Source organism: Pantoea sp. SGAir0418, from assembly GCF_043529865.1.
On sequence record NZ_CP027911.1, the window covers coordinates 3946431 to 4003223 of the forward strand.

Here is a 56793-nt window from a genome sequence, read left to right on the forward strand (position 1 = left end):
CTGGTAGGTAAAATTCCGCTCGAGGCGCTGCCTGCCGCCATTAACGAGATGGATTTCTATATCGCCTCGGATTCCGGCAATGTGTATATTGCCGACGCGCAACAGGTACCGGTGATTTTAATTTATGGTCCCTGCTGCGTAGAGGAGCAAAGGCCGCTGGGTGACGTGCTCTTAATTGGCCCGAACCACATCGCGCCCTCCTCGTTTGTGTTCGCTGCGCAATACAAATTTGCCCATCCGGTTGAACAGCTGTTCGAGCTGGATGAACGCAAGCTAAATGATATCCATGATTTTATCCGCACCCGGCAGCAGCAGCGCCTGGCGCGACGGAACAACGAAGAACATGACAGCGCAGCCCGATAGCTCATCCCCGCTACTCAGTCTCATTATCCCGATGTTTAACGCTGGTGCTGATTTTACTGGCTGTATCAATGCATTGCTGGCGCAAACCCTGACGTCGCTGGAGATCATCATTGTTGACGATGGCTCCACCGACGGTTCCGGCGAGCGCGCCGACGCGCTGGCGCAGCAGTACCAGCATATTCAGGTGATTCATCAGCCGAACGGTGGCGTGTCGCGTGCGCGTAATGCCGGGCTGGCCGTGGCGCGGGGTAAATACGTCAGCTTTCCCGACGCCGACGACACCATGGACCCGGCGATGTACCAGACGCTGGTCGACATGGCGGAGCGCGATCGGCTGGACGCTGCGCAGTGCAACGCCGAGTGGTTTTTCAAGGCCAGCCAGACCATTAAGCCGATGATTCCGCGGGATCGCCTCACCAGCACCGGCGTATTAAGCGGGCCGGAGTGGCTCGACAAGGCGCTGAAAACCCGGCGTTACCTGCACGTCGTGTGGCTCGGTATCTACCGCCGTGAGCTGATCGAACAGCTTAATCTGCAGTTTGAACCCGGTCTGCATCATCAGGACATCCCGTGGACCACCGAGTTCATGCTCAACGTTAAGCGCGTGCGCTACACCGATCGGGTGCTGTATCGCTACTACATGCACGATGCGTCGATCAGCAACCGCAAGCGTACCGGCCAGCATAACGTCGACTATCAGCGTCACTACCTGAAAATCGCGCGCATGCTGGAAGAGATTAATACGCGCTATCGTCACAAGGTGAAGATTTACCCGAGCTTCCACGCGCAGATTACCCGCGAAGCGCTCAGCGTGTGCCACGCTATCCGGCGCGAACCGGACGCCGCAGCGCGCCAGGCAATGATCGCCGATCTGTTTAGCAGCAAGACGCACAAACGCATGTTGCGCAATGCGCGCGGCGCGCGTCAGTGGTATCAGCTGCTGCTGTGGCTGAGCCGCATTTATCGCTGGCGCAATAAATAAGCGCCCGCCGCGGCTTTAACCCCTCCAGGGTTTGCCCTACAATCAGCTCACTGAATTTTGAGATGATTTGAGTATGGCAAGCCCGATTCCAGCCCACTTTGCACCGCAAAATATTTTGCTGATAAAGCTGCGTCATCATGGCGATATGCTGCTGACCACGCCTGCCATCAATGCGCTGCGCCAGCGCTATCCGCAGGCCAACATTGATGTGCTGCTGTACAAAGAGACGCGCCCGATGCTGGAAGCGCATCCGGCGATCCGTCAGCTGCATATCATCGATCGCAACTGGAAAAAGGAAGGCGGCTGGCAGAAGTTTCGCCATGAGGTGGCGCTGGTGCGGTCGGTGCGCGCCTGCCATTACGATGTGGTGATTAATCTGGCCGACCAGTGGCGCAGCGCCATTATTACCGGCCTGTCCGGTGCGCCGGTGCGCATTGGCTTTGCGTACCGCAAGCGCGACAACGCGTTCTGGCGCTGGTGCCATAACCAGCTGGTTTCCACCGACCGTCACCATCAGCTGCATACCGTGGAACAAAACATGACGGCGCTGCAGCCGCTCGGCATTCCCACCGCCGGGGCGACAGCCTCCATGCATTTCAGCGCCGCCGACCAGCAAAAAGTGCAGGACGTCCTCGCTCAGCAGTCGATTACCGGCCCGTTTGTGGTGCTGCAGCCCACCTCGCGCTGGGTTTTTAAGTGCTGGGAAGATGAAAAGGTGGCGCAGCTGATTGATGCGCTGGCCGCTGATGGTCGCAGCGTGGTGCTGACCGCCGCGCCCGATCAGAAAGAGCTGGCGATGATCGCCCATATCCAGTCGCTGTGCCGCACGCCGAACGTGGTGTCGCTGGCAGGCCAGCTCTCGCTGCCGCAGCTGGCGGCGCTGATCGACGCCGCACAGCTGTTTATTGGCGTCGATTCCGCACCAATGCACATGGCCGCGGCGCTGCAGACGCCGTGCCTGGCGCTGTTCGGCCCGACCAAGCTGCAGCACTGGCGCCCGTGGGGCGACAATAACCGCGTTATCTGGGCGGGCGACTATGCGCCGCTGCCGTCACCGGATTCGATCAATACCAATACCGAGCAGCGCTATCTGTCTGCCATCCCGGTTGAGGATGTGCTTGCCGCCGCCAGGAGCCTTTTGCATGACTAAGTTACGGCTGGCGATTGTCCGGCAGAAATACCGGCCGGACGGCGGTGCCGAGCGCTTTATCTCACGCGCGCTGGAAGCGCTGGACAGCGAGCAGCTCGATCTCAACATCATTACCCGCAGCTGGCAGGGCACGCCGAACCCGGCCTGGCACCTGCACATCTGCAATCCGGCAAAATTCGGCCGCATTTCGCGTGAACGCGGCTTTGCCCGCGCGGCGCGCGCCTGCTGGGAGCGGGAAAAGTTCGATATCGTACAGAGCCACGAGCGCATCGCCGGCTGCGATATTTTCCGCGCCGGCGACGGTGTGCATCGCGTATGGCTGGAGCAGCGCGCGCGCATTGTTTCGCCGTGGCAGCGGCTGAGCGCCAGCCTGAGCCCGTACCATCGCTATGTGCTGCAGGCGGAAGCGGAGATGTTCAACGCGCCCTCGCTGAAAGCGGTAATCTGTAATTCACACATGGTGAAGCAGGATATTTTGCGTCACTTCGCGCTGGATGCCAGCAAAATCCATGTGATTCACAACGCCATTGATAGCCAGCGTTTTCAGCCTGCCAGCGATACGCTGCGTCACGCCGCGCGTCAGCGACTCAACCTGCCGCAGGACGCCACGGTGATGATCTACGTCGGCTCCGGCTTCGAACGCAAAGGGCTAAAGGCCGCTATTGAAGCGGTCGCTAATAGCGATCGCTACCTGGTGGTGGTCGGCCAGGACAAACAGCTGGCGCGCTATCAGCAGCTGGCGAACCAGCTTAACTGTCTTGACCGCCTGCGCTTTGCGGGCGTGCAGCAGGACGTTCAGCCGTTTTATCATGCTGCCGATGCGCTGCTGTTGCCAACGCTGTACGATCCGTTCCCCAATGTGGTGCTGGAAGCGATGGCCTGCGGGCTGGCAATCATTACCAGCACCGGCTGCGGCGGCGCAGAATTTATCACCAACGGTGAACAGGGTTTTGTCTGCGATGCGTTGGATATCAAAGCGTTAAACGAAGCGGTAATCGCAACGCCCGCACTTTCGCACAATCCGGCGCTGGGCGAAGCCGCACGTCGCAAAATTGAACCTTATGGTCCGCAAAGACTGGCGCAGGCGCTGACCTCGCTTTATCAGCACGTCCTGCAAACCCGTTGACGAAGTGGTATGAGCAGGCAGTCAGTTTCTGTTAACATGCCGCCTTTACTGTGTTTTTTGACGCGAACTGGTCGTAACCTTAACTATGACGACTCTCTATACAGCCCTGCTTTATCTGATTCAGCCACTGATCTGGCTGCGCCTGTGGCTGCGCGGTCGAAAAGCACCGGCCTATCGCAAACGCTGGGCGGAGCGCTACGGCTACTGCAGCGGTAAAGTGGCGCCGCACGGCATCGTGCTGCACTCGGTTTCGGTCGGTGAAACGCTCGCCGCCGTGCCGCTGGTGCGCGCGTTGCGTCATCGCTATCCGACGCTGCCCATTACCGTGACCACCATGACGCCCACCGGCTCCGAGCGTGCTCAGTCGGCGTTTGGCAAAGACGTGCACCACGTCTATCTGCCGTACGATTTGCCCGGCTCAATTAACCGTTTCCTCGATACCGTCGACCCGCGGCTGGTGATTATCATGGAAACCGAGCTGTGGCCGAACATTATTCGCATTCTGCATCAGCGCCAGATTCCGCTGGTGATTGCCAATGCGCGCCTGTCTGAACGCTCCGCCAGAGGTTATAAAAAGCTCGGCGGTTTCATGCGTGACCTGCTGCAGCGCATTACGCTGATCGCCGCGCAGAACGTTGAGGACGGCGATCGTTTCCTCAGCCTTGGCCTGAAGCGCTCGCACCTGGCCGTGACCGGCAGTCTTAAGTTTGATATCTCCGTTACGCCGGAGCTGGCGGCACGCGCGGTGACACTGCGCCGCCAGTGGGCATCGCGCCGGCCGGTGTGGATCGCCACCAGCACGCACGAAGGCGAAGAGGCCATCGTGCTCGACGCCCATCGCCGCCTGCTGCAACAGTTCCCGGATCTGCTGCTGATTCTGGTGCCGCGCCATCCGGAACGCTTTAAAGATGCCTGCAATCTGACGCAAAAACGCGGCTTCAGCTTTACCCTGCGCAGCAGCGGCGAGATCCCCTCCAGCGCCACGCAGGTGGTGATTGGCGATACCATGGGCGAACTGATGCTGCTGTACGGCATCGCCGATCTGGCCTTTGTTGGCGGCAGCCTGGTGGAGCGCGGCGGCCACAATCCGCTCGAGCCCGCTGCACATGCCATTCCGGTGCTGATGGGCCCGCACATCTGGAACTTCAAAGATATCTGCGCCCGTCTGCAACAGGCGGAAGGGCTGATCACCGTTACTGATGTGGTGTCGCTGGAAAAAGAAGTGGCGAACCTGCTGCAGGATGACGATTATCGCCGCTACTACGGCCGCCACGCGGTAGACGTGCTGCACCAGAATCAGGGCGCACTGCAGCGTCTGCTACAGTTACTCGAACCGCATCTGCCTCCACGAGCTCATTAACGCATGTCGCAACGCCAACGTCTTTCCGTGGTGATGATCGCCAAAAACGAAGCTGAACTCCTTCCGGAGGCGCTGGCTTCCGTCAGCTGGGCAGATGAAATCATTCTGCTGGATTCGGGCAGCAGCGATGCGACCATCGAGGTGGCACGCGCGCACGGTGCGCAGGTCTATCAGGCAGACGGCTGGGCCGGCTTTGGTAAGCAGCGTCAGCGCGCCCAGGCCTTTGCCAGCGGCGATATGATTCTGATGCTGGATGCCGATGAACGGGTTACGCCAGAGCTGCGCCGCGCCATTGAGCAGGTGCTGACACAGCCGCCCAGCGATAAGGTTTACAGCCTCGGGCGCAGTAATCTGTTTCTCGGCCGCTTTATGCGCCACAGCGGCTGGTATCCCGACCGCGTGCTGCGCCTCTATCCGCGCCATCTGCGCTATAACGACAATCTGGTGCACGAATCGCTCGAGACGCAGGGCACGCCGGTGGTGGCGCTGCCGGGTGATTTGCAGCACCTGACCTGCCGCGATCTGATTGCCTTCCAGCGTAAGCAGATGAACTATGCCGAAGCCTGGGCACAGGAGCGCTTTCAGCGCGGCAAGCGCTGCAGTATTCTCTCTGTTTTCAGCCACACCGCAGGCGCGTTTATTAAGACGCTGCTGCTGCGCGCCGGTTTTCTCGATGGTAAACAGGGCTGGATTCTGGCGGTGGTCAACGCACAATACACCTTTAATAAATACTCGGCGCTCTGGGCGCTGCATCACACCTCAACACAGGGCCGCGTATGAGCACTAAAGCGATTTATCCCGGCACGTTTGACCCGATGACGCTGGGCCATCTGGATATCGTCACGCGCGCAGCGCAGATGTTTGATCGCATCGTGCTGGCGATTGCCGCCAGCCCGAGTAAGAAGCCGCTGTTTAGCCTTGATGAACGTGTCGATCTGGCGCGCCAGGTTACGGCCCATCTGCCAAATGTTGAGGTGGTTGGCTTTAGCGATTTGATGGCGAATTTTGCCCAGGCGCAGAACGCGAACGTGCTGGTGCGCGGTCTGCGTGCGGTATCGGACTTTGAGTATGAGCTGCAGCTGGCGCACATGAACCGTCATCTGCTGCCCACGCTGGAGAGCGTGTTTCTGATGCCTTCCGAAGGCTTCTCGTTTGTCTCATCGTCGCTGGTGAAGGAAGTGGCGCGCCATCAGGGTGATGTGCAGGCATTTCTGCCTGCCGTGGTGCATCAGGCGCTGCTGGCGAAGCTGGCGCAGCCGTAATCAGTGCTGGCAGCGTGGACACCAGAAGGTGCTGCGCTGACCGTGTTTACCGCTGAGGATCGGCGTACCGCAGGCACGACAGGGCTCGCCGGCACGGCCATACACCTGCAGCTGCTGCGCAAAATAACCTGGCTTACCGTCGGTCTGCAGGAAATCACGCAGCGTGGTGCCGCCCTGCTCAATCGAACGCAGCAGTACGGCTTTGATGGTGTTCGCCAGCAGTTCCGCTTCCGCTTCACTCAGGCTCATCGCCGGACGATCGGGTAAGATCCCGGCGGTAAACAGCGATTCGCTGGCATAGATGTTACCCACGCCCACCACCACTTTGTTATCCATCAGCCACTGCTTGATCACCGTGCGTTTGCCGCGCGACTTTTCATACAGATACCCGCCGTTGAAGGCATCGCTCAGCGGTTCCGGACCGAGGTGCGCCAGCACGCTGCTGCCTTCCGGATCGGTAGTCCACAGCCAGGCGCCAAAACGCCGCGGATCGGTATAGCGCAGCACTTTGCCATTGCTCATCACCAAATCAACGTGGTCGTGCTTCGCAGCCGGCAGTTCGCCGGGCAGAACGCGCAGGCTGCCGGACATGCCAAGATGAATGATGATCCAGCCATGCGGCAGCTCCAGCAGCAGATACTTGGCGCGGCGCTGTACGCTGAGCACCGGCTGGTCGCTCAGCGCGTGAATTTCATGGGAAACCGGCCAGCGCAGACGCGGATTGCGCACAATGGCATGCAGAATGGTTTCTCCCACCAGGTGAGGTTCTATACCGCGTCGGCTGGTTTCTACCTCAGGTAATTCAGGCATCTCATCTCCTCAACGTAGCGCAGAAACAAAAAACCCGGCCGGAGCCGGGTTTTTCGCAAGAACACCAAAATTACTTAATTTTGGCTTCTTTGTAGATCACGTGCTGACGTACAACCGGATCGAACTTTTTCAGTTCCAGTTTCTCAGGTTTAGTACGTTTGTTCTTCGTGGTGGTATAGAAGTGACCTGTACCAGCAGAGGAAACCAGCTTGATCTTCTCACGAATACCTTTAGCCATGATTCAGTTCCTTAGTACTTCTCACCACGGGCGCGGATTTCGGCCAGAACCGTATCGATGCCCTTTTTATCAATAACACGCATACCTTTAGCAGATACACGCAGAGTAACGAAGCGCTTCTCGCTCTCAACCCAGAAACGGTGAGAGTGCAGGTTCGGCAGGAAACGGCGTTTCGTCGCGTTCATTGCGTGGGAACGGTTGTTACCGGTCACCGGACGCTTTCCAGTTACCTGGCAGACTCGTGACATTTCTATTCTCCAAAAATCAAATCAGCTCGAGCTTTAAAAACTAGGTTTTGGCCGCCTCGTCAGGCCTTAGCCCGCCCAGGCGAGTTCCATGTGAACCCGCTAAGCTGGCCCAAACGCCAAACCCGAGATTCTCAAAGGTGGCGTAGTATACGCCGCTAAGCCGAAGTGCTCAAGTCCCGAACAGATAAAGATCCCTCCGGATCGCGCAAAAACGCCGGATTTCTGCCCAGTTGACGCCGCGAATTACAGCCAGCCGCGCTCGGCGAAAGAGGTAAACTCGCCGTGACCAATCACCAGATGATCTAATAAGCGGATATTCAGCAGCGCGCAGGCCTGCGCCACCTTGCTGGTAATCTCGCGATCGGCACGGCTCGGTTCCGCCATGCCGGACGGATGATTATGCGCCAGTATCACCGCCGCCGCGTTGAGCTTTAGCGCCTCACGCACGATTTCACGCGGATGCACTTCCACGCTGGCAATGGAGCCGGAAAACATCTTCTGCGCCTGCAGAACGCGGTGCTGGTTATCCAGAAACAGCGCCATAAAGATTTCACGCTCCTGATGTGCCAGCACGCTTTGCAGGTAGTGGCGCGTGACCTGCGGATTCTCCATCACATTTTCGCGCGCCAGCTGGCTGGCAAAAAAGCGCCGTCCCAGTTCCGCAATGGCATGCAGTTGCGTCATTTTGGCGCTGCCGACGCCCTTTATCTGCCCCAGCTCTTCTTTACTGGCGGTCATGATGCGATACAGCGAACCGAATTCATTCAGCATCAGCCGCGCCAGCCCCATCACGCTGTTGCCGCGCGTGCCGGTGCGTAAAAAGATCGCCAGCAGTTCGGCATCGCTTAGCGCCTCGGCGCCCAGCAGCGTCAGTTTTTCCCGTGGTGCCAGTTCCGTCATCGTTCCGCCCTCCTTGCAATGCCGCCATTCTGCGCCGGTGCATTGCAGGCCACCAGCGGCGCGTGACAAATTCCAGAGCCGGCTCGCAAAGGGCGCAGGCAGTGAAAAGGCGGGTCGCCGATTTTGTGATAAAGTTGCCTGCATCTGTCGCGCCAGGCGCGGCACTCTGCGTTGAAGTGAGGCAAACAACATGATGGGATTAGCCGGAAAAAAAATTCTGCTGGGCGTCAGCGGCGGCATCGCGGCCTATAAAGCACCGGAACTGGTGCGCCGTCTGCGCGATCGCGGCGCGGATGTCCGCGTGATGATGACCGATGCAGCCAAAGCCTTTATTACGCCGCTCAGCCTGCAGGCGGTTTCCGGCTATCCGGTGTTTGATGATTTGCTCGACCCGGCGGCCGAAGCGGCAATGGGCCATATCGAACTGGCAAAATGGGCCGATTTGATTGTGCTTGCGCCCGCAACCGCCGATCTGATTGCACGCATTACCGCCGGCATGGCAAACGACCTGGTCACCACCGCCTGCCTGGCCAGTGCGGCACCGGTCGCCATCGTGCCGGCCATGAACCAGCAGATGTACCGCGCGGCCGTGACGCAGGAGAATCTGCAGCGTCTGGCGCAGCGCGGCCTGCTGATCTGGGGACCGGACAGCGGCAGCCAGGCGTGCGGTGATATCGGACCGGGCCGTATGCTGGACCCGCTGGCCATCGTTGCGCATGCGCTGGAGTGGGCTGCGCCCGTCAACGATCTGCAACATCTCAACATTATGATCACCGCCGGTCCGACCCGTGAAGCGCTGGACCCGGTGCGCTATATCAGCAATCACAGCTCCGGCAAGATGGGCTACGCGGTGGCGGCGGCGGCGGCAAAGCGCGGCGCCAACGTGACGCTGGTTTCCGGTCCGGTGAACTTAGCCACGCCCGCCGGCGTGACGCGCATTGATGTTAACAGCGCGCTGGAGATGGAAGCGGCGGTGATGGCGCAAATCAGCCAACAAGATATTTTCATTGCCAGCGCAGCCGTGGCAGACTACCGGGCGGCAAACATTGCCGCTGAGAAAATTAAAAAACAGGGTGGCGATGATAACGTCACGCTGCAGCTGGTGAAGAACCCGGATATTGTCGCAGGCGTCGCGGCGCTCAAAGTGCAGCGCCCTTTCGTGGTGGGATTTGCTGCCGAAACCCAGAATGTGGAAGAATACGCGCGGCAAAAACGGGTGCGGAAAAACCTGGACCTGATTTGCGCCAATGATGTGGCGCAGGCCGGGCAGGGCTTCAATAGCGACACCAATGCTCTTCACCTTTTTTGGCAGGAGGGAGAGAAAGTCTTACCGCTCAGTGATAAGACGCTCCTTGGCCAACAATTAATAGACGAGATTGTCAGCCGTTATGATGAAAAAAATCGACGTAAAAATACTTGATGCGCGCGTAGGCAAGGAATTCCCACTACCCACCTATGCGACCTCTGGCTCCGCGGGTCTCGATCTGCGCGCTTGTCTTGATGACGCACTGGAAATCGCACCGGGTATGACCACGCTGGTGCCGACCGGCCTGGCGATTCACATTGCCGATCCGTCACTGGCCGCCGTCATCCTGCCGCGCTCCGGTCTCGGTCACAAACACGGCATCGTACTGGGTAACCTGGTGGGGCTGATTGACTCCGACTATCAGGGCCAGCTGATGGTTTCAGTATGGAACCGTGGCCAGGATAGCTTCACGCTGCAGCCTGGCGATCGCCTGGCTCAGCTGGTGTTTGTACCGGTGGTGCAGGCCGAATTTAACCTGGTGGAAGATTTTGACGCCAGCGATCGCGGCGCAGGCGGTTTCGGTCACTCTGGCCGTCAGTAATACGCTCACTTTTCGCATAGCCATCTTTTTATTTCTTGTCGCCACAGGCCGCTTTATCTGTGGCAGATAAGGCAGTATTGCCTGTTTTTGGTGAATTTCAGGGGTGTTGAAGGTCATGGCAGAAAAAAAAGTCGCGAAACGGAATCGTCGCGAAGAGATTTTGCAGGCGCTGGCGCAAATGCTGGAGTCGGGCGATGGCAGTCAGCGTATCACCACCGCCAAGCTGGCCGCCAATGTCGGCGTTTCGGAAGCGGCGTTATATCGCCACTTTCCCAGCAAAACGCGCATGTTTGATAGCCTGATTGAATTTATTGAAGACAGTCTGATTACCCGCATCAATCTGATCCTGAAAGATGAAAAAGAGACGATGGCGCGTCTGCGTCTGATCGTGCAATTGCTGCTGGGATTTGGTGAGCGTAATCCAGGGCTGACACGCATCCTGACCGGCCACGCGCTGATGTTTGAACAGGATCGCCTGCAGGGGCGCATTAATCAGCTGTTTGAGCGTATCGAAGTTCAGCTGCGCCAGGTGATGAAAGAGAAGAAGATGCGCGACGGCGAAGGTTTCCAGACCGATGAGACGCTGCTCGCCAGCCAGCTGCTGGCGTTCTGCGAAGGTTTGCTGTCACGCTATGTGCGCTCGGAGTTCCGTTATCGCCCGACCGCCGATTTCGACAGCCGCTGGCCGTTGATTGCCGCACAGCTGGTTTAATACGCACAGCGGATTTGTCGCGGCGCGATCCATCGCGCAATAAATTGCGCCGCTACGCTATCGTGCGGCGCTGACTATCGCGCTAAATCTTAAATGCCGTACTCTTTGCGATACGCCTTCACCTTCGCCAGATGGTCGGCCATCTCTGGCTTCTCCGCCAGGTAATTAATCAGCTCGCTCAGCGTAATGATCGCGGTGACCTTGCATTGATAATCGCGCTCCACTTCCTGAATCGCGGAAATCTCGCCACGGCCGCGCTCCTGGCGGTCGAGCGAAATCAGCACGCCGGCCAGCGTGGCGTTGTGGGCATTGATGATATCCATCGATTCACGAATTGCCGTGCCGGCGGTAATCACATCATCGACCAGCATCACTTTGCCCTGCAGCGGACTGCCCACCAGTAAACCGCCTTCGCCGTGATCTTTGGCCTCTTTACGGTTAAAACAGTACGGCACATCGCGGTCATGATGATCGGCCAGCGCCACGGCGGTAGTGGTCGCAATCGGAATGCCTTTGTAGGCCGGGCCAAACAGCAGGTCGAAATCGACGCCGCCATCCACCAGCGCCTGCGCATAGAAACGGCCCAGCAGCGCTAAATCGCGCCCGGTATTGAACAGACCGGCATTAAAGAAATAGGGACTTTTACGGCCAGACTTCAGGGTAAACTCACCAAACTTCAGCACCCCTTTGTTCAGGGCGAACTCAATAAACTGACGCTGCCAGGCTTTCATTTCTCACTCCTCAAATAAAGAAAAGGCGACTCTGTGGTCGCCTGTTACATCAATCAATTAACGCCACTTTCTGCGCCTGAATCAGCTGCTCAATGCCGCCGCGCGCCAGCGCCAGCAGCTGCAACAATTCATCATGGCTGAACGGCTCGCCTTCTGCGGTGCCCTGCACCTCAATCATGCGGCCATCTTCGGTCATCACCACATTCATATCCGTTTCAGCGGCGGAGTCTTCGACATACTCTAAATCGCACACCGCTTCACCGGCCACGATGCCGACCGAGATCGCCGCCACCATGCCTTTCAGCGGGCTGGCTTTCAGTTTACCGGCTGCCACCAGCGCGTTCAGCGCATCCGCCAGCGCCACGCAGGCACCGGTGATTGCCGCGGTGCGCGTGCCGCCGTCGGCCTGAATCACGTCGCAGTCCAGCGTGATGGTGAATTCACCCAGCGCCTGCAGATCAACCGCCGCACGCAGCGAGCGGGCGATAAGGCGCTGGATTTCCAGCGTACGTCCGCCCTGCTTGCCTTTGGCGGCTTCACGCGCCATACGGCTGTGCGTCGAACGCGGCAGCATACCGTATTCTGCGGTTACCCAGCCCTGACCTTTGCCTTTGAGAAAACGCGGCACGCCCTCTTCAACGGTCGCGGTGCACAGGACTTTGGTTTCGCCGAACTCGACAAGAACCGAGCCTTCCGCATGTTTGGTAAAGTGACGAGTGAGGGTGACGGGACGCACTTCAGAAGTGCTACGGCCTGCTGGACGCATGGTTTCTCTCCGGCTTGCTTGGGTTTGGCTGCGCATTATACGGACTTCACACGCGGCTGTCCTGCCCGCGTGCAGGCAGCGCGTGTTACAGCGCCGCGCACACCAGCGAGTCGATACGCGTCACCGGTTGTGTCGCAAAACGATGTTTAAACTTGTCGCGCAGCGCGTTAATGCTTTCGGAGCTGGCCCGATCCGCCGGATGAAGCAGTACCAGTACCTTGCGATTGCCCTGCGGGCCGCGGCCATCGTAAATCGTCAGCGGCGAGGGAAAGTGCGGCGTGATGTCGCGTTCAGCAAACTGCGACCAGCCCGCTGCGCCAGCGGAGGACGGCAGATCAAACCACAGCGTGGTTTGCATCATCATCTCGCCGGCCCCGCACACGGCCACGGGCGCGGTGTGCGGCGGAATAACCTGCGGAGTGGGCGGAGAAGTCTGACATCCGCTTAATATCATGGCGAAGCCCAGCGGCCTCATCCATTTATTCAACATCTTAGCCTCAGAAGTTGCCTGTCTCATCTGTCACAGCATAGGCCGCCGATGACCATTCCGTCATCATTTTTGCTTTCAGCTGCAGCAGGCTTTCATCTGTTGGATAGAGAGTCAGCGCCTGACGCAGCAGCCTGCGCGAGCGCTGATAGTGACGCAGATGCCACTCAATCATCACCGCATTCCGGAACACGTTGAGATCGTTATGGCGCTCCAGCCACAGCGATGACTGCTGCACAAAGCGCGCCAGCAGGCGCTCATCCCGCGTCTGGTTGTAGCGCATCAGGCAATGCACCATTTCGCCAAACTCATAGCGCTCGCCCTGAATCCACGGATTCCACAGCTGATCGCGTGAAGGATACGAGAGAAACTGACCGCGCTCCGCCTGGGTGAGCAGCGCGTTGGTCTGCAGGCCGCTGAAGAAAAACAGCATCAGCGCAATCGCGCCGCCGGCCATGTTCAGGCGCAGCATGCGCGACGGCAGCCCCGGCGTCGCAGGTTCAATCATTGATCGATCTTCGGGCTGACGTAACGCCAGATGGGTAAGCAGCATCAGCAGCCACAGATGCGGCAGCGATTGATAGAGCGGAAACTCGACCATGGTGTGCAGCATGACGGGCAGCGTCAGACTCCACAGCATCAGGCGCTGCGGCTGACTGCGCCAGCGCCACAGCGGCGTCAGCCATGCCAGCAACACGGCGGTGAAGCCTACCATCGGCAAAACACCGCCTTCCACCCAGCTATACAGCCACTCGTTATGGGGATGGGTGGCGTTGAAATCTTTCAGGTGGATCGCGTCCACCATGCGTATCCGCGAAAAATGATACTCAAACTGACCAAAGCCCCAGCCGCTGAACGGTTTTTCCATGATCATCCGCAGCGTGTATTCCAGCAGCTGCTGGCGCGCCAGGTCGGACGCCGCAAATTCACGCATGCCAGGCGCTAATTCATTGCGCAGCAGCAGGGCGCACAGCACGGCCAGCGCCATCACCATGACGATCCTGATGATTACCGCGCGCTGGCGACGATCGCACACCAGCAGCATCACCAGCAGCGCCAGCGCAAAACCAAACGCACCGGTACGCGACTGCGTCAGAAGCAGTGCCAGGCTGTTGATCAGCACTGCCGGCAACAGCAAGAGGCGGTGCCTGATGTCAGATTGCAGACAGAGCCAGACCGTAGCCGCCAGACCGGTCGCCAGAAAGCTGGCCAGCAAATTGAACTGCTGAAAAATACCGTAAGGGCGAATCTGGCCGGCGTGATAACGAAACTCCATCAGCGTTTGCAGCTGGGCCGGAAAACAGGTTTGCGCAATCGCCAGCAGCGCCTGCAAGGTGCTGAGCAATACGATGCCGGCAATGATTTGCTGACGCTGCTGCCAGAGCTGCGGCATCAGGCCCAGCAGCAGCCACAGAATGAGTATGGCACTGAGCCCCAGTAGTCGGATAACGCCGGTCAGCAGTCCGTTATCGTTCTCCTGCAGGATCACCGCCAGCGCAAAGCAAAACAGCATCAGCAACAGCGCATGCGTCATGACGTTGTCATCAATTAAATCGCGCGGCTGGCGCCAGTTCTTCAACAGCAGCGTGGCTGCCAGCAGCGCGAGGCAGCCTGCAGTGAGCAAATTCAGCGGCAGATCAAAGCCATTGCCACCACTGTTGGGCAGATAAATCAGCGTGGGGAGAAAACAGATAAGGCAGGCCAGCGAAGCGAAAGGGAAAGAAGCGACTTTCTCACCGCACTGTCCCCGACGCCGCCGCTGCAGAAATTGCTGCATCAGCAAAGGTGGCGTGACGCGCGGGTCTCGTCCGGACAGATACCACGACATAAAACAGAGAAAGAGCATAGCAAACCCAATTGCCGAAACAGGCCAAAAACTGTCTCGTTGAATAATGGTTGATAGACTTTGGCTACAGAAAATGTACGGCCAAAAAGCTGTGAATGGTGTGAAAACCCCCGTGAATCATGGTGATTCACACAGCTGTGATGATGAAAAATATTTTCAAACACCGTTAATCTGTATCGCTGCAGGTTAAGCCGATCTCCCTCTGATAAGTGTTTAACTTTAACCATCATAAAAAGATTAATTAACATTAATATCAATAACGCGGATTAAAGCATCATCAAGGCATGCTGATCAGCAATGTTGCTGAAGCATTGAATTCACCACCGCTCAGCGGTTGTCCTTTCTTTTTCACCGGGAACACGGTGATGACCTCTGAAGCCATGCCGTTGATTAACCGGACAGCAGAAGTGCCCATCGGTTTGAGCAATTGTCCTTTATGTTTAACCGCAATGCCCAGATCAGGATAGTTGGTGGCGATGAGTTCATCCGAGAAAGAGGTGGTTCCGGCGACTAAGCGTAAATTGACTTCCTGATTTAATGCAGAACTGCATTTGACTTCTAACGGCACATCTTTGTAGTTGGCGGGATTGGACACTGATTCAGAAACGGAGCTCACGGCGATGCGGTCAAATTCAACGTTAATATCCGTGCCGTTATTGATGTCGCAGACAATGGGTACCGGGATGATAATGCCATGGGGCCCGATAACAATGCGTACCAGGGGTTTATCTGGTTTTGGCGGGAGAGGACTATCACTTCTCTTTGAAACAATAGCATAAAGAGTAACTATTTCTATATTGGGAGGAATAAAGACTGCCCCGCCAATAATATCTTTTGTAACAACAAACGTCATATGCGCATAAAGGGTCGAACTGAAGTTATTATAAACAATTTCCTGACCTGGTTGAAGCCAATAGGGACCAGCAGACACAATTTTTCTGTCCGATATTTTTACAGGATAAGGAACCCAGTTTTCACCAGCATATATCCGTACTTTAACGTCTACCTCATCCGTGAGCCGATAATAGCCGTTATTCAGCACAGAGGGAACAAAATACGGACCAAGACCACCTTCAACAAATATACCATGCCTTTCAAAATTGTCAGAATTATTACATTTTGCGGTAAATAATACAGGAGATCTTTCGAAGGCAATAGAGCCTTCAAAACCTTTATTTGGTTGACCAATTCCAACCAGACGACCGGATGTTAACTCTACGGTTTGTAAAGGATCACTCCAGCAGGCATGTTCAAGACCAGCATGAGCCTGATAAGAAAAGGCACTCATAAAAATCATTTTTGCAGTAAATAATATGACCTTCCCTCGCAACGAATGTTTTTTCATAACTTCACCATACTAATCTATTTTAAAATTACAAAGGTTATTATTTTAATTTTAAATGAAAATAAAAAGTTACCCATGAAGTAATGCGTTCATGGTTGGAAAAAAATTATAATTAACAGATAAATTACTCATAACCGACAGTCAATGTATAACTCGCAAAAAAATCTCCACCCGGTAACCGCGATCCCTCTCTCTTGACAGGAGTAATCATTATTTCTGGCAGCGCCTGATAGATGAAGGGAAAATCGATATCAGGCAAAACCTTAAGCCCATCACGTTCAATTCTTAATCCAAGATCCTGAACACTGCTTAAGAAAACTTCGCTATCAAACGAGGCTGTTTCTCCCGTCACTCGCATTGTCATTTTTTGTTGTTCATTACCCGGGCAGACAATCGTGTAATTCATTTTCTTTCTATAGCGCTCACCATTAACTCCGCCTGTAATCACATCACCGAACTCAACAATAATCGGTTGATTATTATTTATTATACAAGGGGATGAAAGAACTTTAACTTTTACATTTATCATGGTTGCGCAAAAACAATTACTTGCAAAAAACACCAACAACCCAATAATCTTTTTCATAAAGAAATGCATTCCCACTTCGATTACTCTAGCGTGACCATAAGAATCGCCGAACCTGACCAATCACCTTCTTCAAGATCAGGTAGTTTTGCCGTAAGCGGCATACGCTTCTCATCTCCTATTTCTCCAACCCACTCATTATTGAAGGGGCCACTATCAAATGAAAAATTGACTCTTTTATTTGTATATCCATTTAGCACTACACCACCCTCACCGATTTTAATTTTCACAGCTGTTTTTTTTGTGCAGCTAATTGAGAAAGAATTAGTCTTAGTAGAACCATGCGTATTCTGCGGTATGATTTTGCCAAAATCATAATTTACTTCTATTTCTTTTACCTGACATACAGCAGGAAACGGAAGCGCTCGAGCACAATTTGAAGCACGCGTATTAGCTATTTGATCATAAACACTAGGTCGCCATTGCGCAGCATATATGCAAAATATTGGATCTTGACCAGCACTCGCAGGTAAATAGTCTTTCATCGTTCTTCTTAATGTTCCTGAAGCCCTTACTGATTTAATAAATTCCCCCAAAGTAGCAGCATCTTGGGATGCCTTATCCCACTCTCGTAGAGATTGATTGTCCTTAGTTTGATAACCTGCGCTGCCAGCCTCGCCCCACGATTCTGAATTTACATATCCTCTTAAGGAACAGTTATATATTTTATAACAAGGGTTAGGATCGGGATCATTTTCATCCCCCCCCACAATAACCCCGTAAAACATTGCGTTAGGAGAGGTTGGTTGAGATTGTAGCTCTACATAAAGCTTTGCATTCAAGCAGCTGCTGAAGGCAAATAAAATAGTCATTAAAAAAGTATTTTTGGAAAAAATATGCATTGAATACTCATTAATAAAATTATTTTTTACAAATCACTGACGGATTCGCATTATTGCCAATCACATAACGCACATTCTGCAGACGATAAATCCAGCCGTAATTGACATGGCCGGGCGCCAGTCCGGCGGAGATATAGCGTTCAATATTCTGTGGTGAGGCACGATTAGCGAGGTTGTAGGAGATAGCAGTGGTTTCGCTGCGCAGCGCGGCGCCGGAGAAGCTGTGGCGCAGCTCAAAAGAGACGTCTACCGGTTCGCGGCGCTGCAGTTGCTGTTGTGGCGAGTAATAACTGATCATGCCGCTGTAATTGCCAGTGGCCTGAAACAGGCTGTTTTGCACTTTCCACTGCCCGTGCGACACCACCAGCTGTCCCGCCTCTCTGGAAATCAGAATCGAATCCGCTTCACAATGGGGAATGCGACGTGACAGCTGATAAATCAGGATGGCAGCCAGTACCAGCGCCAGCATCAGTAATCCCCCCTGCAACACCCAGGTTACTCGGCGACGAAATATATGGCTGACCGACATAACGCATCCTTCTGCTCGATAGGGTTTTGACAGATAAACCAGCTGTAACGGTCAGCCAGCTTGGTGCGGTTGATATAGATGTGGCGTTCCTCTTCGGCCAGCTGGATAAAGCGCGCCATGCTGTCACTCACCAGCTGCAGGTTTTGATCGATCTCTTCACGTTCGGTGGCGCTGAAGTCGTCCTGGATATACCACTGCCGGCCCTGCACGTGGCGATAGGGTGCATAGGTCACAGTCACCACGTCGCGAATCTCCAGCACCTTAATACCGAGTAAGGCCAGCACCAGTAACAACACCGCGCTGATCAACATGCCGATTAACACCAGCCCGGAACGGCTGCGTGGTGCCGCAGCGGGTATTTCCTCCTCCACGGTGGCGGTGGCTGGCGGCTGCACCATCACCGGCAGCGGCGCCGTGTGCACATGAGTGGTCACCAGCGGCTGAATACGTGCTTCCGACGCAATGCGCGCTTCTTCTACGGCTTCAGCCAGCGGTGAACAGGCTTCCACCCGCACCGACTCATGCAGCCGGTAGCCCTGACGATGAACGGTGACAAAGGTTTCTCCTTCCACCCGCAGTTGCAGAAACTGCTTGCGCAGCATCGATAGCATCTGGCGCAGCGAGTTTTCCGTCACGTGCACCCCCTGGCTGCGCCAGCCCTCATCCAGCAGCGTTTCGTGGCTAATGACCTCACCCGGCTTTTGCAGAAACAGCGCCAGGCAGCGTGCGCTGCTCTGGTTGAGCAGCAGCTCGTTATCATGCCGATCGCGCAACAGGCGCCGATCCGGGTCAAACGTGATATGTTGATTTATCAACCACATAACAGGCACTCAGGGATAGTTCAGATAAAAAGTAGCAATCGCCGATACGTTGCCAGGCTCAATGGTGCGCTCGGCAATCGCGCTCGCCGAAGCCTGCAGCCAGGCACTGAACTGCAGCTGGTTGTCGCCCTGCTGCAGCGGAAAATGCATCACGCCGCGGTTAATGGGCACCAGCTTTCCGTCCGCATCACTCAGGCCAATGGCCACGCCTTTGGCACCGGCATCACCGGCCAGCGCCAGCAGATCGGGCTGCTCGGCATCGGCAATACCGTTGAACACCAGCTCGACGTCTTTACCCAGTTCGGTATCACAACCGCTCAGACGCATCACCAGCGGACGCGCCGGCGTGCGCGGATTCTGATACAGCGATTTCGCAACGATATCGCCAAAGTTGAGCTCCAGCTGCTGCTGATCCGGCTCCAGCGAACAGGGTTCCGCCACCAGCGTGCCGTGCAGCTGCATCTCTATCGCCTGTGCCGGTGACACCAGCAGCCATCCCAGTACCAGCATTACGCCCGCTCTCATCGCCTCTCCTTACTGATATTCCAGCAGCAGCGCCGCGCTGGCGGTGAACTCCCCACCCTCCAGCGTCACGCCCGGCTGCTGTACCGGCACCGCGCCGAGATCGAGTGTGCCGGGGAAAACAATCGGCAACGTGCTGTTGACCGCCAGCGGCTTGCTGGCCAGATAAAAGCGAATACCCAGCGCACTCACGCTGCTGAGCAATGCACTGCTGTCGAAACCGGAAGCGGTACCGGTCAGACGCACCTGCAATGCCGCCCCCGGATCCTCGGTGCACTTGACCGGTATCGCCTTACGCTGCAGATAGTTGACGCCATCGATCTTTTTCACGCTCAGCGCATCGCCAAACTCAATCATCAGGCTCTGGTTGTCATTCAGCGTGCAGGGCGGATTCTCAATCAGCGTACCGTGCAGGCGCAGCTCCACCGCATGCAGCGGCCAGCAGATGCACAGCAGCAGGCTACCGATCAGCAGCCTGCTGTAATACTTCATCAACGGAACAAGTCGATGCTTAGTCATAGTTCACCTGTAACTGACCGCTGGCTGACCAGGCACCCGGCTGCAGCGGCAGCGCGGTGCGTTCCTCTACCGTCAGCCAGCTCAGCACATTGCTACCGGCGCTGAGCGGCACGCGCAGATTGCGGAAGGTGGGCGGCAGCGGCTGATGGTTCTCATCAAACAATTGCAGGCCCACGCCGTCAGAGCCCTGTACGCGAATCAGCTGCGGGTCGGCCAGACTTTGCGGGGCAAAAAAGTCGATGCTGATGGACGGCACATGTTGCAGCCATAGCGGATCGGCGACATTGCGGATACTGTACGGACAGTCCTGCAAATGCAGCGTTAACGCCTGCTTCATCACCTGCTCGCCGACCTGTTGCAGCGCGGCGGTCGGCGTGGTATCGAGGCCAGCCGCCTGATCATTGTTACCGACGTCAAGCCAGCATGGACTCTCCTGCAGCGCGCCATACACATGCACCACGCCGTTGGTTGCTGCCTGCAAAGTCAGGCTCAACAGCGTCAGCACCAGCAACAGCACACGCATCGCTTACTGCTCCACCTTGTTACTGACGACGCTGCAGCTGTCGCCGGCACACTTCAGCGCCAGCGTTGGACGGCCGCCGTAGTCGTTGATGTAGGTTAATAGCGGCGCGCTGCCCAGTTCTGCTGCGTTCACGCCCAGATCGATACTGGTTTTTGGCGCGACCATGACCGGTTCAAAGCTCTTCTTCAGCGACTGGCCTTTCGCTGGCTGTGCATCCACCAGCGTAATGAAGTAAGGCGTGGGATTATTCAGCTGGTAGCGTGCACCCTTGCGCGTCAGCGTCAGTTTTTCCTGCCATGGCGTCACCACTGACGGATTGCTCACCACGATCGCTTCCGGGCGATAGAACAGCTTGATACGCGTCTGCAACGCGATTTGCAGCACGTTGCTCTTCTCGCTGCGCGGCGGGATTTCACGCATGCTGAAATAGAACACCGATTCACGATCCTGTGGCAGCGCCTTGATGGCGGGCAGCGCCTGCACTTTCACCACGCTGCGTTCGCCCGGTTCGACGCGCTGCACCGGCGGCAGCAGCACCAGCGGTGACGTAATTTTTTTACCGCTGCTGTCTTCAATCCAGCCCTGCGCCAGATAAGGCAGCTGCTTGTTTTCATTGCTGATATTCAGTGAGACGTTTTTTTCGTTACCGTTAAAAATGACCCGGGTGCGATCAAGCGCAATCGCCGCGTGAGCCTGCAGCGATAGCGTCAGCGTGGAGAGCAGCAAGGCGCTGCTCAGCGTTTTTACCAGCATGATTAACTCTTTCCTTACGTTGAAGAAGCAGGCGCTGCGCGGCGCGTGCAAAGTAATAACAAGTTCTGTCCTTCGTCGAGCAACTGCTGCGGCAGAGGATCGGGCAATGCCAGCTGACACTGGGTTTCGCCGTTCCAGCGCACATCCATGCTGGCACCGGCCTCAATGCCACTCAGCCATACCAGGCCGTCATCATCCAGAATGCCCACTTCGCGTCCGTTACTCTGGACGCTGGCACCAAAGGGCGGCCAGCTACCATCTTCCAGCCGGATGGCGGCCATGGCTTTGATACCTTTAATCACACCAAAACGCCGGTAACCGATGGCACCTTCGGTCAGGGTGATCTGGGTTACCGGGCGCGACGCTTCCACGTTGTCGGCCAGTCCGGTGACATCGATACTGGCGGTGTTGCGGTAGTAGCTGTTCACATCCGAAATCACCGCTTTGCCAAAGAAATTGGTATACGTGTTACTGCCACCACCGTTGACCGGCACGCCGGAGACGCCATCGGTATCGACCATCAGACGCGTGCTGCCGGGCATGCCCAGCCGATGCAGCGCCGCGCCCTGCGGCGTGAGCGTTAAACCGCCCTGCAGTGACAGACTGGCGCTGCGGTATTGACCCTGCTGCGCGCTGGCGCTGGCCGTCATGCTGGTCAGACTGCCCTGATGACTGTAAAACCCGCTGAACGACTGACGGCGATCGCTATTAAGGCCGGCGCTCAGGCTGTAGCTGTTGTTACTGTCCAGCCGGTCATAAAAACTGGCCGAGTGGGTGGTTTGCTTACCGCTGGTTTGCTGGCTGTAGCTCAGGCTACTATCACCGCCAATCGGCATACTGAAGTTGAGGTAAACGCTGTCATCGTTTTTGCCGTTATATTGCGTCCGGTTGAGCGACAGACTTAAACTCAGATTCTTAAACCGGCCGACATCAAAGTAGCGCGAGGTGGAAAAGCTCCAGCGATCCAGCGGGTCACGATCCCAATAGGTCTGATGGCTGTAGCTGAGGTAACTACTCAGGTTCAGGCTGCGAAAGTGCTTGTTGAGCGTAATGGTGTAGAGCTCTTTGCTGTTAGAAACCTGCTGGTTGCGATAACGCGCGTCGAGATACTGCGGCAGACTCATAAAGTTGCGCTGCGAAAAACGGTAGCCGGCAAACGTCACCTGACCATCAAGTTCCTCGAAGCGTTTGGAATAGCTCAGGCGATAAGAGCCGCCGCTTTTGTTGCCCTGCTGCGGCAAGCCTGCCTGTGACTGGGTGGCATCAAACGAAATGGCGCCCAGCAACAGCAGATCGCGTCCCAGACCCATCGATAACGCTTTGTAATTGCCTGCGGCCAGCCCGCCGCCGTACATCGACCAGCCGTTACTGATCCCCCAGGAGAATTCGCCAGTGGCAAACGTAGGGCCCTGCGTTTTGTGCTCTTCGCTGCCTGGTTTGCCGCTGGCGAATTTGTAACGCACGCGGCCCGGACGGGTCAGATACGGGATGGTGGCGGTATCGACACTGAAGGTCTGCACGCTGCCGTCCTGCTCCTCGACGCGCACGTCAAGCTGGCCGGAGACGGCATCATTGAGATCCTGAATACGAAATGGACCGGCAGCCACCTGCGATTCATAAATCACCCGTCCCTGCTGGCTAATGGTGACTTTGGCGTTGGTTTTGGCGATACCGGTTACTTCCGGCGCATAGCCACGCAGGTTGGGCGGCAGCATGTTGTCATCGCTGGTGATCGCCGCACCAAGATAGCGAAAGCTGTCAAACATGCCGGAATCGAGATAGTTCTCGCCCAGCGTGGCTTTCGCCTGGAGAGAAGGCAGCGGCCGATAGGCGTAAAAGCGTGTCCAGGTGAATTCCTGGCGATGGCTGCCCGTGCCACGATTTTGCTGCATCTGCCAGTCCGCACGCAGGCGCCAGGCACCGGCGTTAACGCCACCGGTGCCGTTGCCGCTCACACTCTGGCTTTTAGCGCCGTATTGCGCACGCGTAGTGGAGGCAAACAGGTTGTAATCCATTAACAGGCCCGGGACGCCGTTATCCCAGCGCGACGGCGGTTCCCAGTTGGCGGCGCTGTACTCCAGCCATGCCTGTGGAATGGTGATGTTGAGGCGAGATTCACCCAGATTGCCGCGCACCTGCATGCCGGAGATGGAATCCACCGCCAGACACTGGCCGTCCTGCAGCCACGACGCGTTTTTCAGCACTTCCGGTTTCAGCGCCAGTTTATCCACCATTTCGGGTGTCAGGCAGGGCAGACTTTCATTCGGCGCATTTTCGGGCGCGTAGTAGCGCACCAGCATTTCCGGAATCTGTGTCTGGTTGACGCGCAGCTCCATCATGTATTCGCCAGGCATGATGTAGCCAGCCTGAGCAAACTGCGACAGATCGATGTTTTGCCGATCGTTGAGATCAAGAATATCGGTGTTGAATGAGACCGCACCGGCAGCGAAGAGCGGAGCACTGTAGCCGAGGGCTAACATTAACGCCACGCTGAGCGGCGTCAGCCTGATACGCTGCCTGCGCACGCATGAGACTGGCGCAGTTAATGAAGCCTTTTTCATGGCAAGCGGTGTCCGTAAACCGTGAAAGATCAGTTGTAATTAATGTGAAAACGAATCGCGGCGGCGTAACTCCCGCTGTGCAGTTGCTGCTGGTTGCTGACCAGCGTGAGCCGATAACGCAGGTCGTGCTGCTGCGTCAGATGCTGATCGATCGGCTGCGCCTCACCGGGAGCAATGGTGTTGCCCTGCGTATCCGTAATCATCAGCTCTACCCCTTTGGCATCGCCATACACAGCAAAACGCTGCTGACCCGGCGGGCCATCGTGGTCAAAGGTGATAGAAAAGGTGCGTGCCACGCCTCCCGACGCGCTGTACTCCACCGGACAATTCACCAGCTGGATAGAGAAGGGAAAACCCGGCCCTTTACCGTCACGTTGCAGGCGCGCCAGCGGCAGCACCCCCATCGCGATGGTTTGTTCAGCATCATCGACCTTAATGGCGCAGGCACCCTGATGAATGGCGCCGCGTAACGCAACGCGGCCGCGGTCGATCAACTGTTCGGCGCGGCAGTCATTGATGAAAAGCACCGATGCCGAAACTATCGCCGCAGGCATAAAACGACTCATCGCCGCAGTTCCTTAAGCGAAAAGATAGAGTGGCGGGCAAGGAAGCCCGCCAGTCTCTGACCATTACTGATAGTTCAGTGCGAAGTCAGCCACGCTCTGGAATTCGCCCGGGACGATAGTCTCAGAAGCGCCGCCACCCTGCAGGAAGGCTGCGAAGGAGAGCTGGTTGTTGCCGTCCATCAGTTTTTGCGCTGGTGTGGCGGTACCCAGTTCAATTTCGGTATCGCCGAAGTTGATGCCGATCGCCGCGCCTGATGCAGTACCGGTGATAGCCAGTTTGCCCGGGATAACCTGAGAGCCAGTACCGGCAAAGGTCACGGTCACTTCTTTCTTCGTTGCGGTGTCGCAGTTTTCCAGTTTGATCTGGAATGGACGCGGTGTAGAACGGCCACCGTCTTTCAGCGCCAGGTTGGAAATCTGACCCAGCTCAACCGTCTGATCGACTGAACCTGGTTCGATGGAGCATGGCGCATCAACAATCGCACCTTTAAACGTCACAGTACCGTTACCTTCACCTGCTGCCATCGCAGAACCCGCCACCAGAGACATAGACAGACCTAAAGCCACAACGATTTTGTTCATGTTCATTTGCTGATTTCCATTTAGGTGAATAAAACAAGGAGCGCGTTCTGCGTCGGTCTTATTCAATTTGCTGTGTATAGAAAAATTTAATTACTTATATTTTTCCTGATGGCCGTCCACATCATTTTTGTGGTTGTCGTCCTCAAGTGGTGCCAACGATAGAGATCAATTTTGCCCTGCGCAACGGTATTTTCGTTATATATGATCAAAAACAACACTCACAAATCCATTATGTTTTAACGGTTATTAAAGCCATTAAAATCAATGGATTGACACAATTCACAGCTTTGCATCAGTGTTTTAATGATTTTAATCAAGGGAAAAACCCTGCCCGTTCACAAGCTGGCGATAATTACCGCAGGTCAATTCACGCAGTAGCTATTTTTTCGCCAGATTAAAACGTTATTTATCTCTGCATTCACAACCTTGATATTTTTATCGCCTGAAAACATCGGTAAATAACAATAAACGCGGTTGTCAAAGGCCTGGCACCCTGCTGTGCGTTTACGCCTATCATGCCGGGAGCACCCTCGCTATAATTCGAAGAACATTTCCTGAATGAGTAGAAGCTTATGATCCGCAGTATGACCGCATACGCCCGCCGTGAAGCCAAAGGCAGCTGGGGCAGCGCCGCCTGGGAACTGCGTTCCGTCAACCAGCGTTACCTCGAAACCTATATCCGCCTGCCGGAGCAGTTTCGCAGCCTGGAGCCGGTGATTCGCGAACGCATCCGCAACCGCCTGACACGCGGCAAAATCGAGTGCAACCTGCGCTTCGACGCCGATGCCAGCGCTCAGGGTGAGCTGCAGCTGAATGAGTCGCTGGCTAAACAGCTGGTTCAGGCGGCGAACTGGGTGAAGATGCAGAGTGATGAAGGCGCAATTAACCCTCTGGATATTCTGCGCTGGCCGGGCGTGATGACCGCGCAGGAGCAGGATCTGGACGCCATTAATGCTGAACTGCTGGCGGCGCTGGATGGCGCGCTGGACGATTTCATCATTGCGCGTGAAAGTGAAGGCAACGCGCTGAAAGCGCTCATCGAACAGCGGCTGCAGGGCGTGACTGAGCAGGTCAGCAAAGTGCGTGCACAGATGCCAGAAGTGCTGAAATGGCAGCGCGAGCGTCTGGTGAGCAAGCTGGAAGAAGCCGAGGTTCAGCTGGAGAACAATCGCCTTGAGCAGGAACTGGTGATGATGGCCCAGCGTATTGATGTAGCCGAAGAGCTGGATCGCCTCGATGCGCACGTGAAAGAGACTTACAACATTCTGAAGAAGAAAGAAGCCGTCGGCCGCCGCCTCGACTTTATGATGCAGGAGTTCAACCGCGAGTCGAACACGCTGGCATCGAAATCGATCAATGCGGACATCACCGCCTCAGCGATTGAGCTTAAGGTGCTGATCGAACAGATGCGCGAGCAGATTCAGAATATCGAGTAAATTCTAAGTCGAACTCTTGAAGTCTCACAACATCGCAGAGATATCAACAAGCCCGTGTAATAACGGGCTTTTTTGATTCCATAGAATCTCACATGATCTCACTACAGCGCACGTTTACCGTGTACATAGTTGTGTATATAATCAGATTATGTACACATACAGTTATGTACACAGTAAGAACTTCATTGGGGACGAGTGATGGCGAAACTAACGGATATCCAGATCAAAGCATGGGTGCGATCTGGGGAACGATTTGATGGCCGTTCTGATGGTAATGGCCTGTATTTATGTTTTCCTAAAAACTACGCCATTCCATTCTGGCGCTTCCGCTACCGGTTTGTCGGGAAACAGAGAGCCATGGTTATTGGCACTTACTCTGAACTTTCACTCGCTAAAGCACGAGAAACGGCTAAAGAACTTTCCGCTCGTGTTGCGCTAGGTTACGACGTTGCAGGAGAAAAGCAGGAACGCAAAGCTGAGGCGCTCAAAAAGATAGAAGAAGAAAAAAATGCCCTAAAGGTTGCCGAACTAGCCCAAGAGTACTTTGAGCGCCAGATCTTAGGGAACTGGAAGCATCCAGATATCCTACGCCGTCGTATCGAAAAAGACATCAATCCAAATATTGGGCATCTTAAAATCGAAGATGTTCGCCCTCGCCATATTGATGATATGTTGCAGAAAATCATCGCACGAAACGCTCCTACAGTGGCCAATGATGTCCTCCGCTGGACCCGCCGCATCTTCAACTATGGGATCAAACGCCATATGCTGGAGAGCAACCCCACAACAGCGTTTGAGATCGCTGATGCTGGAGGTAAAGAGAAATCCCGGGAACGTTGGCTGACCAGAGAAGAACTGATTAAATTCTTTCAGGCCATGCGTATTACTCAAGGATTTTCTCGGCAAAACGAGTTGACCATGAAGCTTCTACTTGCCCTCTGTTGTAGAAAAATGGAACTCTGCGCTGCTCAGTGGGTTGAATTTGATTTAGATAACGCCATCTGGCATTTACCTGCCGAGCGGGTAAAGAACGGTGATGCTATTGATATCCCCTTACCAGCGATAACCGTTGAGTGGTTGAAAGAGCTACGCCAAATGTCACTCAATAGCCAGTGGGTATTACCTGCGCGTAAAATGCAACACAGAATGATCCCTCACATACAGGAAAGCACGCTGCCCGTCGCGCTGGCAAAAGTTCGCAGCAACCTCCCCGAGGTACCAAATTTCACCATCCATGATTTCCGTCGCACAGGACGCTCACACTTAGCCGCACTGGGTGTTGACCCTGTTGTTGCAGAGCGCTGTTTAAACCACCGCATCAAAGGCGTTGAAGGCATTTATAACCGTTATGAGTACTTTCAGGAACGTAAAGCAGCCTTAGATCAATGGGCAGAATTGTTGGAATCGCTGGAGCGTGGTGAGGATTATAATGTTACGTCGATAAGAAACAGTAAAAAGTCAGTTAAACAACGCTATTGAAGGAATTACTTTACTAAGAGTAATGGAACCGTAATGGATTAATGGGGTGGAGATACTTGTACCATGCCATGCAGTTGCCTCAAATTGCAAGCTGATGAATGTCCTGTCCTGCTTTAAGCCAATTGTTCGATCGATATAAAACAGCCCCAGCAAAATACATCTTAAAACGTTGTAAGTATAGTAAATTTATGTTAGTGATTATAAATTTCAGTATAACATTTAAATGGAGTTGATATGATTGACTTTGTTTTTGGTAAAAAAAGTAATCCTGCTGCTGTAGACGCGTTAGTCAGTTCTCTTTCATCATTTGATGCAGAAGGCACTCTTTATATTGGTTATCCAATGTTTGACTCGGGTAACGAAGCAATGTTAACAGATGCAATGCTTATTACCCTCCAGCATGGTGTAGTAATATTTGATCTAACAACACTCAGTGAAACAAACACTGATAAAATTTTTGAATATCAGGATGAGCTTTATAGAGGTGTATTTCAAAAGTTCTTATCTCAGAAAGAGTTACTTAAAAGAAGAGATCTTGCCTTTGATATAAAAGTTATTTCTATAAGGAATGACGAATTAAAAGATGATTCATTTTCAACTATGGAAAGTTTAGTTGAAAAGATTTCAGAGTTTGACGCATTAGATTTGCAATTATTCAAGCAGATTAATGCAACAATACAAAAGACAGATGTGCTAAAGCCGTCCAAAAAAAGAAGCAACGTTACGCGCGAAGATTCTTATGGCGGTATAATGAAAAGTATTGAAAAAGAAATAGCTAATTTAGACTCATGGCAGAAAAAGGCTGCAATTGAAAGCCCCGATAAGCCTCAACGAATAAGGGGGCTTGCGGGCTCAGGTAAAACAATTATCTTAGCTATGAAAGCTGCTTATCTACATGCTTATGAAGATGACAAGAGAATTGTAGTTACATTCCAGAGTCGCACACTATATCAGCAATTTAAGAGACTTATAGAAAAGTTTTATTTTGATCATAAGAAAGATGAACCTGACTACAATTTCCTAACGATTCAACATGCATGGGGAGGAGCCGAAAAAGGTGTGTATTCCGAGATTTGTAATTATTTGAGTTATAGCCCAATGAACTGGTATGCTGCCGAATCCAAATATGGAAGAGACGATGCATTCAAAGGAATATGCAAAGAGTTACTTGATTTTATTGGTGATAAAGATTTCCCTCCTATTTATGATTACGTGCTTATTGACGAGGCACAGGATTTCCCAGAAGAGTTTTTTAAATTAGTATATAAATTCACTAGAGATCCCCAAAAAATCGTCTGGGCATATGATGAACTACAAAACTTAGGAGAGTATAAGATGCTGCCTCCGGAAGACTTATTCGGGGCAGACGAAAACTCAATCCCTCTAGTCACTTTGCAAAATTTAAAAGATAAACCTCAGCAAGATGTTATGCTCCCCATTTGTTATAGAAATCCACCATGGACTCTTACTCTAGCTTTAGCATTTGGGCTTGGTATTTATCGTGAAGGTGGACTAGTGAGGATGTTCAGAGAGCCAACATTCTGGAATAATATTGGCTTTGAAACAGTTGGTGGTAACCTCCGATTTGGATCAGGAGTAACTCTTCAAAGAGCTAAAGATAGAACTCCAGATTTCTTTTATGATCTTATAAATCCTGAAAATGCTATTGTTGTTAATAAACACACTACAAATGAAGAGCAAGCAAAGTGGGTGGCAAATCAAATTAAAGAAAATATTGAGAATCAGGAGCTTGAGCCAAGCGATATATTAATAATTTATCCTGTTCCTTATACTATGGCAAAGCAAGCTGCTTATTTAACTTATGAGTTACGAAATTTAAATATTGATTGTCATATAGTGGGGAAAGATTCTAGTAGGGATCTTATTTTTAAAGAGAAATCTGTAGCCATAACACATATACATCGTGCTAAGGGTAACGAAGCAGCCATGGTTTATGTGATGAATGCTCAGTTCTATCAAGGGGGGTATGAGCTAGGCAAGAAGAGGAATTCTTTATTTACAGCAATAACCAGAACAAAGGCATGGTTACGTATTAATGGTGTAGGCCCTGAAATGGATGTGTTGATGAAAGAATATGAAGAAGTTGTTAATCAAAACTACCGTCTTTCGTTTACTTACCCCGAACCAGGAGTTATGGATAAGATGGATAATACATATGGTGATAAGAGCGAGGAACAGCGTAATGAACTAGCGACAAGCTTTGAGCAAATAAAAAGAATTAAAAAAATGCTCAGCAGTGGAGAGCTTACATTGGAAGATGTACCTGAAGACATTAGAGGGATATTTGGGGAATAATCATGGCAATAAGACCTGAAACGATGATGCAACATTTGAATAAGTTATGTTTTGAATGGGATAAGGCTGGGTTATCTTTAGACTCTAATAGTTCATGTATTCGCCAAGCGGGAGAAGGAAAGTTATTAGTCAGCTGGAATAGTGATAATATTGTACTAAAGGAAAATGAATTCTCATCACTATCAGAATATTTGACATTGCTATTAGGTTCTCATTACACGCTAGTATTATTCGATGGATCAATTATTCAAATCTCATATACAATACATCGAAATGAAATTGTAGGGCATAGATTATGTTGGTATCCATCTCCAATCGAGTTGGCTGATATTAATGAAATTGATGATATAGTATATAAAATACAACTAATATTAAAAGAAGGCAGTGATGCATTAGAGGATTTTATAACTGCCCCAAATAAATCCCCTTCAGTCAATATAAAAGGGATTTATGGTAAGAGCCCTATTAGATTTGACTATTGCATAGTACCAGACTATCAAAAAGATGCTCATCCTGACGTACACTTGCATATAAGCTCTGAGGAGTGCAGAATTCCTGTAAAAACACCATTATGTATAAGGATGTTTATGAAGTTTCTTGTTGAAAACTTTTATTCTCATATTCCTTTGGAAGGAGTTCTTGTTAATGGGTTACCAAGTTGGGAAAACAATGACATGCTAACTCAGCATCATAAAAACAAAATGCACTTTAATTATCAAAGATGAGTTCGCACTAACTCTATTTTATTATAATCAATATGCATTATGAGATTGATTTACTAATATGATGTTAAGAGCTATTAATAAAAAATTTCAATACGGGAATGTCTGTTAATGAGTGCACAAAACATGGGAATACCGGACTTTGTATATAATGAACTAAAACAAGCGTTAAAAAAAAGATTGCATCGAATAATAAGAAAACTAAGGCACATAAATTACCGAACAGAAGACTCATATTTTATAGCCCTTTTCTCAGCATTGCAGACAGATGAGATTTTTTTTGGCGATGGGTATTACCTAGATTTTTATTCAGCAAAGATGACCGATAGAGGGCGGAATTCTGCGGAAAGCAAAAATGGATGTGATTTCAGCCTGCTAATAAACTGGCACGATAAGACCAGTGTTAAATTACAAAAAGCGATTATTGGTCAGGCCAAAAACGAACCTTATAATGAGCTTTCAAATACCGAGAAAAAAAGACTTTATGATCAATGCGATGATATGGTAGCTGTAACAGAACATTATATTGTTACTTTTAGAAATGATGACGATATACTGCCTACAGTAAATCTCGGAACACCCCAAAATGGTGGTTTCACAAACGCAAAAATCCCATTGGATGAATATATTATAGACAAACTTTTGTCATGTTTACATGGGGAAACAAATATCGATAAAATACAGACTATGCTTAACAGCAAAATGGAGAAAGAAGATTCTTATCTCTTTTTTCTTAATACGAACTTACCTACTCCAACTTTAAACAAAAAAACTGACTAACTAAGAACATTAGAGAATAAGCCATTCCAGATAACAAATATAATCCAGGATGGCTTCTATTAACTTATCTCCAAACTTAAATTTCATAGAAACAGGATAATAGTTCTCAATATATCAAGCACTTAAAATCATACCTCATTTAATAATTCAGTATTAGTTATCGAATCTTTATTCCCGGAATTATTACATCACCCTTTAACTCCAGCTCATGCAAGCATTTTTTAATATTTGAACCACTCAGGTTTATATCCCCACAGACAGAGAACAAGTTCAGTCTCCTAATATATGAGTATGTCCAGAAAAAATGGCCTTTAATGGTATTGATGCTTTCCGGCCACTTCCCGTGAAAGGTATTCAGAAAAACACTGGACATAAATCGTGTTCTTTCCGGAATACGGAGACGAGGAGCTTTGTGGGTATCAATTGTACCCATGGCGAGAGGTAAAACGTGAAATTCATTGAAAAAGGTGATGTTCGGCGATAATTTGTTAGTCTGCGTAATTCTGACCTGTCCATGAAAATTAACACTGGCAGAAATTCGCAGCCTTCTGCCTGCTTCTGTGTTGAAACTTATATCACCATATATATCGGTAAACTTACCACGTTTAATACGGTAACACCCACAGATTTTTAAATACATCCAGAAAGAAGACTGGTGTTTATATTGGCTTTTCTTATTATGCATGATAACCCCGGTGCTGGCGTCTCTTTATTGGTCGGACTGTAAATCAGTCCCACACATTGTTTAATGAGTGAATGAATCCGTTCACGGCTAAAACAAGAAAATATCATCATTACAGAATTACGCGCGTAATCGCTGTACTTACAGTGACGGATATGATTTCTGGCATGATAATGCAGAGCTGATTACCAGGTGTTGCCGGGATTCATAAATGCGGAGTCCACGTAACTGTACCCGGATGCCTGCAGGTCAGAGACCAGCTCCTTCACTCTCTCCAGGTCAGAGGCCGGTGTGAAATTCTCACTGTCACTCTGTAATGGCTGAAATTGTGTCGGACTGATGCGTACGAGCCTGATAAAAGCAGGGTTTCCTGAATTCATATACCTGCCCATGATATCGATGGTTACTACCTGATTACGCAGTCTGGTATTTCCGCCACGCACATTGATGCGAACAACCGGGTTGTTGAGTATATAATACTGGCTACAGACATAATCTGTCATCGGCATCCCTACATACCCGCTTTCAGTCGGGGCCACAACCATCGTGTTTTGCATCCCCCCGAGATAGGAACCCGGAAATGCCGGGTCATGATTTAAACATTTTGCTGATACAGCCGTGGAAACAAAAAGCACAGCCGGGATAAGGATTTTCATATATTCCCCTGTAAACAGTATCTCAGTATGTACGGTAATGTGTTCCTGTTGCGACTTTCACCGGTATCAGTCAGCCATTATCCGCTCAAGTTCACCGCTGAAATAATATATATTATTTCCTTCCGGGGTTTTTAATTCCCACTGGCCTCGTTTAATCATGCAGATATCGGCCCTGAACGATATATCACTTTCCTGTATCGACAGAAAGACCGTGTCTGTCCGTATGCTTTTATTCCCTGAATATTCAATTACGCCACAGCCACTGTATCTGCCGTTTTCTTTTTGCAGCCGACAGTTCAGTGAGTAACGGTCAGTAATGCTGTCACCGGATATCTCAACCAGAATATCTCCGCGTTCAGTGATGCGGAATGTATTAAATATGAAGGAATCACCTTCGTTAAAAACGCATTGCCCTTCGAACTGCATGGTACTCATAGTCATCCCCGCTTTATTTTCTGAATATACGCACGTGGCGGCGAATGTGGTCTGTTTCGCCGTTTTCGTTACGGTAAAAATAGGCGACATGAAACGAGGTTTTGATGTGATTCCCCATAGCGGGTAAAGACCTGTACTCTCTGATAACAGAAAGCGTCAGCGGAGAATATGATAAGTCGAAAAGTATCAGAACCCCTTTCCCGTCGTATTTCAGCAGTTTTTTGACTTCTGTTGCCTGATATTCCGGACGCAGTGTGCAGGCCCGGTCATATCGCCGTCTGACAGCAAACTCCACCGCCACGTCACCAATCAAAAAATCCAGCCGACCGGAACCCCGCAGGGCACCCGGCAATATCCCCGGCACCTCCGGCGACACCTTATCCCCGAACCAGCCTAAAAGGTAGAATCTGAGCAGGGGTAAGAGTTCTCTTTCGCTGTATTCGCCGGGACACAATGTTTTGGTGAACTCCTTCCGCCACAAGGATGCATAGAGATATCTGAAACTGTTCACCACCTCACTGACGCTCACACTCATTCCTTTCCCCGCCTGTTTTTTTGTTCCGGTAACGCTGAGGCCAGACGTCCTCCGGACGCATATTCAAAGCCTGTGCAATCAGCCGTTCCGCCCCTGTATAGTGGCGTTCCATTGCTGCTTGTTTCATCACACTGATTTTCTCTTTTTTGTTTTCATCTATCTATAAGAGAGTAAATGGCTCTTTATAGTTCATAACAGATATTCATGCAAGAGTAAAAACCCCACAAACTTCCGGTTACAGACATTACCGGGAGCGAAGGAGCCTATGGCAAAGTTGACATCGGATACTGCTGACAAGAAAGTTGGCCAGCGTATTCAAATGCGGCGCAAGGAACTGGGGATGACGGCGCAACAACTGTCCGAGCAGGTTGATATCTCTCAGCAGCAGCTTTCCAGGTATGAAAGGGGAACAAACAAGATCAATGTATCACATCTGGTCAATATTGCTGCTGGCCTGAATACGCCCATCAGTTGGTTTTTTATAGACTGCCAGCCGGAGTTTGAAGGAGTGGTAGAAGAACATCAGGAATATATACCGATACAGGATGCTGATCTTAAACGACGTCTGGAGCAGATATGGCCCCGTTTGACTCGGGAACAGCGGCGGGTACTGATATTATTTCTTGACGAATATACTCAATAATCACCTGACATTTATTCTCCGTGCATAAATATAAGAATGAGTAATGCAGGATTTGGATTGATCTCTTCAATATATAATGCATAGTAACCGACTGAATTTACATGCTATCTCTCAAAAATGGCATTGCTTTGTGCATGCCATTTTGCTATACTGAATGTGCTGACACGCGTATGTTTTGTGTGTGTCAGCATTCATGGCATGATGCCATATATCACCCACCGTCCTTATTATCCTTTTTTCGGGAGAACTGCTGATGTCCACGATTCATCACTATCAGTAAGTCATTACAGAATGAATAACGGCTGCATATATTTACCTGCCGGAAAATGACGTTATTTCTGTAGCTGTCATGGCAGCTCAGTCAGAAAATATTGCCATACAAAAAGCTACTGTTTTCACCGTAAATATGCATCACCCGGTTCCATATATCCGTCATCAATAAACGGAGTTCATCATGAAAGAGAATATGACTGTCCATCAGTCAGGGCTGCACTTACCCGTCAGCCGGGCCTTTATAAAAATAATAACTAAATACTTACCCCCGCCACCGCTTATCCCTCCTGCCGTTACCCTGAATTTCCGTGACCAGAAATACTCCGCAGAATCCGGTGGCTTCCACCCGGTGGAAATCCGTCTCACCCGTCATGCGGATGGCTGGTATTTCGACTACGTGACCGATTTCAGCTATATGGGCCACCCGTGGCCGGAGCTGGAGAAGGAATTCGATGTCTGCTGGAGCCAGCGCTACATATGGCACACCCTGACGGGTGACACGGATGCAGAAGAAGGCGGGGCGCTGTTCGAGCTGTGGCAGCGCAACTTTATCCGCTACTGCCGGATGAAGATTTACACGGTTACCGTTCAGCAGGAATGCTGATAATCAGAGCAGTCAGACCACGCGCGCAGTAATAAAAGTACTCATGACGTCATGGGCCGTTAACCATCAACAATAAATGGCTCAGTATATGAAACAGCAAGACAGTAACACCCTGCGGCCTGCCGTGCAGGGAGACCTCGACACCCTTTGCGGATTGTACAGTGTGGTGAATGCCCTGAGCTGGCTCCACCCGCGCCTCAGACGAAAGCCCCTGTTCCGGGCAATGGTGCACTGGTTCAGCCAGGAGTATGACATTACCGTCTGCCTGACCACCGGCACTGAACCTGACCAGCTTGATGCGCTGCTGGACTTCCTCCGGACCCGCTACCAGCAACGCTGGCCCTTCACATTCAGTAAGCCCTTCACGGATATCCCGAAACTCAGCACCCGCCATATCCTCACGCAATGCCAGAAGTGGCTCGACCAGCGCCCCGACAGGGTGTTGCTGCTGGGAGACCAGTACCACTGGACCGTGGTCAGCCACATGGACAGCGAGTGGCTGTACTTTTTCGACAGCTACACCTACAGGCGCATCCATCACAGCCGCTGGTCCCTGCGCGGGGAGCGCGGCAAACATCAGCTTTACCGTCAGGCCATCTATTTCATCGAACGGGGAGCATCAGACCATGACCACGGGTGAGCGTTTACTGATTGAACAGGCGCGGAAGCTGCTCAGCGCCACCGTCAGACGAGGCAGGACACTGACATCCCCGGATGAAGTACGCGATTTTCTGCTGTTCACACTGGCACTGCGTGAGCAGGAGGTGTTTGGCGTACTGCTGCTGGATAACCGCAACCGGGTACTGCTGTGGCGTGAACTGTTTTACGGCACGCTGAACCAGACCGCCGTTTACCCCCGCGAAGTGGTGAAACTGGCGCTGCAACACAACGCCGCCGCCGTGATTCTGGTTCACAACCACCCGTCAGGACATCCGGAGGCCAGTGAGGCCGATATTGCGCTGACCCGGCGCTTACAGCAGGCGATGGCGCTGATTGATGTCCGTATCCCGGACCACTTTATCGTTGCCGGGGACCATACGGTCTCAATGGCGGAGCGTGGGTTGCTGTAGGGCACTCGCTGACTTTGGTTAATGTGCATTAATGGAGGCTGTATGCCGCAGCAATGCAGAACATCATCACAAACCACCATCAACCCCGCCAGCGTCTGGCTGGACGGGCTGGCCCCGACTGGACGGCGCAGTATGCGCTCCCTGCTGAACCTCTGCGCCGCCACACTCCGGCACAACGCCACCACAGACAGCCATGACTGGTCAGCACTGCGCTATGTCCATGTGGCAACCCTCCGCGCCACGCTGGCGGAGCAGGGCTATGCCGTGGCGACCCTCAATATGGTGCTGGCGGCCCTGAAAGGCGTGGCGCAGACGGCATTTAATCTCGGGCAGATGGATGCGGACGCGCTGGCGCGTATACGGGCAGTGAAAGGTGTCCGGGGCGACAGTGAAGCGACCGGACGCGCCCTGAGCAGGGAGGAGGTCAGGCTGTTACTGGATGCGACAAAGGCCCATCCCTGCAAAGTCCGCCAGAAACGGGACCGGGCGCTACTGCTGACGCTGTGCGGGGCCGGACTACGGGCAGGGGAACTGGTGGCACTGGAGACCCGCGATTATGACGTTGCCACCCGGACGCTGACCATCCGGCAGGGAAAAGGGCGTAAGAAACGTGTTGTTGTGGTGTCCCCTGTGGTCGGGAAAGCGCTGGCGGCGTGGATAAAAGCCCGTGCGGGTAACGACTGTTTGTTCTGCCGGATTCACCGCAGCGGGAGCGTTACAGGTCAGCCGCTCACCACTGCCGGGCTGGCGGGTATACTGCGCCAGCTACAGGAAACTGCGCAAATCAGCCCTTTTACGCCCCATGACCTGCGCCGCACGTTTATAACCCGGCTGCTGGAACAGGGAGCCGACCTCAATATCGTACGCCAGCTTGCCGGACACAACGATATCAGCACGACAGCGCTCTATGACAGACGTTCAGCAACGACACTGATCCACGCTTCATCAGCGTTACGGTTTTAATTTTCGGCGTTTTCTGGTCCTCAACGTTGGTGGCACTTCATTCCACTGGCGTATCTGATTGTCTACAAACTTAACATCACGCAGACGCTGGATTTCAACTGTAGCCCACTCACATTCAGGTAAATCATCTTCGTCATCCAGACTATCGGGCCCATCCCAACAGCTTACATCTGTCTCGGTGGAAATTTCAGTAAGAAGAAAATCGGGGACATCATGCCTGATGTTAGGAAATAATGGCTTATGGTTCTTATTTCGATAGTTGAAGACGGGTTCCATTGCAGCGGCATCAGGGCATTCTTTTGTCCCCTTAGCCATTTGATGATACCGATAGAGCCGCTGACCTGTTGGGGTTTTGGCCGCCCCAATTTTAGCAGGAGCTGTTTTAGGTAACATCTTTTGGGTGCCGGGCTGGTTGTAGCTGGCATTGATACAGTAACTGAGAAGATCACCCAGTAATACGGGATCTATGCTTTTGACATCTAGCTTTTCCCCGTACTGAATTTTGTAAATCTCAGCAAGTTTGCTGAGTGCATCACTCCCCAAATAGACCTTCTTGAGACTCAACCCTGCATTTCTGTATATCTGTGTTTTTTCACGGTGACTTACCGCACTGGGACTGGTGCTGTGTTGTCTGTCTGCGCTCTCGGCGCGGGTTACAGCCACATTTTTCGCATCTTCATCGCTCATATCTATGCTCACCCAAAGATGAATTGAGACTCAATTATAAACGTTGAGTCTCAATAGGAAATATTTTTTCTTTTTTTTATTTTCATATAAATCAATTACTTATTTGCAACCACCTTTCGCGGGAACGATGGCCTGCCAGAGGCGGTTTTTAAAGCGAGGGCTCCAATCACAACTGGAGTCAAACCATGACTAGCCGGATTTTGAAGAAGAAAGAAGTGCTGTACCGCTGCGGTATCTCAAACGCGACCCTCTACAGGCTCATCGCTAAAGGATGTTTTCCCTCTCAACGCCGTTTATCCCCGGAGGGCCGGGGCGTGGGCTGGCTGGAATCAGATATCGACGAATGGGTGAACAGCCGTGCGCCAACAAATCCGTCGCATCTATAAGCCTGCTATATCCCCCCTGCTTACAGATAGCTACTACTAAATCCATTAACTGGCAGTAGTGGCCATCTCCCCGTGGGGAAACATGAGAATGGTTCGCTATTGCCACCGGACAGGTATCACCCTGTCCGTAAGGAATGAGCATGAGTGACAAAAAAGTAAGCTGGCAGCGGATTGATGACCTGCTGCAAAAATCCATTTTTATGCGGTTAACCTCTCAAGGACACGAGATCTATTCCCGCCTGGATAAGCTGGCCTTTGTCTCTGATTTGAGCGAAGAAGATAATGAGGTGTTGTTTAAGCGACTGGGAGAGATGAAAACGACGCAGGTTTATAGCATCAAAAATCGCAAAACGTCAAAACGTGAGTGTGGTGAGCTGTATCACCGCGCACTGGAGATCCGGTTAACCAGTAAACCAAAGGGACATCCTGTGGCGTTGGTCATCCACTATCGCCCCACGTCAAAGCAGCGAAGGAAAACTTCGGATGTTACTCATCGTGGCGCCGTTCGTATGGAACTCAGCCCCCAGCACTATACGGCGGAGGAACTGACTGCATTGTTTCTATGGCTCGGCAAAAAAGTGCAACTTGGGCGGTATCTTTATCTTGCGCTGAAAAAAGCGTGGATAACGAACATCCATTATGCGCTTGATATCGTCGGGATGCGTCTGCATGACTACTATCTCCGTCTGAGGGGAGCTAGCTGCGGTAAGGTCTTTGTTCCCGACAACGGCATGGAAGGGATACACATTGGAAGCCATAAATCAGAGTGTTACGCTGCCTGCTATGAAAAAGTGGATGTTGTTTGCAGTGAAGGCGGAGGAGACTACGGTCAACAATCCCTGCTGGTACTTAAATCCGATCAGTACCGTGACTTTGTCCGTTTTGAACTGCGTTTATCCCCCGGTAAGGGGGAGATGCTGTTAAAGCATATCAATAAGATGGAAAATCTGTTGTCCCGTTTGACGTTTTATAGCCGGGAATTACGCAAGGATCAGCGACTGGATCCCGCCCTGGCTGTGTTGCTGGACAAGGGTATGAGCATTTCCCAGGCATTCGGTGAGCATAAATCGTCAGCGGTGGTGAATGGTAAGAACGTGAGTAGCACTAAAAAGCAGGCCGGTAAGCGCCTTGACCGCCTGATGAAAAAGTACAGTGTGCCGTTGTTTGACTCAGAGTTCATCTGGAGCCTGCTACCGCTGGTACTGGAGAAACTGGGTATTCTGGCACAGCCGCAGTACTGGGAACTCAAACATCGCCTGAAATGGCTTAAATCACGCGGGAAATAAGCCTCTCAGGCTACGCAGCGGCAGGGACGCCGCTGCTCATGATCGATTCAGATGCCATTTTGAAACCTGATGCAGATAATTTTCTCCTGAATGAACAATAAAATTATTCCTCAGGAATAATTACCCGACTTACTCATCAGGCATCAATCAACAGGGTGCGTCTTCCAGACCTCCTGCGCCAAAGCAATAAGCATTGCATGTCGCTTCTCGATGGCTGCTGCATTCCATTCCGGAAATGCTTCCAGCTTTGCGTTAATCCGTGATATGGACGTATTTAGTCCAACCTGAGTCAGTGCCACAAGGCTACGGGTCAGGTAGTTTCCGCTCTTGCTGTATTCAACTTGCTTGGCCGTGTAAAAGTCATTGCCTGCAACAATGTTGATGGGTTTCTCCAGCAAGGTCAGGTTTCCCAGTCGATTCTTGTAATCGTCATAGGCTATCCCCGGATTCTCTTCGGTCCATCTGGCCCGCAGATCAGCCTCTGGCCTGTCAGGAAGGATGTGTTCGATTTCCAGTCTGGTGAATGGTTCAAGGCTGCCCGGTACTTTCACCCCACTAAAGGCCATTTCAACGTGCTGTGTTAGTCGTGCCAGCAGGTAACGCGTCCTGTATTGTTGCATTGAATATAAGGTAAAGCGTTTCAGGGCATCGGCCAGTTCCTGATACTTACCCGCCATATTCTTCTCAAAACGATCAACGATAAATGTGTTGAGCTGAATTTTCTGTTTTACCGGGTCAGTAGTCTCCGCAATCGTGCGCAGCTCGTCGGCCCACAGGGAGAAACTGCGTTCCAGATCCTTAGTCGGAGTCCGGGTGAATATGTAGTAGAAGAGAAAGCTCTCCAGTTGTGCCACAAAATGTTCAAACAACGTCCTGGGGAAACCAGCTGCCGCCAGCAGTAATACGTAATGCAGGCTGAATGCGCCACCGGCCAGCCGCCTGAGATTATCCATTGCCACACTGGGGGTTCCGTCATTTCCCAGTCCCATTGCAAAGTTTAGGTAGTACTCGACGTTACGGATCACCTTGCGGACAAATTCAAAGGGCTTACCTGAGTAATTACACAGAGCTGTGTTATCTCTGGATACGAACCAGTCGTAGATTTCGTCCTCGCGTACCACGGAGTCATTGCGATCATTCCTGATTATGTAATTAGCCATCAGGAAATAACGGAGGAAGCGAAGTGGTTTTTCCTTCCTCTTTTCCAGAGGCTTGGTGATATTCTTCCACTCGTCCTTGAGCTTAGTAAATTCAGACGGTTCAACCTGCGTGAACAGCAGATTCTTGAGCAAGTCCATTGGGTTCAGTCCCACGCCGCGTTCGTTGATCGTTTCGAAAATCTTCAGTGCGCTACTGACGTCGGTTGATATCTGGATGAACACCACATTATTGGCAAGATAGCCCCAGTACTTCTTTAACCTGCTGATATCATCGTAGTTGTCCTTCAGGTAGTGATATAGCGTGCTGTAGGCACCGACCAGATTTTCCAGCGAACCAAAGCTGGTAATGCCTGCAGACTGAATACCTGCCCGCACGGCCTGTGGATCGGCATCCAGTTCAACCAGCCTGTCCATCACCTCACCCGCATTCTCATAACGAGGTTCAAGCTTGAGGTTGGTGCGAACTTCGCCGCCACTGTCCACATAGCTGGTCGAAACCAGCCCGGAAATCATTTGCCGTTGTGGCTCCCCCTGAAACATATGCCTGAGCGCACACAACAACAGGAAGAATGTAGTCAGCCGTTGCTGACCATCTATGACCTCGTAGTGATTCTTCTGGTCGGTCGGTGATACCAGTACGGTACCAATGAAGTATTCCCGCGTGCTACCAGCATCAATTTGTTCGCCGATGTCTTCCAGTAACTGTCGCACTTCCTTTTCCGTCCAGACATACTCACGCTGGTAGTCCGGGACTATGTAGAAACATTCCCTGAAAGCTTCCTCAATGCTGTATTTGTGGTTTTCTATCCGCGCCATATTCTGTATCCCTTGCCCGAGAATCCTTCACGCCGTCATGTCTGACAGGATGTTTTGTGTTCCTCAGACATGGGGCTGTATTAGTAGGTTAACTGCTTTTAGTCTGTACAACAGATGCCACCTGGCAATTTATTCACACGGCTATTACAGAGGAAGCCGAATGCAGTCAGGTATTAGTTCAGATGATAATCAAAAAAACGATGAAACGGAAAAATATTGATCCACTGGCAGAATGGCAGGAAAGTCGCTACATGCCATAGCCAAAAAAAAAGTATCAGATGGAGATGGTGACAGGCAGATGCCTGAGGCAAGCCTCCGCACAGGCCATATGCGTTGTATGGCTATAGTATGGGGATACAAGTATTAGCCGATCCCACGAATTCACTCCGGGCATTCCTCGGCGGATATCTTTCCTGCCATAAGGCGCATTATTGCTGATTCTGTGTTTTTAATTTAGCCCATAAAAAAGTGGGGCTAGCAAATATGATTCTTATGCGCGGTCGTAATTCATTGTGCAAAAACGCTGGTTGTAAAACAGCGTTTAAATAACTGGCGGAGCACAATAAAATGAAAGCCTATTGCACAAAGAATAATATTCTCGTAACAGAAAAGACGCTCAGGATTTTCAGAAAATCTATTTTCAGCATTCCATTTGATAATAATTGTGACAGGAGATGCAAACCTACTTATTACATATCTATAGCTATCTTTATACAGCATCTTATATGCAGTGCAACCGCCAGTAAGAATACGCGTAAAAAAGCTATTTTTGAAGGTGACGATGAATGGAGCTGTTCTGTTCCGTTCCCATATTCTCTGGGCGAGAAAGAGGCTCCCGCAGTTTTTAAACAGTCACGTGAGCTTCCTTTTGGGAGGGCACTGGAAAAGCTGGAAGCAGCGGGGCTTATCAAAATTATCGGTCATGATCCCAGCAAACATAAATGCCGTGAATTTGCGCTATCAAAGCAGTTGTTGAAAGCGTTGTTCCCGGGAGACCGCAAGGCATATCTGCGACGTAAGGATCGCTACAGCTATCTGACTGACCTTTACGGGAAACGGCAGAGGCCGCTGACACTGGAGGAGATGATTGCGCAGGCCTCCATCAAGAAGCCCGTGGTTTGCCATCAGGTGTCAAAGCGTAAAATCCCTGACACAGCATTCAGGGAGCGGGTCACGCAGGTCTACGGGCAGCTTGATTACCTGCATATCAATCTTGATGCACTGAGGGATTACTGCAATGCACATCCCACTCCTGTGAATATGATGTACTACCACAGTTTTATCAGCCATCTCTGCGATGTGGGGGTGAAAATCATCAGTACGAGTCCGTTGATTGTGGCCTATCGTCAGTCCTACAAAACCGCCCGTCTGGGTGGGCGTTCGTTCGAGGTAGGTAAGGGATTTCAGTATCTGCCAAAAGGCATGAAATGGGCATGTCTGGCGCGGGGATATAACTATGATATAAAAAGCTGTCAACTGGAGCTTCTGCGGCAGGAGCTTAAGCGCATCGGCGTGTCACCCAAAAACCTGAAACGCCTTGAAACCAGCTATATCATGAAAGAATTAGATGTTAGTGAAGATGACGTTAAATGCTTTCGTTTTTCGACTATTTTCAGCGCAGCTTTTGTCAGTCTGTCATCAAAAAGTGTGATCAGAAAGCGTCTGAACAAACAACTGGGAGTTGCTGAGGCCAGCAATGTATTAAAACGCTGGAAAAAGCTGGTGAAACCACTCAGGAGAGACCTCAAGCGACTTATTGATGATTATCTGTCATCCGGTAAGACCAATCGATATGGGCTTTGTGTCAGAAATGCCGTGGGGCAGAATTTTAACTGTACATGGAAGAATGTCCGGAAGGAGAAAAAATGGCAGCCTATGCAGATGCGCCGGAAATTGCTCGCCCATATGTTGCAGGGGCTGGAAAGCAGTGCTGTCTATGATTATGTTGCCAGCAACAACGGAGTATGCGCACTGGAACACGATGGTTTTGTCAGTATGAGCAAATTATCCGAAAATGGCTGGAAACACCCGTATCTGCGCATTGTGCTGAAAAATGAGGTATATGCCTAGAATAATTACCATTCTCACTAAGAATGGTAAAAGTAATAAGCATTTTGAATTAAAACTTAAAAAGAGAACCAGATCACAAAATACTTTAATCGATCTACCCTTCAAGATTGTGTATAATTCGTACAACCTTGTGACTTATGTTTTTTAACGACAACGTTCCGTTTCTTATTAAAAATAAGGATATCACATTGAATACTAAATCTGATGAAGTAAACAAAATTATTACTCAAGAAATAATTTCATTTGATAAGTCGATTTACTTTACAAAGAAAAATTATCAAATAGGAACGTTATCAAATCTTGCCTTCAAGGCTGGAGACTGGCTCTTTGATAAAAGTCACATAAAAGATAATATATACTCGCTCAGCAACTCTAACATTGGGGTATCATTTCTTGCTGAATTGAAAGGCAGCACTTATCATATACGTGGCGACATAAAAAGATTATCTGATAATAAAACATCATTCTTTGATAACGTAAAAATAAACGGTAAAGGGGAATCAAATAAATCTCTTAGACCTGCACAAATTGGTGCTATTTATGCATTACTATCTCATTGGTCATTGTCGTCAGAAACTTGCACAGTTGTTCTACCGACAGGCACAGGTAAAACAGAGACAATGCTTTTAGCATCTCTTGCTGACAAAGCGACACATACACTAGTAATTGTCCCTTCAATAGATCTTAAATATCAAATCGCAGATAAGTTTTCTTCCTGGGGGATATTAAGAGAATTAGGAGTAATACCGAACCCCACTCCAAACCCAACAGTATTAATGCTAAAGGAAGGTCTAGCTTTTTCTGAGGAAAGCATAGGATTACTCCATGAATCTGATGTTGTTATAACAACTCCTGCGCTTATAGCAAGGGCATCTCCGACATTACAAAAAACAATATCAGATATATTCACACATGTTTACTTTGATGAAGCACATCATATACAGGCATCAGAGTGGGATATAATAAAAAAACTTTTTTCAAAATCTAAAATTGTACAATTCACCGCAACGCCCTATAGAAATGATAAGAAACCAATTGAAGGAAAGATCGTATATAACTATCCTTTATCTCACGCATTAAAAGATAATTGTTTCTCCAAGATATCATTAGTTGCTGTGGATGAACGCCATCCCAGAAAGAAAGATTTAGCTATAGCAAATGCGGCCATGTCGAGGTTAATTACAGACAGGAAAAACGGATGGATAAGACATAAGATGATGGTTCGCGCTGATAATAAAAAGCATGCTATTGAACTTTTTGACATGTACAAAGAATTATTCCCAAATGAACGAATAGCGATTGTATACACAGGAGTCAAGAATAGAAGAAATCTGATTAGCGACATTAAAAATGGGGCATACGACATAATCGTATGCGTTGACATGCTAAAAGAAGGTTTTGACTATCCTGATTTTAAAATTGCAGCTGTGCATGGACTACACAAATCATTAGCGGTTTTGTTACAATTCATCGGCCGATTTACTAGGACTCAAGAGGGACTGGGTGATGCTTCATTTGTTGTGAATTATGCTGATGAAAAAATATCCATTGAATTAGAAAATTTATTCCAAGAAGGTTCCGGTTGGGAAGAAGTTATTAGCGAAATAGCTGATGCAAAGAAAAATGAAGCAGAAACATTACTTAGTTTTCTCCAAGGATGTAAACCTTTTTCTGGTTTTGATTCTCCAAATATAGACCTAAATCCTAAACTTGTTTATCCTGCACTAAGTACTGTATGTTTTAAATGCAAAAAAGCAGAATGGAAAAATTTCAAGAACGCATTTAATTTAAATAAATATTCCCTATCACAACCATTTATTAATAAAGAAGAAAATGTCTTTTATTTCACTACACAAAAGAGAGAGAAGGTGAAATGGGCCAGAACAGACAAAATGCGTGACCAGACGTGGGACCTCATTGTTATGCATTATAATATATCTATGAATCTTCTTTATATTGGCTATTCCGAGAAAAAATTAGATATTAATTTTTTAGTTGAAAAGATAACGGAAGATAAACCTACTCAGTTAAGAGGCGACTGCGTTTTTAGATCTTTTGATAATATCAAGCGCCTTAGTATAATTCATGCTGGGATTTTCAAACCAGCTAATCATCTTCACCGCTACTCCCGTTTAAGTGGGGCAGATGTAACAACTGAATTAACAAAATGGAAAGATGGCCAACGCTGTCAAAAATCAGATTTCGTAGGTATCGGTTTCCGAGATGGATTTCCCGTTAGTGTCGGAGCATCTGTTAAAGGAAAAATATGGAGTCCCGCCCGTGTAGGCGATTTGAAAGAGTGGAAATCTTGGTGTTTAGAAATCGGTAATTTAATTACAGATGAGAGTATTGATGCCAATAAATTATTAGAAGACTCTGCTCAGAAAACACAATTATTATCATATCCTGAAAACATAATCATTCTAGCAACAGACTGGTCCGAAGATTTATATGAGAGAATTCATAAAATCACGATAGAACGACCTCAGAAGGAATCTATATTATTAGCAGAATGTGCTTTAAAAAACATATCACATAATAATAACCATGCGTTCTTTGAGATAATAATTTCAGATGAGAAGATTCCATTTTCAATAGTACTTGGAGGAGAGAGAGGTCATAGTATTGAAGGGTTAGATGAGACAGATATTTACATTGAAGGTTTAAAAAGCAATTCACTATCATTAAAACAGTTTTTTGAGGAAAATCCCCCAACGATGTTTTTATTAGATGGGTGCACTATTTCTGGATGCATTCACACAAACTATGGCGAGTCATTTGAGGTTCAAATTCCATCAGAAAGAATAACAACACTGGAATGGGATGATGTAAATTACACGGTAGAATCATTATATAAAGGTGATAAAATCCGTAATAATTCTATTCAAGAATATATGATGATACATCTTAAAAAAAATGGTGCCCGGATTATTTTTAATGATGACAATGCTGGTGAATCATCTGACATTGTAGCAATATTCGTCGAAGACGATTTAATAAGATTTGAAATGATTCATTGCAAATACTCAAAAGAAACATCAGGAGCAAGATTATCAGATCTTTATGAAGTTTGTGGGCAAGCTGTCGTATCTCTACGTTACAAATGGAAACCAGAAGAACTCCTTAAACACATGGAAAGACGTAATGGCATGGGTATTTTGAAAAATAAGAGATTTTATCATGGAACTCCTGACGATCTGGAAACTATAAGAAAAGCATTAAAATATTCAAATGTGGAGTTTGAGTTTTCAATTGCTCAACCAGGTGTGGAAAAATCAAAGTTATCGATAGACATGAGAAATTTCCTGGGTTCAATTTACTCAACGATCATTGAAATGACTGAAACAAAATTAAAGTGTTATTTCAATAAATAACCCCTAAGGCCCTTCGTTACGAAGGGCCTTATATATTTTAGTCAAAATTTAAAAGGAACAACAATTTCGTCATAACCATCATCAATAGCAGGTATATATTTAATGCCTGATATATCTGCTAATAATTCAGGTCTAACCTTAATCTTTTCAGCTAACATATCGAAAGATATACCCAGATGCTCTTTCAAAATTGCCAAACTTTCCTCAAGAACATGAGGTTCCTCTAAAGGAATTTTATCGTCCAGTTTTTCTTTTTTTGTTTGTCTTGTTTGGCTGAACCAGACATTAGCACTTCTATATTGCTGAGCGTTAATAAAACCCAGGAAATGTGCTCTATAAATAATTGCTTTAGCACTAACTTTCCATCTGGTTTTTAAAGCATACACTTTCTTCCAGTCAATCATTCCGCCAATACCTAAGCAAGACGGAAATTCTCTGGCAAAAGACTTGCGAGGAAATAAGAAAGCACTAGCAAAGGCGTCAGCCTCTCTCTCTGTCTGTTTACACCCAGTCTCAATACCATCATGCATTATTAAATGACCACATTCATGGGCCAAATCAAAACGCATTCGACATGCACTTTCCTTCGCAGTATTGCGAATTATTATAGGAAATTTTCTATTAACAGATAAAGCATCGACTTTTTCAGACACGCCATCAAAACAGGTAACAATTGCTCCCTGATTTTCAACAACATTAACCATATTATCTATAGGGGCATCAGGTGTTAACCCCCAACGAATACGGGCTCCCTCAGCAATCTTTTCTATCAATGGCGGTGTTAATTCTACAATCTTACTATTATCAATCAAATTAAAACCGTTCTCGGGCATATCTAGGTGTTCATGCAACTCAGCAACGAGCTGCTCAAGAATAGTACTGTATGCCTGAACCCGCTCTTTAACACCAGCAGGTGTTGTTTGTCTCTTACGAAAATGGCATTGCTCTGGCTTGACGTCACCAGAAAGAGGAATCCCAAAAAAGTCAGTGGATACCTGAAGAAACTCAGCCAGTGCATTACGTACATCATTAGCGGGTGCCCGAACGTCACTTTCGTACTGGTGTATACTTTGCCGGGTAACAAAAACTGCATCACCCAGCTCTTGTAGTGTGTACCCTTTTAACAAACGGGCGAGCCGAAGCCGCTCGCCATAAAATTCTATAGCCATAACTTACTAACCATTATTCGGGTCATCATTCTCGGCCTTTTTGTCTTTCCTTTTGACAGAGATTGATGCTTTCAGAGTTTTGACTGGCTCAGGTAATTCGGTATCAATGGAACTGAAAGCAGGAACTCTTTCATCCAGCGGAATTTCCCAGCATGAAACCTGCACGCCTTCTAAAAAGCCAGTAAAGGTTACACGCTCAACATAGCGGAAATCATCAACTTCAACAGCAAAAAACCAAATGACAGATACAGCGTCGCCTACTTCAACAGGCAATAAACTCATCTGACTCAGCGCTTCTACGCAAGGTATCAGCCTGCGTTCTTCCGGACGATTAGGACCTCCCCGATACAAACGCACTGGCACTGAATCGATAGAAAAGGTAAATTTTCCATCGTCTTTCACTATGCCAAGCCAGGGCCACTCTTCATGTTGAGTTGCGGCCCGAATTATCCTCGTTCGGCAACATTCATAGGCTCTCAACCCAGTTGAACGAGCAGAATCACCGAGTTCTTCATTATGTAAATCAATCACATCATCCCTGACATTTCGAATCAGGGATGCAAGTAGTTTAAGTCGCTCTATTGTTAGAGCTGGGTTTAGCTCCCACGGTTGCTTCATTGCAAAAAAGACCTCATGCGTAGAGTTACGTAGCCCTTAATGGGGATTTGGTGAAATACATGACAATAATCTTGCGTTTTTTTTATTTTGTCAAGTGAACAAACAAAAGTAATCACCAAACCGACATGTCAATTAATTTTTTAACCATACAATTAGTATTGATTTTTCTATTTAAATCAAAATGTACATCGCAGGAGATATGGTATGTATACATACACTTCAACTCAGACACGTACCAACATCTCAGAAGCATTGGATACAACCACTCAGAGGGAACCGATTGAAATCCCCCACCAATACAGTAGCTCAGCAGTGGTTATCAATAAGGCTTAGTTCGAGGCATATAAGAATGCTAAACTGGATGCAGAGTTCGATATGATTATGCAACCTCATGGTCATACTGTAGAGGCGCTGACAAACCGATGATCTAGGTCAGTGCTCAAGATGTTATCACTTTCCGCGACCGTATATTTGGAACGTCTCACATTGGCAAAGTGGAGGCTCTTTCCAACATTTTCATACCGAATGGGAAGAAGGCGGCCTTATCGAACCTTCCCTTAAAGTTGCGAAGTGTAAATGCCAGCAACCTGCACTTGTTAGCTCATCTTACTGAACCGATCTTAACAAGAACTGATGGACAATTTCGCCCCAACTCATTGGACACTTTTATTTATCGTGTATTCATGTGTGTACTTAACGAAAAGAAAGATTAATAAAAATATAATAAAATCAATAAACATAAGCACTCACTCAACATTCAGATTCAACATCGAGTAACGCTTATCTCTGTAAAGCCCTGCTCAGGGCTTTATCTTTCCTTGCTAACAGCAGCCATTACGCCGGTTTGTATAGCGCCTGGTTGCTGGATCGCACGGTTTTACGGCCTGCCGCAGGTATGCGGTGAGATTTTGCTGCACACCGTAGCCATAGGGTAAGCCTGATTGAGCTATAACGCTTCCATATAGACACAATAGTGTCTGAGCATGGCTTTTTTAGCGTCAAATGGACATTACTGTGTCTGGAACTGGCTTGCAGAAGCTACCAGTTGCAGTGGTAGACCAATATTTAATTTTCGCAATGTAAGGATTATTGCCTGAATGATGAACAACTGTGTCTGTTACTGACCGAAAATGACATATAAATCTGGCCAGCCAATCCACCAACCTATTGTTTTTAAGCAGTTTAAACCCAATCCGATTTCATTCTCACGCCAGTTAGTGCACGATCCATCAATCATCTGAATCCTGAAGATTGCAGAGTTTACATATCTTATACGGCACTATTTGCTAAAGTGCCGGTCGTAATAACTACAGTTGTACCGCACCGGGAACCATGGACCGACTTCTTCGCGCGTTACATTCACTCCTGACATGAAGGCGCTATGAAGAAAACCGGGCAGTTCTGTTCCAAACTTTTGCATCCCCGCTACTGGTTTACCTGGTTCGGGCTGGCAGTGCTCTGGCTGCTGGTGCAGCTCCCCTATCCTTTATTAATCCGGCTGGGTGCGACAGCGGGCCGGCTATCACGCCACTTCCTGAAGCGGCGCGAACGCATCACGCGGCGTAACATCGAACTCTGCTTCCCGCACATTAATGAAGCCGAGAAAGAGATGATGATTGCCGGCAATTTTGAGTCGCTGGGCATGGCGCTGGCGGAAACCGGCATCGCCTGGTTCTGGTCCGATGCGCGCGTGCGTCAACTTTTTCAGGTGCACGGCATCGCCAATCTTCAGCATGCGCAGAGCCAGCAGCGCGGCGTGATGGTGATTGGCGTGCACTTTATGTCGCTGGAGCTGGGTGGCCGTATCACCGGACTGTGCCAGCCGATGATGGCCATGTATCGCCCGCACAATAATCAGGCGATGGAGTGGGCGCAAACCAAAGGGCGCATGCGATCCAATAAAGCAATGATTGATCGACGCGATCTGCGCGGCATGGTTCAGGCGCTGAAACAGGGCGAAGCCGTCTGGTTCGCGCCGGATCAGGACTACGGCCCGAAAGGCAGCGTGTTTGCTCCACTGTTCGCGGTCGAGAAAGCGGCCACCACCAATGGCACCTTTGTGCTGTCGCGGCTGGCGAAACCGGCGATGCTGACCATCGTGCTGATTCGTAATGCGCGCAAAGACGGCTATCAGCTGATCATTCAGCCGCAGCTGGAAAACTACCCGCATGATGATGAAGCGGCCGCCGCGGCGTACATGAATCGGGTGATTGAGAAAGAAATTCTGCGCGCGCCTGAGCAATATCTGTGGCTGCATCGCCGCTTTAAAACCCGTCCGCCAGGCGAAGCTTCACTTTACGTCTAACCGGCGCTCGTGAATGATAGTCCGCACCAAGACGTAACCTGCGGACTATTAAAATGGAACACCCTGAGACAGCAGGCTGGCTGCGACCGCTGCACGCCGACCGGCTTACGCCCTACCTGGAAGTTGATGCTGCGCGCCTGCAGCGTAACCTGCAACTGATGCAACAGAAAGCCGATGCCGCCGGCGTCGCGCTGCGTCCACACATCAAAACTCATAAAAGCGTCTGGATCGCTGAACAGCAGCAACAGCTGGGTGCGCGCGGCATTACCGTGTCGAAACCGAGCGAAGGCGTGGCTTTTGTGCACGGCGGGGTACGCGATGTGCTGCTGGCCTATCCCGTGGTGCACGCCGCCGCGCTGACCGAACTGCTGCAGCTGGCGGCACAGCATCAGGCGCGCATTACCTGCATCGCAGATTGCGCGGCGGGCGTAAGCGCCATCGCCGCCGCCCATCAGCAGCAGCCGGACTGCGCGCTGGCGATCGCCATTAAAGTGGATGTGGGTCTGCATCGCGTTGGCGTCGATCCGCATAGCGATAGCGCGCTGACGCTGGCGCAGCAGATTGTCGCCAGCGGATTGCCCTTCGCCGGGCTGATCTCGCATGCGGGTCATGCGTACGCTGCGGGTCATGCCACGGCGATAGCTGAGGTGGCGCAGCAGGAGATCGCGCTGATGCGTGACCTGCAACGGCGGCTGCTGGATGCCGGTTTTGCCCCTTGTCCCGTCTCGGTTGGCTCCACGCCCACGGCGCTGGCGGCACCGGTAGCCGCCGGCAGCGATGAAATTCGTCCCGGCAATTATGCCCTGCTGGATCTCACCGCCTGGCGTCTGGGCTTGTGTGATGCGGATGCGCTGGCGTTAACGGTCGTGACGCGCGTGGTGGCCGTTAATCCTTATTACGCCATCATTGATGCCGGATCCAAAATGCTGAGCTCGGATAAAGGCCCGCACGGCACCAATGCCAGCGGTTTCGGCATCGCAGTGGACGAGCATGGCCATCAGTATGAAGTGCAGAAGTTGTCGGAAGAGCACGGCTTTTTAACCTATGGCGAACATGCGCCTGCAGTTGGCGCCCTGCTGCGCATCTTCCCTAATCACAGCTGTGCGGTGGTGGCGCAATCCGATCGCTTCGTGCTGCGTCAGGCCGACGGCAGCGCCGAACCGCATGACATTCAGGGCCGTGGCCGTTTTATCTGACAGAAAACGCTGTTGCAGCACACTTCCGTCACCGGGCCGTTTGCAGTCCGGTGACCTTCAGTTAAGGTGACAGGCGATGTTTCAGGTTTAATTTGTCGTTTACCTGCCCCGCGGAGGCTCCATGCTGCCATCTCAGACAGTGACGCTCACCATTCCCCGTAACTGGTTAGATCTGTACGAAACCATCTGGAAACCCGAATGTTTTGCAAAGTGGGCCAGCGGCCTGAGCAGCAGCACGCTGACGCAGGAAGGCCAGTACTGGAAAGCGAAAGGCCCGGAAGGCACAGTGAAGATTCGTTTTACTCCCTATAACCCGTTTGGCGTGATGGATCACTGGATCGACACCGGCAGCGGTAAAGAGATTTATATGCCGATGCGGGTCATTGCCAACGAGCAGGGGGCCGAAGTCGTCATGGTGGTTTATCGCCAGCCGCTGATGTCTGATGAGAAGTTCGCCGGGGATGTTGCCTGGGTAAAACGCGATCTCGAGCGTCTCCTGCATCTGTTAACCCATTAGAATCAATGCATTATCCCACCAGCCGCCCTTTATACTGCGCTGGACGCAATCGCGAAAAAGCGGCATTTTTTTCGCGCAGCGGTGTTTAACTGTTTCACCGCGCGCAAAGCGCATTTTCGCACCATTCACCAGTCTGGCTAAAGCGTCGTAACCGGGAAAATTCCTGGTCGTGCCGGACTGGCGAGAGCTGAGTGCTTCTGATTTATCTCTGTTTTTTCCTGTGCGCTGACTTGTTCAACTTTGCAGCGCCATTAAAGGTGGAAAAAAACTAATAAATTGTAAAGATCAGAATTTATATATTCACATCCATATTCTGAAACCATTTATTCCTGCAGTCGATTTATAGGAGTTTTCTTATGGTGTTAATTTAAATAAAACACGGTATAACTCCTTCACACACAGCAGTACTTAATAATAAAAACAGCAGGGACATAACATGGATCGCTTAACCTATCCTTTGTTATCTGAAAAAGAATTTGTTGAGATTGCCAGACGGATACTGGCCGGGAAATATAATAATGCAAAAGGATTTTATAACGATCTCGCGGATTTCCTCCTGACCGGAGGAGATACCGCGCAGACGCCACAACAATTACGCGCCAGGGGCATCATTTTATTATCAGAGCATCACTTAATTAACAGCATCGCGACGTGGCCGGTACTGAAAGGTATCTCAGGACTGCGACAGGAAGCGCTGCATTGATGTGATCTGTACTCTGGGCCGCCGCCCGGGTGAACCCTTAATTGCACTGGTACATGTACCATAATGAGCAGAGTATGGCGATACGCGAAAGAAATCTGGCCAGCGCCAAATGGTCAGTGTTGTCATCCATAAAAATCGTTGGCATTGGGGTATTACAGCTTTCACTGCTGGCGCAAATCCTGCAGGCAAATGAGCTCAATTTGCTCGCGATTGCCGTAGTGATATTATTAGTGATTGATACACTAGCCGATCGCGGCTTCGGTAACGCACTTATTCGCTATCAAAGTTTAAATAACAGCGAACTCTCGACGCTTTACTGGGGTAATGTATTAAGCGGTTTATTTATTTTTGCCGTGCTGTTTATCGGCAGTGATATTTACAGCCGAGTAATGGGACAGCCGGAACTGGCAATTATGCTGGAGATGATTTCCGTCATCTTTATTATTATTCCGCAGGGGCAGCACTATCGCGCCATCCTGCAACGGGAAAAACAATTTACGCGCATTGCCTTTACGGAAACGTCTTCCGTGCTGGCAGGGCTGGCGGTCACGCTGTTTACCGTGTGGCTGACGCCGTCAGTGCTGTGCGCCATCTGGGGTTACCTGGCGATGGTTTCCATCAGAATGCTGATCTACTGCTACTACGGACGTCCCTGGTTCCAGCCGGAGTACCGTTTTAGCCTGAAAGCTTTCGCCGCAGTGCGAGCAAGAAACGGATAATAACAACAAGTCTGTATGGTGGGCTCTGGGCATCTGCAAGATGCGTTCGCGTGCTGGTTACCAGCACGCTTTTTTCTTTTTATGCTTCCAGTAACTCTTCCAGCGAATGATAAGCCAGCTCGCTCAGCTTGCCATTGCGGTGCAGGCGCAGCCATCCCACCAGCATGCGCAGCTCGTCAATCACCATAAACAGATCGGCCATATCGTTTTTGCTTTTCACCTGCAGGCGGGTAAGCGCATTTAGCTTGTGTGCATTCACCGTTTTATGGCTGATACCGAGCCGGTTACCAATCTGCTCCGTGTTGTAGCCCCACGCCATCATCAGCAGCACCCGTAGCTGCCGGTCCGGTAGCAGAATGTCAGCCCCCTCCTGCAACTGCGGTATCCCGCCGGCGATACAGGCCAGCAGGCAACGACGCAGCGCGGTGTGTGAGGACTTTAAATCGAGGACGCTGAGTCCGGGCAGATAACGACTGAGAGCGTGCATCATCGGCAACAGACGTCGGGTCAGCACCAGCATCTGCATGGCCGGAAACTGCTGCTGCAGCGCATACAGCACTTTGAAGGTGCCAGCCAGCGGCATATTCTCGTGAAAAATAAACACCAGTAACCGCGGCCGCACTCTTTCACACTGCGAGATGACGGTACTGAGCGACCAGAGTTCATGCACCCGGCAGCCCACCGGTAACGCTGATAGCAGGCTTTCCAGCCCGAGTGCCGCCAGCTTATCGGAGGAGTAATAGAGGATGTCTTCGCTGTGTTTTTTCATGCCTGTCCAGAGTTGCTGCACGTCGCGCCCGTAAATGATGAGCCTGAATGAGCAGGCATTAATCAGGTGCGACACATCATCGGCGAAACTTAAATCAGGGTCGATCCGCCGTCTCGCATCATTTTTATTGATGCGAAAACACCGGCTGACAACCGCAGTTCCTCTGTAACAAGCCCATCAGCAGGCTCGCCATCAGCATGGCTAATCCGAAAACATTTTTTTAGAAAATCTCAGTGGTCTACACTCTGGGAAATCTTTAGCCTTGCCGCCAGTTTACTGGAGTGCTCTATGTTATTAACCGTCCTGTACATCATTGGTATTACCGCCGAAGCAATGACCGGTGCGCTGGCGGCAGGCCGACGCAAAATGGACCTGTTTGGCGTCATTATTATTGCGTCGGTCACGGCGATTGGCGGCGGCTCGGTGCGCGATATTCTGCTGGGCCACTATCCGCTCGGCTGGGTGAAACACCCGGAATACATCATGATCGTCGCGGCGGCGGCCGTGGTCACAACCTTTGTCGCGCCGCTGATGAATCATCTGCGTAAAGTGTTTCTGGTGCTGGATGCGCTGGGTCTGGTGGTGTTCTCGATTATCGGCGCACAGGTTGCGCTGGATTCCGGCCATGCGGCGATCATCGCCGCCATCGCCGCAGTCATAACTGGCGTTTTTGGCGGCGTGCTGCGCGATATGTTCTGCAACCGCATTCCGCTGGTGTTCCAGAAAGAGCTGTACGCCGGCATCGCTTTTGCCTCCGGCTGGATGTATATCCTGCTGCTGAAAACACCGCTGGCGCATGAAGTGGTGGTGATCATCACGCTACTGTTCGGCTTCTTCGCCCGCCTGCTGGCGCTGCGCTTCCGCCTCGGTCTGCCGATTTTCAACTACCCCCACCCCGAGCACTGACGGCTGCGCCGGGATATTCTGCTGCTGCAGAAAGTGAATCAGCGACTGCAGGCGCGCATCCTGCAGCATCGTCACCAGCCGCTGTGCCAGTACGCTGCCGATACCCGGCAGCTGCTGCCAGCTGTCGGCTGAACGCGCCAGCAACTGCGACCACTGCGTATCGGGCAACGCCTGTAGCGCCGTGCGCGGCAGCGGTAAGCCCAGCGCGCTGATCCAGCGGCGCAGCGGCTGCTGGCGCGTCAGGTTAAAACGATGCCAGATCTGCCGGGCGCGTACGGTGGAGATGCCCTGCGCCTGCGCAATCTGCTCTGGCGTGAGCGTCAGCCAGGAGAACAGGTGGCTGACGCTGCCGCCGTCCAGCAGGCGCTGCCAGCTACTGCGCTGCATGCCAGCAATATCCAGCACTGACTTGTGACTCAGCCAGCTGAGGCGCGACAGAAACTGCGCGCGGCACCCTGGGCTGAAGTGCAGGCAGCTCAGTGGATTGAATGCGTCGTCCTGCGGCGGCGGCGGATAGTCGCGCTGCGCCACGCGCCAGATC

Annotated in this window: 60 protein-coding genes and 1 pseudogene (2 of these 61 running past the window's edge); 31 read left to right on the forward strand and 30 right to left on the reverse strand. The window is 50.6% G+C overall.

Going from position 1 to position 56793, the window contains the following annotated elements:
• The 7 genes from C1N84_RS18360 to coaD form a co-directional block, all read left to right on the forward strand.
• Positions 1–363 carry the 3' portion of a glycosyltransferase family 9 protein gene (locus C1N84_RS18360; protein ID WP_059010939.1) on the forward strand. It extends 759 nt beyond the left edge of the window, so the window shows 363 of its 1122 coding nt (coding positions 760–1122); the start codon falls outside the window, past its left edge; the stop codon is at positions 361–363.
• A gap of 31 nt (positions 364–394) precedes the next feature.
• Entirely contained in the window at positions 395–1345 is a 951-nt protein-coding gene (locus C1N84_RS18365) for a glycosyltransferase (protein ID WP_264443790.1), read from the forward strand.
• A 73-nt stretch (positions 1346–1418) separates the two neighbouring features.
• Positions 1419–2495 carry a putative lipopolysaccharide heptosyltransferase III gene (rfaQ, locus tag C1N84_RS18370; RefSeq protein ID WP_264441813.1) on the forward strand — a complete coding sequence of 359 codons (1077 nt, stop codon included), beginning with the start codon at positions 1419–1421 and terminating at the stop codon, positions 2493–2495.
• Entirely contained in the window at positions 2488–3621 is a 1134-nt protein-coding gene (locus C1N84_RS18375; protein ID WP_166712397.1) for a glycosyltransferase family 4 protein, read from the forward strand. The genes rfaQ and C1N84_RS18375 overlap by 8 nt, the downstream gene beginning before the upstream one ends.
• Positions 3622–3706: 85 nt before the next feature.
• On the forward strand, positions 3707–4981 hold the full coding sequence (waaA, locus tag C1N84_RS18380; protein ID WP_021507071.1) for a lipid IV(A) 3-deoxy-D-manno-octulosonic acid transferase: 1275 nt from the start codon (positions 3707–3709) through the stop codon (positions 4979–4981).
• A gap of 3 nt (positions 4982–4984) precedes the next feature.
• Positions 4985–5761: a glycosyltransferase family 2 protein gene (locus C1N84_RS18385; protein ID WP_010616498.1), complete on the forward strand. Its 777-nt coding sequence runs from the start codon at positions 4985–4987 to the stop codon at positions 5759–5761.
• Complete coding sequence (coaD, locus tag C1N84_RS18390) at positions 5758–6243, forward strand: pantetheine-phosphate adenylyltransferase (RefSeq protein ID WP_021507073.1); 486 nt, start codon at positions 5758–5760, stop codon at positions 6241–6243. Before C1N84_RS18385 ends, coaD begins: the two co-directional genes overlap by 4 nt.
• Here coaD and mutM read toward each other — a convergent pair whose 3' ends face one another.
• The 4 genes from mutM to radC (C1N84_RS18410) all read right to left on the reverse strand — a co-directional run bounded on the left by mutM (position 6244) and on the right by radC (C1N84_RS18410) (position 8439).
• Entirely contained in the window at positions 6244–7053 is an 810-nt protein-coding gene (mutM, locus tag C1N84_RS18395; protein WP_264441814.1) for a bifunctional DNA-formamidopyrimidine glycosylase/DNA-(apurinic or apyrimidinic site) lyase, read from the reverse strand.
• A gap of 70 nt (positions 7054–7123) precedes the next feature.
• Positions 7124–7291 (reverse strand): 50S ribosomal protein L33, encoded by a 168-nt coding sequence (gene rpmG, locus C1N84_RS18400; RefSeq protein WP_001051798.1) that lies wholly within the window; start codon positions 7289–7291, stop codon positions 7124–7126.
• A gap of 11 nt (positions 7292–7302) precedes the next feature.
• The gene (gene rpmB, locus C1N84_RS18405) at positions 7303–7539 is read right to left on the reverse strand and encodes a 50S ribosomal protein L28 (RefSeq protein ID WP_010616494.1); all 237 of its coding nucleotides are present in this window, start codon (positions 7537–7539) and stop codon (positions 7303–7305) included.
• Positions 7540–7782: 243 nt separating this feature from the next.
• The gene (gene radC, locus C1N84_RS18410) at positions 7783–8439 is read right to left on the reverse strand and encodes a RadC family protein (RefSeq protein ID WP_021507076.1); all 657 of its coding nucleotides are present in this window, start codon (positions 8437–8439) and stop codon (positions 7783–7785) included.
• A 190-nt stretch (positions 8440–8629) separates the two neighbouring features.
• Here radC (C1N84_RS18410) and coaBC point away from each other — a divergent pair, with 190 nt between their 5' ends.
• From coaBC to slmA, 3 genes are all read left to right on the forward strand, one after another.
• Positions 8630–9859 carry a bifunctional phosphopantothenoylcysteine decarboxylase/phosphopantothenate--cysteine ligase CoaBC gene (gene coaBC, locus C1N84_RS18415; protein ID WP_021507077.1) on the forward strand — a complete coding sequence of 410 codons (1230 nt, stop codon included), beginning with the start codon at positions 8630–8632 and terminating at the stop codon, positions 9857–9859.
• Positions 9828–10286: a dUTP diphosphatase gene (dut, locus tag C1N84_RS18420; RefSeq protein ID WP_031279631.1), complete on the forward strand. Its 459-nt coding sequence runs from the start codon at positions 9828–9830 to the stop codon at positions 10284–10286. Before coaBC ends, dut begins: the two co-directional genes overlap by 32 nt.
• 115 nt (positions 10287–10401) lie before the next feature.
• Entirely contained in the window at positions 10402–10998 is a 597-nt protein-coding gene (gene slmA / locus C1N84_RS18425) for a nucleoid occlusion factor SlmA (RefSeq protein ID WP_021507079.1), read from the forward strand.
• 89 nt (positions 10999–11087) lie between these two features.
• On the opposite strand, the gene pyrE is transcribed toward slmA, so the two are convergent.
• The 16 genes from pyrE to C1N84_RS18505 all read right to left on the reverse strand — a co-directional run bounded on the left by pyrE (position 11088) and on the right by C1N84_RS18505 (position 24983).
• Entirely contained in the window at positions 11088–11729 is a 642-nt protein-coding gene (gene pyrE, locus C1N84_RS18430; protein ID WP_264441815.1) for an orotate phosphoribosyltransferase, read from the reverse strand.
• Positions 11730–11778: 49 nt separating this feature from the next.
• Positions 11779–12495, reverse strand: coding sequence for a ribonuclease PH (rph, locus tag C1N84_RS18435; protein WP_264441816.1), 717 nt, complete (start codon positions 12493–12495; stop codon positions 11779–11781).
• Between the two features lie 85 nt (positions 12496–12580).
• Complete coding sequence (locus tag C1N84_RS18440; RefSeq protein WP_233210741.1) at positions 12581–12859, reverse strand: DUF3574 domain-containing protein; 279 nt, start codon at positions 12857–12859, stop codon at positions 12581–12583.
• 133 nt (positions 12860–12992) lie between these two features.
• On the reverse strand, positions 12993–14828 hold the full coding sequence (locus C1N84_RS18445; RefSeq protein ID WP_132466134.1) for a PglL family O-oligosaccharyltransferase: 1836 nt from the start codon (positions 14826–14828) through the stop codon (positions 12993–12995).
• 277 nt (positions 14829–15105) lie between these two features.
• Entirely contained in the window at positions 15106–16173 is a 1068-nt protein-coding gene (locus tag C1N84_RS18450; RefSeq protein ID WP_264441817.1) for a fimbrial protein, read from the reverse strand.
• Positions 16174–16297: 124 nt separating this feature from the next.
• The gene (locus C1N84_RS18455) at positions 16298–16759 is read right to left on the reverse strand and encodes a fimbrial protein (protein WP_211725477.1); all 462 of its coding nucleotides are present in this window, start codon (positions 16757–16759) and stop codon (positions 16298–16300) included.
• A 23-nt stretch (positions 16760–16782) separates the two neighbouring features.
• Positions 16783–17601: a hypothetical protein gene (locus tag C1N84_RS18460; RefSeq protein WP_211725478.1), complete on the reverse strand. Its 819-nt coding sequence runs from the start codon at positions 17599–17601 to the stop codon at positions 16783–16785.
• A gap of 19 nt (positions 17602–17620) precedes the next feature.
• Positions 17621–18130 carry a hypothetical protein gene (locus C1N84_RS18465; protein ID WP_127833493.1) on the reverse strand — a complete coding sequence of 170 codons (510 nt, stop codon included), beginning with the start codon at positions 18128–18130 and terminating at the stop codon, positions 17621–17623.
• Positions 18097–18951: a winged helix-turn-helix domain-containing protein gene (locus C1N84_RS18470; RefSeq protein WP_394541687.1), complete on the reverse strand. Its 855-nt coding sequence runs from the start codon at positions 18949–18951 to the stop codon at positions 18097–18099. The genes C1N84_RS18465 and C1N84_RS18470 overlap by 34 nt, the downstream gene beginning before the upstream one ends.
• Positions 18952–18960: 9 nt before the next feature.
• Positions 18961–19476, reverse strand: a complete 516-nt coding sequence (locus C1N84_RS18475) for a fimbrial protein (protein WP_125311827.1) — start codon at positions 19474–19476, stop codon at positions 18961–18963.
• A 9-nt stretch (positions 19477–19485) separates the two neighbouring features.
• On the reverse strand, positions 19486–19992 hold the full coding sequence (locus tag C1N84_RS18480; RefSeq protein ID WP_081035969.1) for a fimbrial protein: 507 nt from the start codon (positions 19990–19992) through the stop codon (positions 19486–19488).
• On the reverse strand, positions 19985–20515 hold the full coding sequence (locus C1N84_RS18485) for a fimbrial protein (RefSeq protein WP_132466155.1): 531 nt from the start codon (positions 20513–20515) through the stop codon (positions 19985–19987). Before C1N84_RS18485 ends, C1N84_RS18480 begins: the two co-directional genes overlap by 8 nt.
• A 3-nt stretch (positions 20516–20518) precedes the next feature.
• Positions 20519–21268 (reverse strand): fimbria/pilus periplasmic chaperone, encoded by a 750-nt coding sequence (locus C1N84_RS18490; RefSeq protein WP_021507092.1) that lies wholly within the window; start codon positions 21266–21268, stop codon positions 20519–20521.
• Between the two features lie 14 nt (positions 21269–21282).
• On the reverse strand, positions 21283–23829 hold the full coding sequence (locus C1N84_RS18495) for an outer membrane usher protein (protein ID WP_264441818.1): 2547 nt from the start codon (positions 23827–23829) through the stop codon (positions 21283–21285).
• 29 nt (positions 23830–23858) lie between these two features.
• Positions 23859–24395 (reverse strand): fimbrial protein, encoded by a 537-nt coding sequence (locus C1N84_RS18500; protein WP_021507094.1) that lies wholly within the window; start codon positions 24393–24395, stop codon positions 23859–23861.
• 63 nt (positions 24396–24458) lie between these two features.
• A complete protein-coding gene (locus tag C1N84_RS18505; protein WP_021507095.1) occupies positions 24459–24983 on the reverse strand; it encodes a fimbrial protein in 525 nt (174 codons plus the stop codon).
• 566 nt (positions 24984–25549) lie between these two features.
• On the opposite strand from C1N84_RS18505, the gene C1N84_RS18510 reads away from it, so the two are divergent.
• The 5 genes from C1N84_RS18510 (at position 25550) to C1N84_RS18530 (ending at position 31710) form a co-directional block, all read left to right on the forward strand.
• Entirely contained in the window at positions 25550–26413 is an 864-nt protein-coding gene (locus C1N84_RS18510) for a YicC/YloC family endoribonuclease (protein WP_021507096.1), read from the forward strand.
• A gap of 198 nt (positions 26414–26611) precedes the next feature.
• The gene (locus C1N84_RS18515) at positions 26612–27892 is read left to right on the forward strand and encodes a tyrosine-type recombinase/integrase (protein WP_047372586.1); all 1281 of its coding nucleotides are present in this window, start codon (positions 26612–26614) and stop codon (positions 27890–27892) included.
• A gap of 234 nt (positions 27893–28126) precedes the next feature.
• On the forward strand, positions 28127–30208 hold the full coding sequence (locus C1N84_RS18520; RefSeq protein ID WP_047372585.1) for a DEAD/DEAH box helicase: 2082 nt from the start codon (positions 28127–28129) through the stop codon (positions 30206–30208).
• A 2-nt stretch (positions 30209–30210) separates the two neighbouring features.
• Positions 30211–30933, forward strand: coding sequence for a DUF2290 domain-containing protein (locus C1N84_RS18525; protein WP_047372584.1), 723 nt, complete (start codon positions 30211–30213; stop codon positions 30931–30933).
• Positions 30934–31041: 108 nt separating this feature from the next.
• The gene (locus C1N84_RS18530; RefSeq protein ID WP_047372583.1) at positions 31042–31710 is read left to right on the forward strand and encodes a hypothetical protein; all 669 of its coding nucleotides are present in this window, start codon (positions 31042–31044) and stop codon (positions 31708–31710) included.
• A gap of 867 nt (positions 31711–32577) precedes the next feature.
• On the opposite strand, the gene C1N84_RS18535 is transcribed toward C1N84_RS18530, so the two are convergent.
• The 4 genes from C1N84_RS18535 to C1N84_RS18550 form a co-directional block, all read right to left on the reverse strand.
• Complete coding sequence (locus tag C1N84_RS18535) at positions 32578–33048, reverse strand: hypothetical protein (RefSeq protein WP_394541688.1); 471 nt, start codon at positions 33046–33048, stop codon at positions 32578–32580.
• A 66-nt stretch (positions 33049–33114) separates the two neighbouring features.
• Entirely contained in the window at positions 33115–33483 is a 369-nt protein-coding gene (locus tag C1N84_RS18540; protein ID WP_047372581.1) for a hypothetical protein, read from the reverse strand.
• A gap of 13 nt (positions 33484–33496) precedes the next feature.
• Positions 33497–34018, reverse strand: coding sequence for a hypothetical protein (locus C1N84_RS18545; RefSeq protein ID WP_394541689.1), 522 nt, complete (start codon positions 34016–34018; stop codon positions 33497–33499).
• The gene (locus tag C1N84_RS18550) at positions 33999–34145 is read right to left on the reverse strand and encodes a helix-turn-helix domain-containing protein (RefSeq protein WP_082137100.1); all 147 of its coding nucleotides are present in this window, start codon (positions 34143–34145) and stop codon (positions 33999–34001) included. The genes C1N84_RS18545 and C1N84_RS18550 overlap by 20 nt, the downstream gene beginning before the upstream one ends.
• Before the next feature lie 138 nt (positions 34146–34283).
• On the opposite strand from C1N84_RS18550, the gene C1N84_RS18555 reads away from it, so the two are divergent.
• The 5 genes from C1N84_RS18555 (at position 34284) to C1N84_RS18575 (ending at position 37571) form a co-directional block, all read left to right on the forward strand.
• Entirely contained in the window at positions 34284–34661 is a 378-nt protein-coding gene (locus C1N84_RS18555) for a helix-turn-helix domain-containing protein (protein ID WP_047372579.1), read from the forward strand.
• A gap of 454 nt (positions 34662–35115) precedes the next feature.
• Complete coding sequence (locus tag C1N84_RS18560) at positions 35116–35538, forward strand: DUF2787 family protein (protein WP_082137099.1); 423 nt, start codon at positions 35116–35118, stop codon at positions 35536–35538.
• A gap of 88 nt (positions 35539–35626) precedes the next feature.
• Positions 35627–36178 (forward strand): hypothetical protein, encoded by a 552-nt coding sequence (locus C1N84_RS18565; RefSeq protein ID WP_159109730.1) that lies wholly within the window; start codon positions 35627–35629, stop codon positions 36176–36178.
• Positions 36165–36608, forward strand: a complete 444-nt coding sequence (gene radC / locus C1N84_RS18570) for a RadC family protein (protein WP_193937816.1) — start codon at positions 36165–36167, stop codon at positions 36606–36608. Before C1N84_RS18565 ends, radC (C1N84_RS18570) begins: the two co-directional genes overlap by 14 nt.
• 42 nt (positions 36609–36650) lie before the next feature.
• The gene (locus C1N84_RS18575; RefSeq protein WP_394541690.1) at positions 36651–37571 is read left to right on the forward strand and encodes a tyrosine-type recombinase/integrase; all 921 of its coding nucleotides are present in this window, start codon (positions 36651–36653) and stop codon (positions 37569–37571) included.
• Here the strand turns inward: C1N84_RS18575 and C1N84_RS18580 are convergent.
• Positions 37560–38258, reverse strand: coding sequence for a hypothetical protein (locus C1N84_RS18580; RefSeq protein WP_052958923.1), 699 nt, complete (start codon positions 38256–38258; stop codon positions 37560–37562). The two genes, C1N84_RS18575 and C1N84_RS18580, sit on opposite strands and share 12 nt — an antisense overlap.
• Before the next feature lie 185 nt (positions 38259–38443).
• Here C1N84_RS18580 and C1N84_RS18585 point away from each other — a divergent pair, with 185 nt between their 5' ends.
• Complete coding sequence (locus C1N84_RS18585) at positions 38444–38644, forward strand: helix-turn-helix transcriptional regulator (protein WP_071845961.1); 201 nt, start codon at positions 38444–38446, stop codon at positions 38642–38644.
• 140 nt (positions 38645–38784) lie between these two features.
• Positions 38785–39930: a hypothetical protein gene (locus C1N84_RS18590; protein WP_047372575.1), complete on the forward strand. Its 1146-nt coding sequence runs from the start codon at positions 38785–38787 to the stop codon at positions 39928–39930.
• Positions 39931–40073: 143 nt separating this feature from the next.
• Here the strand turns inward: C1N84_RS18590 and C1N84_RS18595 are convergent, their stop codons facing one another.
• A complete protein-coding gene (locus C1N84_RS18595; protein ID WP_047372574.1) occupies positions 40074–41906 on the reverse strand; it encodes a DUF262 domain-containing protein in 1833 nt (610 codons plus the stop codon).
• A 567-nt stretch (positions 41907–42473) separates the two neighbouring features.
• Here C1N84_RS18595 and C1N84_RS18600 point away from each other — a divergent pair.
• Together C1N84_RS18600 and C1N84_RS18605 are read left to right on the forward strand one after the other, a co-directional pair.
• On the forward strand, positions 42474–43976 hold the full coding sequence (locus tag C1N84_RS18600) for a hypothetical protein (RefSeq protein ID WP_047372573.1): 1503 nt from the start codon (positions 42474–42476) through the stop codon (positions 43974–43976).
• Between the two features lie 188 nt (positions 43977–44164).
• A complete protein-coding gene (locus C1N84_RS18605; RefSeq protein ID WP_394541691.1) occupies positions 44165–47350 on the forward strand; it encodes a DEAD/DEAH box helicase in 3186 nt (1061 codons plus the stop codon).
• A 41-nt stretch (positions 47351–47391) separates the two neighbouring features.
• On the opposite strand, the gene C1N84_RS18610 is transcribed toward C1N84_RS18605, so the two are convergent.
• Together C1N84_RS18610 and C1N84_RS18615 are read right to left on the reverse strand one after the other, a co-directional pair.
• Positions 47392–48519, reverse strand: coding sequence for a helix-turn-helix domain-containing protein (locus C1N84_RS18610; protein WP_047372572.1), 1128 nt, complete (start codon positions 48517–48519; stop codon positions 47392–47394).
• A 6-nt stretch (positions 48520–48525) separates the two neighbouring features.
• A complete protein-coding gene (locus tag C1N84_RS18615; RefSeq protein ID WP_223883566.1) occupies positions 48526–49137 on the reverse strand; it encodes a hypothetical protein in 612 nt (203 codons plus the stop codon).
• A gap of 204 nt (positions 49138–49341) precedes the next feature.
• Here C1N84_RS18615 and C1N84_RS18620 point away from each other — a divergent pair.
• The 6 genes and pseudogenes from C1N84_RS18620 (at position 49342) to C1N84_RS18645 (ending at position 54577) form a co-directional block, all read left to right on the forward strand.
• A pseudogene (locus C1N84_RS18620) lies at positions 49342–49563 on the forward strand (type II toxin-antitoxin system prevent-host-death family antitoxin).
• Positions 49564–50518: 955 nt separating this feature from the next.
• A complete protein-coding gene (lpxP, locus tag C1N84_RS18625; RefSeq protein ID WP_058780491.1) occupies positions 50519–51442 on the forward strand; it encodes a kdo(2)-lipid IV(A) palmitoleoyltransferase in 924 nt (307 codons plus the stop codon).
• Between the two features lie 53 nt (positions 51443–51495).
• Complete coding sequence (locus C1N84_RS18630; protein ID WP_264441819.1) at positions 51496–52638, forward strand: alanine racemase; 1143 nt, start codon at positions 51496–51498, stop codon at positions 52636–52638.
• Positions 52639–52759: 121 nt separating this feature from the next.
• Positions 52760–53155, forward strand: coding sequence for a hypothetical protein (locus C1N84_RS18635; RefSeq protein ID WP_021507099.1), 396 nt, complete (start codon positions 52760–52762; stop codon positions 53153–53155).
• Between the two features lie 436 nt (positions 53156–53591).
• The gene (locus C1N84_RS18640) at positions 53592–53858 is read left to right on the forward strand and encodes a hypothetical protein (RefSeq protein WP_394541692.1); all 267 of its coding nucleotides are present in this window, start codon (positions 53592–53594) and stop codon (positions 53856–53858) included.
• 74 nt (positions 53859–53932) lie between these two features.
• Positions 53933–54577: an oligosaccharide flippase family protein gene (locus tag C1N84_RS18645; protein ID WP_058771007.1), complete on the forward strand. Its 645-nt coding sequence runs from the start codon at positions 53933–53935 to the stop codon at positions 54575–54577.
• Between the two features lie 79 nt (positions 54578–54656).
• Here the strand turns inward: C1N84_RS18645 and C1N84_RS18650 are convergent, their stop codons facing one another.
• Positions 54657–55346 carry a response regulator transcription factor gene (locus C1N84_RS18650; protein WP_058771006.1) on the reverse strand — a complete coding sequence of 230 codons (690 nt, stop codon included), beginning with the start codon at positions 55344–55346 and terminating at the stop codon, positions 54657–54659.
• Positions 55347–55634: 288 nt separating this feature from the next.
• On the opposite strand from C1N84_RS18650, the gene C1N84_RS18655 reads away from it, so the two are divergent.
• On the forward strand, positions 55635–56252 hold the full coding sequence (locus C1N84_RS18655; RefSeq protein WP_031279636.1) for a trimeric intracellular cation channel family protein: 618 nt from the start codon (positions 55635–55637) through the stop codon (positions 56250–56252).
• Here C1N84_RS18655 and ligB read toward each other — a convergent pair.
• A protein-coding gene (ligB, locus tag C1N84_RS18660; protein WP_349844102.1) for an NAD-dependent DNA ligase LigB crosses the window boundary here: on the reverse strand, positions 56166–56793 show its final stretch. The gene runs 1142 nt beyond the window's last position; only the last 628 of its 1770 coding nucleotides appear in the window; its start codon lies beyond the right edge, outside the window — the gene reads right to left on this strand; it ends in the stop codon at positions 56166–56168. The genes C1N84_RS18655 and ligB overlap by 87 nt on opposite strands.

Coding starts and splice junctions, on each gene's coding strand:
- mutM (WP_264441814.1), bottom strand. CDS start 7,053: ATGCCTGAATTACCTGAGGTAGAAACCAGCCGACGCGGTATAGAACCT.
- lpxP (WP_058780491.1), top strand. CDS start 50,519: ATGAAGAAAACCGGGCAGTTCTGTTCCAAACTTTTGCATCCCCGCTAC.
- C1N84_RS18500 (WP_021507094.1), bottom strand. CDS start 24,395: ATGAGTCGTTTTATGCCTGCGGCGATAGTTTCGGCATCGGTGCTTTTC.
- rfaQ (WP_264441813.1), top strand. CDS start 1,419: ATGGCAAGCCCGATTCCAGCCCACTTTGCACCGCAAAATATTTTGCTG.
- C1N84_RS18510 (WP_021507096.1), top strand. CDS start 25,550: ATGATCCGCAGTATGACCGCATACGCCCGCCGTGAAGCCAAAGGCAGC.
- C1N84_RS18535 (WP_394541688.1), bottom strand. CDS start 33,048: ATGAAAATCCTTATCCCGGCTGTGCTTTTTGTTTCCACGGCTGTATCA.
- C1N84_RS18495 (WP_264441818.1), bottom strand. CDS start 23,829: ATGAAAAAGGCTTCATTAACTGCGCCAGTCTCATGCGTGCGCAGGCAG.
- C1N84_RS18550 (WP_082137100.1), bottom strand. CDS start 34,145: ATGAAACAAGCAGCAATGGAACGCCACTATACAGGGGCGGAACGGCTG.
- rpmB (WP_010616494.1), bottom strand. CDS start 7,539: ATGTCACGAGTCTGCCAGGTAACTGGAAAGCGTCCGGTGACCGGTAAC.
- slmA (WP_021507079.1), top strand. CDS start 10,402: ATGGCAGAAAAAAAAGTCGCGAAACGGAATCGTCGCGAAGAGATTTTG.
- radC (WP_021507076.1), bottom strand. CDS start 8,439: ATGACGGAACTGGCACCACGGGAAAAACTGACGCTGCTGGGCGCCGAG.
- coaBC (WP_021507077.1), top strand. CDS start 8,630: ATGATGGGATTAGCCGGAAAAAAAATTCTGCTGGGCGTCAGCGGCGGC.
- C1N84_RS18455 (WP_211725477.1), bottom strand. CDS start 16,759: ATGAAAAAGATTATTGGGTTGTTGGTGTTTTTTGCAAGTAATTGTTTT.
- C1N84_RS18565 (WP_159109730.1), top strand. CDS start 35,627: ATGAAACAGCAAGACAGTAACACCCTGCGGCCTGCCGTGCAGGGAGAC.
- C1N84_RS18610 (WP_047372572.1), bottom strand. CDS start 48,519: ATGGCTATAGAATTTTATGGCGAGCGGCTTCGGCTCGCCCGTTTGTTA.
- C1N84_RS18465 (WP_127833493.1), bottom strand. CDS start 18,130: ATGTCGGTCAGCCATATATTTCGTCGCCGAGTAACCTGGGTGTTGCAG.
- C1N84_RS18645 (WP_058771007.1), top strand. CDS start 53,933: ATGGCGATACGCGAAAGAAATCTGGCCAGCGCCAAATGGTCAGTGTTG.
- C1N84_RS18630 (WP_264441819.1), top strand. CDS start 51,496: ATGGAACACCCTGAGACAGCAGGCTGGCTGCGACCGCTGCACGCCGAC.
- C1N84_RS18655 (WP_031279636.1), top strand. CDS start 55,635: ATGTTATTAACCGTCCTGTACATCATTGGTATTACCGCCGAAGCAATG.
- pyrE (WP_264441815.1), bottom strand. CDS start 11,729: ATGAAAGCCTGGCAGCGTCAGTTTATTGAGTTCGCCCTGAACAAAGGG.
- C1N84_RS18475 (WP_125311827.1), bottom strand. CDS start 19,476: ATGAGAGCGGGCGTAATGCTGGTACTGGGATGGCTGCTGGTGTCACCG.
- C1N84_RS18560 (WP_082137099.1), top strand. CDS start 35,116: ATGAAAGAGAATATGACTGTCCATCAGTCAGGGCTGCACTTACCCGTC.
- C1N84_RS18555 (WP_047372579.1), top strand. CDS start 34,284: ATGGCAAAGTTGACATCGGATACTGCTGACAAGAAAGTTGGCCAGCGT.
- rpmG (WP_001051798.1), bottom strand. CDS start 7,291: ATGGCTAAAGGTATTCGTGAGAAGATCAAGCTGGTTTCCTCTGCTGGT.
- C1N84_RS18365 (WP_264443790.1), top strand. CDS start 395: ATGTTTAACGCTGGTGCTGATTTTACTGGCTGTATCAATGCATTGCTG.
- coaD (WP_021507073.1), top strand. CDS start 5,758: ATGAGCACTAAAGCGATTTATCCCGGCACGTTTGACCCGATGACGCTG.
- C1N84_RS18575 (WP_394541690.1), top strand. CDS start 36,651: ATGCCGCAGCAATGCAGAACATCATCACAAACCACCATCAACCCCGCC.
- radC (WP_193937816.1), top strand. CDS start 36,165: ATGACCACGGGTGAGCGTTTACTGATTGAACAGGCGCGGAAGCTGCTC.
- C1N84_RS18445 (WP_132466134.1), bottom strand. CDS start 14,828: ATGCTCTTTCTCTGTTTTATGTCGTGGTATCTGTCCGGACGAGACCCG.
- C1N84_RS18460 (WP_211725478.1), bottom strand. CDS start 17,601: ATGCATATTTTTTCCAAAAATACTTTTTTAATGACTATTTTATTTGCC.
- C1N84_RS18650 (WP_058771006.1), bottom strand. CDS start 55,346: ATGAAAAAACACAGCGAAGACATCCTCTATTACTCCTCCGATAAGCTG.
- C1N84_RS18590 (WP_047372575.1), top strand. CDS start 38,785: ATGAGTGACAAAAAAGTAAGCTGGCAGCGGATTGATGACCTGCTGCAA.
- rph (WP_264441816.1), bottom strand. CDS start 12,495: ATGCGTCCAGCAGGCCGTAGCACTTCTGAAGTGCGTCCCGTCACCCTC.
- C1N84_RS18530 (WP_047372583.1), top strand. CDS start 31,042: ATGAGTGCACAAAACATGGGAATACCGGACTTTGTATATAATGAACTA.
- C1N84_RS18450 (WP_264441817.1), bottom strand. CDS start 16,173: ATGAAAAAACATTCGTTGCGAGGGAAGGTCATATTATTTACTGCAAAA.
- C1N84_RS18615 (WP_223883566.1), bottom strand. CDS start 49,137: ATGAAGCAACCGTGGGAGCTAAACCCAGCTCTAACAATAGAGCGACTT.
- waaA (WP_021507071.1), top strand. CDS start 3,707: ATGACGACTCTCTATACAGCCCTGCTTTATCTGATTCAGCCACTGATC.
- C1N84_RS18640 (WP_394541692.1), top strand. CDS start 53,592: ATGGATCGCTTAACCTATCCTTTGTTATCTGAAAAAGAATTTGTTGAG.
- dut (WP_031279631.1), top strand. CDS start 9,828: ATGATGAAAAAAATCGACGTAAAAATACTTGATGCGCGCGTAGGCAAG.
- C1N84_RS18585 (WP_071845961.1), top strand. CDS start 38,444: ATGACTAGCCGGATTTTGAAGAAGAAAGAAGTGCTGTACCGCTGCGGT.
- C1N84_RS18580 (WP_052958923.1), bottom strand. CDS start 38,258: ATGAGCGATGAAGATGCGAAAAATGTGGCTGTAACCCGCGCCGAGAGC.
- C1N84_RS18440 (WP_233210741.1), bottom strand. CDS start 12,859: ATGATGATGCAAACCACGCTGTGGTTTGATCTGCCGTCCTCCGCTGGC.
- C1N84_RS18540 (WP_047372581.1), bottom strand. CDS start 33,483: ATGAGTACCATGCAGTTCGAAGGGCAATGCGTTTTTAACGAAGGTGAT.
- C1N84_RS18515 (WP_047372586.1), top strand. CDS start 26,612: ATGGCGAAACTAACGGATATCCAGATCAAAGCATGGGTGCGATCTGGG.
- C1N84_RS18595 (WP_047372574.1), bottom strand. CDS start 41,906: ATGGCGCGGATAGAAAACCACAAATACAGCATTGAGGAAGCTTTCAGG.
- C1N84_RS18375 (WP_166712397.1), top strand. CDS start 2,488: ATGACTAAGTTACGGCTGGCGATTGTCCGGCAGAAATACCGGCCGGAC.
- C1N84_RS18480 (WP_081035969.1), bottom strand. CDS start 19,992: ATGACTAAGCATCGACTTGTTCCGTTGATGAAGTATTACAGCAGGCTG.
- C1N84_RS18490 (WP_021507092.1), bottom strand. CDS start 21,268: ATGCTGGTAAAAACGCTGAGCAGCGCCTTGCTGCTCTCCACGCTGACG.
- C1N84_RS18505 (WP_021507095.1), bottom strand. CDS start 24,983: ATGAACATGAACAAAATCGTTGTGGCTTTAGGTCTGTCTATGTCTCTG.
- C1N84_RS18545 (WP_394541689.1), bottom strand. CDS start 34,018: ATGAGTGTGAGCGTCAGTGAGGTGGTGAACAGTTTCAGATATCTCTAT.
- C1N84_RS18600 (WP_047372573.1), top strand. CDS start 42,474: ATGAAAGCCTATTGCACAAAGAATAATATTCTCGTAACAGAAAAGACG.
- C1N84_RS18385 (WP_010616498.1), top strand. CDS start 4,985: ATGTCGCAACGCCAACGTCTTTCCGTGGTGATGATCGCCAAAAACGAA.
- C1N84_RS18485 (WP_132466155.1), bottom strand. CDS start 20,515: ATGCGTGTGCTGTTGCTGGTGCTGACGCTGTTGAGCCTGACTTTGCAG.
- C1N84_RS18520 (WP_047372585.1), top strand. CDS start 28,127: ATGATTGACTTTGTTTTTGGTAAAAAAAGTAATCCTGCTGCTGTAGAC.
- C1N84_RS18470 (WP_394541687.1), bottom strand. CDS start 18,951: ATGTGGTTGATAAATCAACATATCACGTTTGACCCGGATCGGCGCCTG.
- C1N84_RS18525 (WP_047372584.1), top strand. CDS start 30,211: ATGGCAATAAGACCTGAAACGATGATGCAACATTTGAATAAGTTATGT.
- C1N84_RS18635 (WP_021507099.1), top strand. CDS start 52,760: ATGCTGCCATCTCAGACAGTGACGCTCACCATTCCCCGTAACTGGTTA.